Raw genomic sequence first — 57,671 nt, forward strand, 5'->3', positions numbered from 1 at the left:
CGCGGTCACGGGCCTGCAGAATGTCGCCAGACCAGCCAAAGGCCACGCAGATATCGCCATTGGCCAGCGCGTTGATATATTCCGACGAGTGGAACTTCTGGACATGCGGGCGCACGGCCATCAGGATTTCTTCGGCCTTGGCGAGCGAATCCGCGTCTTTGGCATCGGTCGGCATACCGGCATAGGCCAGGGCGGCAGGGATCATCTCGGTCGGCGCATCGAGGAAATGCACGCCGCATTCGGCCAGCTTGGCCATATTGTCGGGGTTCATGATCAGCTCAAGCGAGTTGATCGGAGCGTCTGCGCCGAGGATCTCGGTCACCTTGCCGACGTTCACGCCAATGCCCGTGGTGCCCCACATGTAATTGATCGAGTATTCATTCCCGGGATCATAGGTGGCGGTGCGATCTTCGATCACGTCCCACATATTCTCAAGGTTTGGCAGCTTGGATTTGTCGAGCTTCTGGAAGGCACCGGCCTGGATCTGGCGCTGCATGAAGGTTGAGGTCGGCACGACCACGTCATAGCCGGACCCGCCCGCCAGAAGCTTCGTCTCCAGCACTTCGTTGCTGTCAAACACGTCATAGATCAGCTCGATGCCCGTTTCGGCTTCAAACTTCTCCAGAAGGGCTTCATCGATATAATCAGACCAGTTGTAAACACGCACTTCATCGGCCAGCGCCGTTGTTGCCAAAAGCGCCGCCGTGAGCGTGCCGGTCGCGATACGATAGGACATTTATTTCTCCCGTTGAACCTTGCGGCGTCTCATCCACGCGCCGCTTTCAGGTAACATTTGATCAAACTGCGCCCGTCAGGGCAATATCATGATGCAATCACGCAACGGCCCGACTCGCAAGAGAGCAATACATGGCGCGGAAATAAGCAAATGAACGCCTCAAACCCCGGAACGCCTGCGCATCAGCAGGTCTATGATGCCTTGCGTCGCAAGATGCTCTTCGGCGAACTCGCACCCGGGACAGCTGTTACGATTCTGGGCATTGCCAAAGATCTCAACGCAGGCATGACCCCGGTGCGCGAGGCACTGCGGCGTTTGGTTGCGGCCGGCGCGCTGGAGTTGCAAGGCAACAGGCGGGTCAGTGTCCCGGTTCTCAGCGCCCCGGCCATCGATGAGATCGATCATGTGCGCCAGGCCGTCGAGCCTGAGTTGGCGCGGCGTGCCTGCCTTCGGGTGACACCTTCGGACATTGCGCGGCTCCGACAGATTGACCTCGCGTTGGATCATGCGCTCGCCGCTGGGGATATCGGCGGTTATCTGGGGCAGAATTACCGCTTCCATGCTGCACTGTACGCCGATGCGGATGCACCTATCCTCGCCTCGATAACCGACAGGCTTTGGCTGCGGTTCGGGCCTTCCATGCGCGTGATCTGCGGACGCCTTGGCACCGCGCAGCTTCCCGATCATCACAAGGCCATCCTCGATGCCCTCGCCGCGCGGGATCCGCATGGCACGGCACAAGCAATGCAGGCCGATATCGCGCAAGGCACGCAGCATCTGCGCGCCGCTCTGGACACTTGATTCGATTGACCCGCAAAAATTTGATCATATTCTGGCATCAGCCATCGGGAGAGCGCACATGAACATCATCACCAACCACATGCCAACTCAAGAGCTGCAAAGAATTGACGCCGCTCACCATATGCACCCCTTTACCGCGGGCCACGCGCTGGCCGAGAAGGGCGCGCGTATCGTCAAGGCGGCCAAAGGTGTCTGGTTGACCGATACCGATGGCGAGCAAATTCTCGACGCCATGGCCGGGCTGTGGTGTGTGAATATCGGCTATGGGCGTGATGAACTGGCCGATGCTGCCGCGCGCCAGATGCGGGAGCTGCCCTATTACAACACGTTCTTTCAGACCTCCCATGTGCCGGTGATCGCCCTCGCTTCACGTCTGGCCGAGCTCACGCCGGATGGTTTGGATCACGTCTTCTTCGCAGGCTCCGGCTCGGAGGCAAATGACACGAATATCCGTATGGTGCGCCACTATTGGGCGCTCAAGGGCCAGCCTGAGAAGCGCATCATTATCTCGCGCAAGAACGCCTACCACGGATCCTCCGTCGGATCAGGCAGCTTGGGCGGCATGGTCGGCATGCATGCGCAGGGCGGCTTGCCGATCCCCGACATTCACCACATCAATCAGCCCGATTGGTGGTCTGAGGGCGGCGAGATGGACCGTGAAGAGTTTGGTCTGGCACGCGCCCGCGAGCTGGAGCAGGCCATCGAGGAACTCGGTCCGGAAAACGTCGCCGCGTTTATCGGTGAGCCCGTGCAGGGCGCTGGTGGCGTGATTGTCCCGCCCGAGAGCTACTGGCCGGAAATCCAGCGCATTTGCGATCACTACGGCATCTTGCTGATCGCGGATGAAGTGATTTGCGGATTTGGCCGGACAGGCAACTGGTTTGGCTCGCAGACCATGGGCATCCGCCCGCATATCATGACAATCGCCAAGGGGCTGTCATCGGGGTACCAGCCCATTGGTGGCTCGGTTGTGTGCGATGAGGTAGCCGACGTGATCGCCTCAGGGGAGTTCAACCACGGCTACACCTATTCCGGCCATCCTGTCGCTTGTGCTGTCGCGATGGAAAACCTGCGTATCCTCGAGGAGGAAAAGGTCGTCGAGCATGTACGAGATGTGGCCGCGCCCTATCTCGCGCAGAAATGGGCAGAACTCGAAGAGCATCCCATGGTGGGTGAGGCGCGCATTGTGGGCATGATGGGCTCACTCGCTCTGACGCCTCACAAAGCCAGCCGCGCGGCGTTCAAGGCGGAGAAAGGCACCGTCGGCTACATCTGTCGCGACAGGTGTTTCGCCAACAATCTGGTGATGCGCCATGTCGGCGACCGCATGGTCATCTCGCCGCCGTTGATCCTGACGCCTGCAGAAATCGACATCCTGATAGAACGCGTCTGGAAGAGCCTCGATGAAGGCATGGCAGAGGTGAAGGCCGAGGGTTTGTGGGAGAGCGCCTGATTGGCGCGCTCACACTTCTTGGGGGGTGAGCCTACTTCCTGATCAAAGCCCGGGGGCGATTGCAGAAAGGGCGGGCGGGGCCGTTGGGCATGATCTCTATGCTTTCGGTGATCGCGATTCCCCAATCATCCATCCAGAGGCCGGGCATGAAGTGAAAACACATGCCGGGTTCGAGCACGGTCTCATCCTCTTCGCGGAAGGAAATTGTCCGCTCGCCCCAGTCCGGCGGATAGCTCAGCCCGATGGGATAGCCGCAGCGCGCCGTGCGCTCGATGCCTGCTTTGCGCAAAGCGGCATTTAAGGCCCGCGCCACATCGCGCGCCTGATGGCCTGCGCGGGCCGCATCCAACCCAGCCTCCAGACCTTCGAGAACCGCCGCCTCGGCGCGGATCATGGCCTCCGGCAGCTCACCAATGAAAAACGTCCGGCACAGCGGTACGTGATACCGACGGTAACACCCCGCGATTTCGATGGTCGTCGCTTCACCTGCGCGAAGCGGATCACCGTTCCACGTCAAATGTGGGGCGGCGGCATCGGCACCTGACGGAATGAGAGGGACAATGGCCGCGTAGTCGCCCCAATGACCGTCCGCGCCAAGGATCGCATCGCGCAACATATCAGCCACAATCTCGTTTTTTGGCACACCCTCTGCGGCCTTGTCCAAAGCCCCATCCAGCACCCGCTCTGCAATACGCGCGGCGCGGTGCATATAGGCCAGCTCAGCCTCTGACTTGACCGCACGGCACCAATTCACGAGCCCCGTCGCGTCGGACACATCGTCAATTCCCTCTGCCAAGACGGCATGCGCCTTGGCAGAGAAATAGTAATTATCCATCTCCACCCCGAGGCGTGCCCCCGACAGACCACGCGCGCGCAGGCACGTCACAAGGTCTTCCATCGGATGCCGGAGCTCGGTCTGGATATAGTTTTCAGCATAGCCGTGGATGTCATCCGCCCCCATCCAACAGGTGCGCCGCGCACCGGCGGCATCCTGCATGCGGCCCCACCAGACAGGCGCGCCCTCCATGGGCACGATGACCCCTTGATGAACGTAGAACGACCACCCGTCGTACCCTGTCAGCCAGGCCATGTTGGAGGGGTCCGTTACGAACAGACACTCCAGCCCGCGCGCTTGCATCATCCGGCGCACGTCGGTCAGACGGGCCTCATACTCCGGCAAGCCGAAAGGCAGGGATTGCGCCATGTCTTATCCTCTCATTTTCCAGCAGCTTGCGGCACGTGCGGGCGTATGTCGCGCAAAAAAGTGCGGCACTTCAGGTCAATTGTTGAAAAAGCATGAAATCGCAGAATATTTGGCTATATAAGCATGGGCGTTCAGCCAAACCGCCTGAATCTGCCGTTTTGCAAGTGCAAAGTGCCGCAATCCGGTTGCATCCGGGTGTCAGGCGCGCTTACCCTCCCTGCGACAACGGGAAACCCCGGAGACCAACAGGGAGCCGCTTTTTGGCCGACGCATCGACCCAGAATGCGTTCGTGGAATTCGAACGCGTGCAAAAAAGCTACGACGGCGAAACGCTTGTCGTGAAAGACCTCAACCTATCCCTGCCAAAGGGCGAGTTTCTGACCATGCTCGGCCCGTCAGGCTCGGGCAAGACAACATGCCTGATGATGTTGGCCGGGTTCGAGACAGCGACATATGGCGACATCCGCCTTGATGGCGTTTCGATCAACAACATCCCGCCGCACAAGCGCGGCATTGGCATGGTATTTCAAAACTACGCGCTATTCCCGCATATGACGATTGCCGAGAACCTGTCCTTCCCTCTGGAAGTACGCAAGATGGGCAAGTCCGACCGCGAGGCGAAAATCACGCGCGCGCTCGACATGGTCGAGATGGGCGCCTTCGGTGGGCGGCGTCCGGCGCAGCTTTCCGGCGGTCAGCAACAGCGGATCGCTCTGGCGCGCGCGCTGGTGTTCGAGCCGGAGCTCGTGCTGATGGACGAGCCGCTTGGCGCGCTCGACAAACAGCTGCGCGAAAAGATGCAGTTCGAGATCACCGATCTGGCGCACCGGCTGGGCATCACGGTGGTGTATGTGACCCACGACCAAACCGAAGCGCTTACAATGTCGGACCGTGTGGCCGTCTTTGACGATGGCCGCATTCAACAGCTTGCGCCGCCCGATACGCTCTATGAAGAGCCTGAAAACAGTTTCGTGGCGCAGTTCATCGGCGAGAACAATACGCTTGAAGGTGTGGTCAAGGAGATCAAGGGCAACACCTGTATTGTCGAGCTTGATGATGGCGAGATCATCGACGCCATCCCGATCAATGTGAGCCGCGTGGGTGAGCGCACCCGCGTCTCGATCCGACCAGAACGGGTTGAGTTCAACAAGGATCGTCTGAGCCCCGATGCCCATACGCTCAAGGCGGAAGTTTTGGAATTCATCTATATGGGTGATATTTTCCGCACGCGCCTGCGCGTTGCCGGGAATGAAGAATTCATCATCAAATCCCGCAACGCACCCGATCAGGTCCGCCTCACACCTGGCCAGCAGATTGAGATCGGCTGGCTGGCGGCAGATTGCAGGGCGCTCGACGCGTCCTGACCCATGCCGGTGTCGCACCTCACGCGGCACCGTCGCACAGGCGCCCGGCCGGGCGCGCCCGTCGCCCTCCGGTCCGCCTTCTACCTTTCGTAACGGGTAACAGGGAGTTACAAATGAAAAAGACAGCTCTTCTGGCCACCTCTGCGCTCTGCGCGGCTGGCGTGGCCTTTGCTGGCGGCCATATGGCATCGGAGCTCACGCTCGTGTCCTGGGGCGGCGCCTATCAGAAATCGCAGGACCGTGCCTACGCACAGCCCTACCAGGCGATGAATGATGGCTTCACCTACAACTGGGATGAAAGCTCGGCGGAAGCCGTGGCCAAACTGCGCGCCATGAATGAGGCGGGCAATATCACATGGGATGTCGTCGACGTTGTGGCGGCCGATGCTATCCGTTTGTGTGATGAAGGTCTCGCCATGGAGATCGATTTCGACGAAGCGCTCGCGCCCGCGCCTGACGGCACATCCGCGACGGACGACTTCGGCGATCTGATCGTCTCCGATTGCTTCATCCCGCAGATCGTCTACTCGACGACTTTCGGCTACCGTACGGACCTCGTGGGTGACACGGCACCGACATCTGTCTGCGCTGTCTTCGACACGGAAGCATATCCCGGCAAGCGTTCGCTCGAGAAGCGCCCGATCAACAACATGGAATGGGCTCTGATCTGCGACGGCGTCGCCAAAGATGACGTCTACGACGTGCTGGAGACCGAAGAAGGTCAGGATCGCGCACTCGCCAAGCTCGACACCATCAAGGATGATGTTGTCTGGTGGTCCGCTGGCGCCGATACGCCCCAGCTGCTGGCTGACGGCGAAGTCATCATGGGCTCGACCTACAACGGCCGCCTGTTCTCCGCGATCGAAGAGCAAAACCAGCCCATCGCGATGCTCTGGGATGCGCAGGTGTTTGACCTTGATGGTTGGATCATTCCCGCCGGTCTGCCCGAGGATCGTCTCGCCCGTGCGATGGATTTCGTGAAATTCGCGACAGACACACAGCGTCTGGCCGATCAGGCGAAATACATCTCCTATGGTCCGGCGCGCGCCTCTTCCGCACCGCTGGTGGGTCAGCACGCTGACCTCGGAATCGACATGGCACCCCATATGCCAACCGATCCCGCCAACGCCGAGAACACGTTCCTCTACAACTACGAGTTCTGGGCCGATTATCGCGACGATATCGACGCGAAATTCCAAGCCTGGCTGGCTCAATAATCAAACGGCAGGGCGGGAAAAATCCCGCCCTCCTGTTCTATTTGCTGCAGAGTTCGACATGCCCAAAGGATACGTCATCGCACATGTGCACGTGGAAGATCCTGAAGCCTTTCGCACCTATGTTCAAAACAATGGCCCCGCGATTGCGCGCCATGGCGGACGTGTTTTGATCAAAAACGACGATGCAGAAGTCGTCGAAGGCGAAAGTTACGAGGTACATGTCGTCATCGAATTTCCCAGTTTCGACGCCGCCAAGGCCTTTTACAACGACCCTGTTTATCAGGAGGTCGCAAAGTTTCGACAGGGCGCCGGGCTCAATACATTGATCCTCGTGGAGGGAGTTCCCGATGCCTAAAGGCTACATCATTGGCCATGTGAGCGTGCATGACGCTGACGGGTATGCGCCCTATTCCGCCATCAATAATGAGATCCTGCCCCGTTTCGGAGGCCGTTTTCTCGCGCGTGGCGGCACGTCCAAATTGCTGGAAGGCGGGGAGCATCCGCGCCATGTCATCATCGAGTTTCCCTCCTACGAGGACGCGCTCGCTTTCTACAATTCGCCGGAATATCAGGACAACCTCAAGACCCGTCAGGCCAATGCCGACAGCGTCATCATGGTTGTCGAAGGAGTGTAATCCATGAGTGATGCCACAGGTCCCATGCTTGCCGCTGACGGCACGCCGCTCAAGAAGTCGCTCGCGAAGTCGCTGCGCAACCGCAAGATTCGGGCGCTGCTACTGATCGCGCCGCTGCTGGCCTTTGTTCTGGTCACCTTTATCGCGCCCATCGGGCAGATGTTGTTGCGATCGGTTGAAAACCACATCGTGGAAGACACGCTGCCTGAGACCGTCGCCGCGCTGGCATCATGGGATGCAAACAGCGGAGCTGTCCCGGATGAGGCGGTTTTTGAAGCGCTTTATCTCGATCTCGGGCTCGCTGTGGAGCAAAAGCTGCACACACGGCTGGGCTCGCGCCTGAACTATGAAGAGACCGGCATGTCCTCGCTCTTCCGGAAGACTGGACGGCGCGTCGGGCGCTTTGACACTGATGCTTACGCCGATGCGTTTCAGGATATCGATGCGGCATGGAAAGATCCCGCCACATGGGTTGCGACCTTCGAGGACAGCACCGTGCGCAGCGCCTTGCCCCTTGCCACCCGGGTTTGGGACAGATGGGCGGCCTATGTGAGTTCGGAAGGGGATGATCCGGCAGAACAAAAGCTGGAGGATTACCTGTCCGCCGCGCTCTATTATGATCTGCGCGACAATGATCTGCCGGCGAATGCCCCTGCCAATCTGGCCGCTCTGGACGCGGCCATCGCCGAGATTGCGCCGGTGCCACTCGTAGAGCAATTCCTCGATGCTGATGAGGATTGGGCTGATCTGGATGTCTGGACAACGATGCAGACCTACAGCCCGCGCTACACGACGGGCTATTTCCTGAACGCTGTAGACATGGAAAAAAGCCCCGACGGCGCCATAGCCAAACCCGAAAACCAGCAGATCTACATCAAGCTCTTCTGGCGCACATTGGTGATGTCATTGGCGATCACCGCATCATGCATCCTGTTGGGCTATCCCGTGGCATGGCTCTTGGCGAACCTGTCTTCGCGCACCTCGAACCTGTTGCTGATCCTCGTGCTCTTGCCATTCTGGACCTCTCTGCTGGTGCGGACGTCGGCGTGGAAAGTGATGCTGCAGGATCAGGGCGTCATCAATGACACATTGGTTTGGCTGGGCCTCGTCGCGACAGACGACCGGCTGGCGCTCATCAACAACCAGACCGGCACGATCATCGCCATGACGCATATCCTGCTGCCCTTCATGATCCTGCCGCTCTACTCGGTGATGAAGACCATCCCGCCCACCTACCTTCGCGCCGCCAAATCCCTTGGCGCGACGAACTGGACGGCCTTCTGGCGTGTTTACTTTCCGCAATCTGTCCCGGGCATCGGGGCGGGCTCGATCCTCGTCTTCATCCTGGCCATCGGCTATTACATCACGCCCGAGATCGTCGGCGGCACGTCGGGGATCTTTATCTCCAACCGGATCGCCTATCACATCTCCAGCTCGCTCAACTGGGGCCTCGCGGCTGCATTGGGCGCGATCCTGCTGGTGCTCGTTCTGGGGCTCTACTGGTGCTACGACAAGATCGTGGGCATCGACAACGTCAAGCTGGGGGGCTGATCCATGGCACTCACACCTGTCACGCCGCAACCCCTGTCCTTCGTTGTGCCCGTCGTGGCCGCGTTTGGGGCCTTCTTCGGCATATTCGTGGGCGCTGCCAACGGGTCTTCGCTTCTCGGCTGCGTCGGCGGCGCTATCCTTCTCGCAATCATCGCGGCGGTATTGCGCACAGTTCTGAAAGACCAGCCTGCACTCGGCAAATGGGCCTCGATCATCGGCTTTGGTCTGGTGGGCTTTTTGCTAGTCGGGATCTCCGGAGGCATCATCGCACTGTTTCTGGGCTGGTTCTTTGCGTGGCTGATTCATTGGCTCGGCGAAGGCACATATCGCGCGACGTTGCCGCCCTACCTCACAGCAGGTCAGGTCCTTTGGCACTATACGTTCCGCGTGATCTGTGGCGCGATCTTTGTCTTCCTGATCACACCGATCATCGTCGTCATGCCGCTGTCATTCAACGCGCAGGACTTCTTCACCTTCACGCCTGAGATGCTGCGGCTTGATCCTGCCGGCTACTCGCTCAAACACTATCAGGATTTCCTGACCAACCCGGAATGGACCGGCGCCGTGTGGAACTCCGTCAAGATCGCTCCGGTGGCGACGTTCATTGCAGTCGTGTTGGGCACGCTTGCGGCGATTGGTCTGTCTCAATCCCATGTACCCGGACGTCAGGCGATCATGGCCATCCTGATCTCGCCCATGATCGTGCCGTTGATCATCTCGGCCACAGGCATGTATTTCTTCTACTCCGACATTGGCCTTGTGGGCACCTATTGGGGTATCGTACTGGCCCATGCCGTGTTGGGCATCCCCTTCGTGATCATCACCGTTACTGCGACGCTTGTGGGCTTTGACCAGTCCCTGACCCGCGCCGCAGCCAACATGGGCGCGGACCCGGTCACAACCTTCTTCCGCGTGCAAATGCCGCTGATCCTGCCCGGCGTGATCTCTGGCGGGCTTTTCGCCTTCATCACGTCGTTTGACGAGGTTGTCGTTGTGCTCTTCCTGGGCTCTGCGGGGCAGCAAACACTGCCGTGGCAGATGTTTACCGGTTTGCGGGAACAGATCTCCCCGACGATCCTCGCGGCAGCGACCATTCTGGTGGCAATCTCGATTGTCTTGCTCACCGTCGTCGAACTGCTGCGTCGCCGCTCGGAGCGCCTGCGGGGCATGAGCCCCGCCTGAGGCTGGGGCTGCTTCGCGAGACATCTGGGCAACGACAACACGGTCAAGCAACTGATAATCGGTGCTATTCCTGGTGCGCCATGGTTCAGGTGTCCGATGTAGTCCTTCAGGGCTTCTACGCTAGCGTGAGGCGCAGCGTTTTGATCTCATGCGGGCGGAAGCTCAACTTGACGCGCCCCGCCTCCACCGGAACGGTCGCGTCAGGCGTATTGAGCAAGTCACAGACATGCGCTTGCAGCACCTGTTCCGGCACGCGCAGCCGCACAGGGCCGCGCCGCCCGTGGGCTTCGTAGAGCCTTAGAAAAACAGTGTTTTCTTCGGCGCCGGGCAGGATCGTCTCAATCACAACAAAGTCCTGATCAACTGCGATGTCCTCGGGCAGAGCACCACTCTGCCCCGTGACCTCCAAGACATCCGCCCCATCATTGAGCAACGCCGCCGCTTCGCGGACGCGGCCTTCGCGCCAGTCGCCGATGTGGGGGAACAAGGAATAAGTGAAGTGATGCAGTCCCTGATCGGCTTGCGGATCGGGCATGGTGGAGGATTTGATCAACGTGAGCCGCAACACGTTGTCCCGCACGTCATGGCCGTATTTGCAATCGTTCAGAAGCGCCACGCCGTAGCCCGGCTCCCATAGATCGACCCAGCGATGCGCGGGCACTTCAAACTGCGCCGCGTCCCAGCTGGTATTGCGGTGTGTCGGACGGTGCACCTGCCCCCACTGAATATCATAAGTCGCTGAATTTGCTCGGATATCCACCGGGAAGGCGACCTTGAGCAACGTATGGGTCTCGTGCCAGTCGACCTCCGTCTCGAAGTCGATCCGCTTGCTGTCGTGATGCAGTTTGATGACTTGCGTGATGCGCGAATGCGCCCATGTCATCTCGACCCGAATGGCAACCCGCAAGGGGCCATGCTCCAGAATCTCCACCGTCGCAGGCCCATGCAGGGGGGTGCAGCGATCCTCGATATGGGTATCGATATCCCAGGCATCCCAACATATGGGGCGATCTTCGAATGCATGCAGCAGGTTGCCCATCGCGCCGGGCGCCAGAACGTCTCGTTCAGCCTCCTTGTCCCAGACCCGCGAGAGCCGCCCCTCCCCGTCGATCTGCACCCGCACATGCGCGTTCTCCAGCACGACACCGGTCGACAATTCCTGCACGGAAACAGGGGCTTGCACCTCCGCGACATCATTCGCAACCCGCAGGGGCACAATCCCGTAGCTCGGCACTTCCGGCACCTGAACCAGAACACCACCTTCAACAGACTGCCCCGGAAGCGCTGTGCCATCCATCAAAGCCACAGGCCCGGGCACCACAACATGTTGTGTCTGAACATGGGATGTCAGATTGGCCACCAGATGCTCAGCCCCCTCCGGCGCGCGATCCGTGAGGGCTTTTGTGCAATTCGCCCTCTGAATCGCACAAATCCCCTCGATCTCGTCGAAATCAGCGCGCGCATCGTTAAACACTTGTGAAATCGACGTGCCCGTCAGGATGTCGTGGAACTGGTTGAGGCACAAAAGCTCCCAGGCGCGGCCCAGATCAAGGGCCACTTCGTCCCCCGCCAACCGCGCCAGCGCAGCCAGGGCCTCGACCTTGTGCAGCGCAATCTCGGCACGCCGGTTTGCGCGCTTGATCCAGGCCTGTGACGTGAGCACGCCGCGATGGCCTTCGAGATACAGCTCGCCCGACCAGAGCGGCAGGGCCGCGCCGCTCTCCTCGATCTTCTCGAATGCCGCGCGCACGGTGCTCATCGTGAGCCGGGGCGCGCCGGGCATCGCCGCATAGGCCTTGGCCTTCTGGATCAGCTCCTCCGTCGGGCCCCCGCCCCCATCGCCATAGCCAAAGCAAATGGGCAGATGCGAGACGGTATGCTTGAGCGTGTTGCGCCGCCATGTGCCCAGCACCTCCGGCGCGGTCAGGTCGGATTTGTAATTTGTCGGGAAGGGCAGGTATTGCACATCGCGCGGCGTCGTCAGGACATGGGCCAGCACGCGCGTGCCATCGAGCCCTTCCCACCAAGTGCTGCTTTGCACCTGATTATACTGGTTCCAGTTCAGCTTGTTGGTGCAGAACCATTTGAGCCCCGCCTGCGCCATGAGCTGCGGCAGGCAAGCCGGAAAGCCGAACGTGTCGGGCAACCACAGGATCGGCGTTTCCGTCTCGCCAAAGTGCGTGCGAAAGAAGCCCCGCCCCAGCTGGATCTGACGCACAAGCGCTTCGCCGGAGGGCATGTTGCAATCAGGTTCGACCCACATCGCGCCCATGGGCTCCCACTGGCCCGCGGCTACGCGGTCCTTGATGCGGTCGAAGATCTCGGGGAAATCCTGCCGCGTCCAGTCGTAGAGCTGGGGCTGGGAATGGGAGAAGCGGTAGTCGGGATGCTCCTCCATGAGCCGCAGCACGTTTGAATAGGTGCGGGCGTTCTTCTGGCGGATCTGGGCGGTGGGCCAGAGATAGGCCACATCCATATGGGCATGGCCGATCGCGTGCAGGTCCACCTCCATGGGCGGGCCTGCTGCAGCGATCCCCGCATCAAGCCGGGCGCGGGCCGCCTCCAGCGAGCGGCGCATGCGCCGGTTGGCCTTGCCACGCGTATCCAGCGCCAAGAGCGCATCATCCAGCGCATTGAGCAGCCGGTGTTTTTCCGGCCGCTCGTCATCGAGGTTCTCGGCCACATCAAGCGCGACCTCGGCACGGGTGACGAAATCCTCAAGCGCGATATCGTGGTTGACCAGCCGCGCCGTTCCCATGAAGACCATGCGCCCGTCATTGGGATCGGGCGGCCAGGAGGTCCAGCCCGTCCACCCATGCAGCGCGAGCTTGCGGGGGCGGCCATCGGCGAGGCCTGGGTCGAGCGGGATCGTATGGTGATAGCGGTCAGCAGAGGCGATGGGCTGGCCGTCGATATAAAGGAGCGCTTCGGGGTGGGTGAAGATATCGCCCGAGACGCCAAGAGGCAGGTGGAGCGCGGGCGCGTCCCAGCCCGAGGGCAGCGTGAACGCGCCAGTCAGGAGAAAATGCGTGTCGGGCCGGGCCCAGTGGCTTTCCCATGGGATCTCGGCGCCGCCCTCGGGGTGAATTTCGGGGGGCGTTTCGGGTGTGTCGAACGTGTGGAGCCTGAACGGCGCGAGCGGCTCCCCCCAGGCGAAGCGGCGGGTGCGCAGAAGATCGAGCCGGGTGCGGATTTTCTCAGCGGTGAAGCGGTTGGCGTGGGACATTTTACACTCTGCAAACCGGGAGACGCGACTGGAGCCTGCCCGTGGGGTGGCGCTGCGACGCCCGTTCTGTGCGCTTTATGCTGGCCAAATCCGAATGCCGATTGGATGGGACACCATCCTCACCAGAGCGCCAGCCCGCCGGGACGGGCAGGCGCTGGTCGCGGCGGCTTCGCCTTGACTCCGCGACTGTTAAGCTAAGCATCCCCACCCGTCCTGAGCGTGAAACCCGGCACATCTCCACGGAAGACCGTTTTGGCGTGATCGCCTGTGACTTCCATTGCATCGAGATCAGCGCGCGCCGCGTCGGCATTGCCCCAGGGGCGCGAGACATCCGGCCAGGGGATGCTCTCGATCAGCAGCCGCGTATAGGGATGTTGCGGATCGCCGATGACCTCTTTGGGCGGGCCCGCCTCGGCCACATGGCCCTTGTAGAGCACCATGACGTAGTCGGAGACGTGATAGGCCGTGGCGAGATCATGGGTGATGTAGAGGATCGTGATGCCGTGCTGGTCCTTGAGGTCGTAGATGTTTTTCAGGATCGAGGCGCGCAGGGATGCGTCGACCATGGAGACGGGCTCGTCCGCGATGAGCAGTTTCGGCGAGAGCATAAGCGCGCGGGCCACGATGAGCCGCTGCCGCTGGCCGCCCGAGAGCTGGTGCGGGTAGCGCGACAGGACGAGCGACGGGTCCAGCCCGACCGCCTCACAGGCCTCTTCCATGGCCTTTTGGGTGGCTTCGGCTGAGCTGCTCAGACCGAAGCGTTTGTAGGGATAGGCCAGCGCGTGATTGACCCGGTAGAACGGGTTGAAACAGGCATAGGGGTCCTGAAACACCGCCTGCACATCCTTGCGGAAGGTGAGGTTTTCAGAGCTGTTGATCTTGCTGAGGCCCTGGCCTTCGAAGAGTACCTGGCCGGTGGAGGGTGCATTGAAGCCAAGCATGAGCCCGCCCATGGTCGATTTGCCGGAGCCGGACTGGCCCACGACCGAGATGATCTTGGGCACCGCGCCATCGAGCGCGAAGGACATCGGATGCAACGCTGTGACCTCGCCATAGGTCTTCGTCACGCCTTTGAATTCCAGCAGCGGGGTTGTGGCCTTTGCGGGCGCGTCGGGCACTTCGCGTGTGGGATCGAGGAAAGAGGGCCCGCCCACGAGGGGAACCGAGGAGATGAGCGCCTGGGTATATGGGTGCTTGGGCGCTTCGATGATCTGGCGCACCTCGCCATGCTCGACCAGTTCCCCATCCTTGAGCACGGCCAGTTCATCGACCGATTGCGCCATAAGGCCCATATCGTGGCCAATGAGGATGAGGCCCGCGCCGAGCTGGCCCTGGACCTCCGAGAGGGTCATCATCACTTGGCGTTGGGTGACGACGTCGAGGGCGGAGGTGGGCTCGTCGGCGATGATCAGGTCAGGCTGGAGCGCGACGCCGATGGCGATGCAGACGCGCTGTTTCATGCCGCCTGAGAGTTCGTGGGGGTAAAGCGCGCCCACATGGGCGGGCAGGCCCACAGAGGCCAACACCTCTTCCGAGCGGCGTTGCAGCGTCTCGCGGTCGGTCTTGCCCTCATGGGCCACGATCCCGTCCCAGATCTGGTTTTCGACGCGCATGACCGGATTGAGGGAGTTCATCGCGCCCTGGGGGATATAGGAGATGCGCTTGAGGCGGATGCGGCGCATGTCTTCTTCCGAGAGCGCGAGCACGTCTGTGCCATCGCCCAAAACCACCTTGCCCCCGGCGACGCGGCCAGGTGCGGCGAGCATGCGCATGGCGGCGAGCGCGGTGGTGGTTTTGCCTGACCCGCTCTCACCGATGAAGCCCACGCGGCGGCCCTTGGCGATGGTGAGCGAGACATCAGCCACCGCGTGCACGACGCCGCGATTGGTCGGGAAATCGATGGAGAGGTTGCGGATGTCGAGGATGCTCATGGGCGGTGCTCCTGCGGCTGGTGGGAGCTGGGGGCGCTGCCCCCGTCGCGCTGGCGCGCGCCTCCCCCGAGGTATTTTGAGGCAAAAGAAGGGGTGGGAGCGTAGGGAGTGGCGGCGTCAGTCATAGATCACCCCCGGCTGCAAAATCTCGAAAGCCTTGATCTCAAACTCGTAATACTCACCGCTGGCCTTGGCGGCGCGGGCCATGAGTTTGCCATCGTCATTGCGGAAGACGGCATGGGTTGAATGCAGGGCGCGGTAGCAATGGGAGCCGTCGGGATAGATGTATTTGATCATGGTCACAGCTTCCTCAGGCGGGGGTTGGAGACCTCATCGAGGCCAAGGTTGATGAGCAGCAGCCCGATGAACATCACCGCGAGCAGCGCCGTCGGGATGCCCCACCACCACCAGAGGTTCTGGATGAGCGCGCCATTGTTGATCGCCTCGTAGATCGTGCGGCCCAATGTGGGGATGCGTTGGGGGCCGAGGCCCAGGACTTCGAGGCCCACAGCGGTCACGATGGACGTTGTGACATTGGCGATGAAGGAGCCGAAGAGATAGGGCACCAGATTGGGCAGCATCTCGCGGAACATGATGTGCGAGGTCGGCGCGCCGGAGAGGCGGGCCATTTGTACATAGCCCGACTCCCGCATCGAGAGCACCTGTGCGCGGATCAGGCGCGTGGGCGATTGCCAGGCGAAGCCTGCGATGAGGATGGCCATCATGGTGAGGGAGACGTCGCCATAGGCGGCTTGCACGACCACGAGGATCAGCAGCGGCGGAATGGTGATCATCACGTCGGACAAGACGCGGATCGTGTCATCCGTGCGCCCGCCGATGAAGCCTGCGGAGAAGCCCAAGGAGATGCCCAGCGTCATGCCGATGAGGGAGGCCAGCACGCCCACGTATAGCGTATTGGGTGCGCCGACGATCAGCAGCGCCAGCAGGTCACGTCCGCCGCCGTCAGTGCCCAGCGGGTTGGCCAGCGTGCCTTCCTGCCCACGCAGATTTTCGAAGCCCACGGGCGGGATCTTGAGCATGCCGGAGCCGGTGAAGACCAGATCGGGATCCCAGAAGATGCGGCCCAGCAGGCCCAGCGCCACGATGGAGAGCAAGAGCCCCGCGCCCCAGAGGAGTTTGGGGTTGAGCCATGGGTTCTCGAACCGGCGCATGCGTTTGCGTTCGCGGGCGGTGAGGTCGGTTGTGTCGGTCATGGGAGGGATGCTCCTCGTGGGGAGGGGGGCTTGGGCACCAAGAATGGCTGGTGGGTGCCGCTCTCGGGACCTTGCGGTGCAAGGCCCTGCCGCGCACGGATCGAAATGCGTGCATTTCGATCTGCGCAATTCGCTTTCGCGCACTGCGTGAATGCGTGCATTCCCGCGGGGTGCTGCTCTCGGGACATTGCTCCGCAATGCCCTGCCGCACACTCGAGTAAAACATGAAAATTATTCATGTTTTACTCGTGGATCAACAAACGGATAGAGCAGATCGACAAGGAAGACGGCGAGGGCTGTCATCAGGATGATCACGAAACTCACGCCCTGGATCACCGGGAAATCCTGATCGAGGATCGCGTCGTAGAGCAGTTTGCCCATGCCGTTATAAGCGAAGATGCGCTCCACCAAGACTTGGCCCGCGACCAGAAGGCCGATCTTGAGCGCGAAGGCCGTGATTTGAGGCAGGATCGCGTTGCGGATCATGTAGCGGTAGAGGATGTAGCGGGGCTTGAGCCCCTTGGCCTCAGCCAGTTTGGTATAATCCTCGCCCTGCACCGTGATCATCAGACCGCGCATGCCCAGCGCCCAGAACCCGAAGGTCACGACGACGATGGAAAGCGCGGGCAGGAAACCGTGGTAGAGCACAGATTGTATGAACTCCCATGTCCAGCCCGGCTCGACGAAGATGCCGTAAGCGCCGGTCAGCGGAAACCATTGCAGCTGCGCGGCGAAGATCCACATGAGCAGCAGGCCCGACAGGATTGGCGGGATGGACGTGAACACCATGGCCGCCGGGATCGCGACTTTCACGAGGTTCGGCGAGCGTTCCCAGACCATCAGAGCGCCCAGAAGATTGCCAATGATGAAGGTGATCGTCACGGAAATCAGCATTAGCCCGATGGTCCAGGGCAGAGCATTGGCCACAAGGGCGGCGACGGGCGTCGGGAAGGAGGCGGTCGAAAGGCCGAAGTCAAACCGGATCGTGGCCCAGAGATACTTGAGGTACTGGATGAAGAGCGGATCATCGAGACCGAAATTCTCCCGCAATTGTGCGAGGATTTGATCCGCACCTTCGACCGATCCTGCACCAGCGGCCATGCGGCCCAGCATGATGTCCGCCGGATCCACCGGGGAGAGGCGCGGGATAATCCAGATCAGGGTGGCCGCGATCCAGATCGTCAGGAACAGGGTAACCAGCCGGTTGATCAGATAGGCGCGCGGAATGCGTCCCATGGTCTTCCTCCCTTGTGCTGTGGCCCTCTTTGCGGGGCCGCGAGTATCATCGCCCGGGCGTGGTGCCGTGGCCCGCCGGGGGTGGGCGCAGGCGCGAGGTGCCTATGCGGCCTCACCGGCGGCATCGCGCGAGATTGTGTGGTTCCAGCCGCGCAGCACCATACGCTCATCGGGATGGGCGCAGCCCTCCTCGACGTGATCGGTCCCGGCATAAAGCTGACAGAGCACGGTCTTGCGGGTTTGATCCGAGCGGTTGGGCATGGAGCCGTGCAGCGTGAAGTAGTGAAAGAAGATCACGTCGCCGGGCTGGCTCTCGATGGGCGTGGCCTCTTCGATGGGATGCGCATCGAGTACGTCGTTTTGCGCCCGGCCATTGGCGCCTTCCACACGGCCCAGCTTGTGGGACCCGGGCCAGACCCGCAGGCAGCCCATCTCGTCCGTGGCCTCGGAGACATGCACGATGGCGGCGATCATGCTGTCATGGGCGGTCGGGAAATAGGGCCAGTCCTGATGCATCGGGAAAGGTGCGCCGGCCTCTGCGGGTTTCTGGAAGAGTTTGGAATGGTGCAGGATGATATCGGGGCCCAGGATTGCCTCGGCCACGTCGAGGAAGCGCGGATCAAGGAAGGCATTGCGCCATGACGGCGCGTATTTCTGCACGTTATGCGTGTGCAGGATCGTATCGCCTGCGCGGGCGAGTTTTCCGGTCTCTGTGCCGTCCCATGTGGCGTCGATCTGTTCCCCGGATGCTGTCAGCTGAGTCACGATCCGGTCGAAGTCGCGCTGGAGGGGGGCCATCGTCTCGGCGTCAAAGAGGCCGCGCGCGACATAGTAGCCATTGAGATCGAAGAAGGTGCGGATGTCGTGGGGTGTGGCCATGATCCTGTCCCGGTTTGATTTGGCAGGTTGGTCTTTGGGCGTGGCTCCGGGTCAGGCCCGGAGCGCACGAATTGGAAGGTGCGGCGCCTTAGGCTGGCGCCGCGCGTGGGGCGCGGGACAGGCCCGCGCCCTCAGCGGGATCACTCGGCCTTTTCAAGGTTGTGAATGATCTGATGGGCCGTGTTCCACCAGAAGAACGGGTGGTTGTAGTAATTGTCGTTTGACGGCCAACCGGTCCAGTAGGTGGTGTTCATCGGCAGGAGCTTGAAGCTTTGCACCAGCGGGATGAAGGGCATGCCTTCGGCCAGATGGCCATAGGCTTCGGCGACCATGCCGGGCACCTCAGGATCGCCCAACGCCTTGCCCGCCATCGCATCGACGATCTCGGAATAAGCCTGCGCCGAGGCATCATTCCAGCGCGCGGTATTGTTGAAGCCCGGGGAGCGTTCGCCCACGGGGACCACATCCTTGACCGTGTAGCGGCCCATGGAGGCCCAGGGTTCGTTGACCGAGCCGCAGGACAGCCAGCTGTAGCTCATCTCATAGGAGCCAAAGGGAAGCACTTCGCCCCAGAATACACCGTTCTCGACCGGCACCGAGGAGGCCTGAATGCCCGCACGGTTGAGCTGTTCGACGATCACGTCGATGGTCTTGGTGTATTCCGTCGAGGCGGAGTTGACGTGGATCTTGACCGAGAGCGGCGCGCCGTCCTTCTCGTAGACGCCGTTGGCGCCCATGGTATAGCCCGCCGCCTCGATCAGCGCCTGTCCGGCGGCGACGTCAGCTGTGGGCGAAAGGCCGTGGCCCGCCTCGATCACGGCATTGATGAAGGGATCCATCGAGCCGTATTGCGCGAACATCGTCTTGGAGGGCACGGTCGCACCTTCAGCGGCGATATTGGCGATCTGGGTGCGGTCGATGATGTGGTTCACCGCGCGGCGCATGGCGGGATCATCCCAAGGCGCGACCGTCGTGTTGATCTCCAGCTGACGCGCGCAGGGATCTGCGGCGGCATAGGGATAATCATCGTACCACGCTGTCACGGCAGCGTTTTCGGCTCGGATCGCCTCGAACGTCCCCACGGAGACGTTTTGCGCCGCGTCCAGCTGGTTGGCGGCCATCAATTGCGCGCGGCTCTCTTCACCGCCCGATTCAATGAAGACAACGCGTAGCGGCTCGGGCAGGTCCATGAACCCGGTCTTGGCGCCCCACCACTCATCATTGCGATCCCAGATCGCGCGGTTCGTGGCTGCGGAGGTGAACGTGTAGGGGCCGGTGCCAATGGGCGGATTGAACGCAAAGGTCGCCGGGTCCTGCCCGTTCCAGACATGCTCGGGCATGATCAGGAAAGAGCCAAAGATGCGCACGCCGAAATTCTCGACGATAAAGCGCGGGTTGGGGTTCTTCAGCGTAAACCGCACCGTCAGATCATCGACCTTCTCGACACTCTCGACCTGCGCCCGGATCGTGGCAGCTTCGCGGGAGGAAATCTCCTCGTTGGTCATCGCCATATTGACCGTGAACATCACGTCATCGGCGTTGAACGCCTCACCATCGGACCATTCCACACCTTCGCGCAGCGCAATCGTCCAGACCTTGCCGCCCTCGTCGGAATTGGCCTCGGTTGCGAGCCACGGATCAAGCTCGCCCGTGCCATAATTGAGGATGAAGAGCGGCTCCCACATCGTCTGATGCGCCCCGTGCATCCGCTTGGTGCCAGGGGTGAACCAGTTGAAGTTTTCGGGGTCCTTGATGGTGCGGTCGAGGTCAAAGATGACCGTGTCCGCGCGGTCCACGCTTTGGGCCACACCCATGCCAGCGGCCAGCGCCAGCCCGGAGGCCAAAAGGATCGTCTTGGTAAATCGCATGTGTTTCTCCCTGTTTTCCGCGGGGTTGGCCCGCTGTCTCATCGCCCTCAGCGCAGATAGTCCATCACCAGAACCCGCGTCGCATCGGGGATATCCTCTTTCGAAATATTGGCCGTGGGCCCAAAGGCAAAATCCACGTCCTCGTCTTTGAAGTGGCTGAGAAAGCTCTCGATCCACATCGTATTGCGCGGCCGATATGTCAGCGTGCGGAAATGCATCGGAATGATGAGCTTGGGCCGCGCGCGATGTATCATTTTCATCAGATCGGGCAGCTCGATGGTCAGGTAGCCCCCCGCCAGCGCAAAAAGGATATCAACATCCTCAAAGAAAGCGATCTGCGCATCCGTGAGCGGATTGCCAACATCGCCCATATGCGCGCATTTGATGCCATCAAGCTCAAAACGATACATCCCGTTCTGCCCCGGCACCTCATGTTCGGGGTGGTGATCCCATTCCGCCGCTTCAATCGCTGTCACGGTCAACCCCGCCGCCTCCGCGCGGCCACCCGATTGTGCGATCTCGAGCGCATTGAGCACAGCAGGCGCGCCAGGGATCAAATCCGCCCGGCAATGGGCGCTATCATCATCTGAGGAAATGATCACCAAATCGGCGCTCTCGCGGATGGGCGCATAACCGACCCCTTCTGGCGTATAGGGGTCGGTTATGACGCTTGGGCCCGGCGCAGGACCCTCAGAGGGAGAAAGCTTGAAGGCCGCATGGCCGAACCAGGTGATCTGCATGAATATCCTTAGTTATTGCCCACGACGTGGGGGCTTTGGGTTTTGGTGATGTCATCATTGGCGGGCCGTGAGTGGTGTTGCCAATGGCCCGCAGGATCAGCGCCGCGACAGATGATCGCCTCCACGCCGCGTGCCCAGTCCGGGTCCGTCATCCGAACCTCGGGCGGACAATAGCGCAGCGTCAGGCCACAGCGGCGCCGGTCAGATGTATTGGGCAGCGAGCCATGTACGAGCATGTCCGCATGCATGGAAATCTGCCCTGCTTTCAAGGTGTTGGTCACAGGCTCCCCCAGGGCTTCCGCATTGGCCGTGCCTTTGTGAAAGACCGAGGTCTCGTCCTTGGTGCCTTGCGGGAGCGCGCCCATGGCGTGGGTGCGCGGGATGAAACGCATCGCGGAATTGGCCGCGTCTGCATCATCAATGGCCAGCCAGACAGTAACAGTCCGCGCAGGGCTCAAACTCCAGAAGCTGGCGTCTTGGTGCCAAGGCACGCGCTTGGGATCGCCCGGCTCCTTGGTCAGGATAGCACTGGCCCAGCAAATGATGTCCGGCCCAAGCAGGTCTTCGACATGATCAAGTATGCGCGGATCGGTGGCGATATCCCAGATCCCGGCCATGCGCGCCTGATAGCAATTGATGCCATAGGCACCGGCCTCGCCCATATCTTGCATCAAGCGATCAAAATAGCGTCTGATCTCGGCAATCTCGTTGGCATCAAAGATGTCAAAGCCGCGCACATACCCCTCACGGTTATACTGGTCGATCTGATCAACCGTAAGTTTCTGCGGCGCAGCGTTTTGCACAGATTTGAACCCGAGATCAGGTTTTTGATCCAACATAAGTGCCTCCCTTGTGAAAAGATTAGACAGGCGCACGCCTTTTGTGACCGCTTTCGCTTGACTATTTTTTGTGCTGGTTTGACTTTTACATGGGCGTTTTGTGGAAAGGTGGCCCTTGGAACAGCGGATTTTCAGGATTGAGAGCTACCTGCGCGACGACGAGTCGTTTCATTTTCTGCGCAAACCGTTGCTGCCGGACCCGCCGCGTATTCTGCACATGCATGACTACTATGAGCTCTTTCTGGTCGAGCATGGCAGCCTGAAGCATTTCATAAATGGTGAGGTTGAACGGCTGCAACGCGGCGACATGATCTTCATACGCCCCCAGGATTGTCATGCGCTGCAGGCAGGGCCCGAGGGCTGCACGATCCTCAACGTGATGTTCCGGGCCGAGACCGCCGAGCATTTGCTCAGCCGCTATGGCGCCGATGTTGCGGGACGGTTTTTCTGGAAAGAGAGCGGCCAGCCCGTTCGGGTGGCCCTGGGCGGCGCGACATTGGAGCGGGCGGTCAATGTCTCGTTAGGGTTGCAGACATCTCACCGGACGCTGGCGCGGATCGAGCAATATCTCCTGTCGATCTTTCTCAATGTCGTGCCCCATGTGGCCCATTTGAGTCAGGGCGCGCCCGGCTGGTTGATCCAGGCCTGCCATGCCGCGCAATCGCCAGAGGTGTTCTCGAAAGGGGCTGCAGGCTTCATCGCCGCCGCGGGGCGCGGCCATGAACATGTGTGTCGCCAAACGGCGTTGCATCTCGGGCTGTCTCCCACAGCTTTTGTCAACAGGGTGCGGATGCAACATGCCGCGCAGCGCCTCGGCGAGGGGCATCGCACGATTGACGAGATTGCGCAGGAGTGCGGGATCTCGAACATCAGTCATTTCTATAAACTGTTTCGGGCGCATTACGGCACGACCCCGCGCACTTACCGTGTGCGCCATCACCGGGATCCGGTACAGGGCCATGCGTGATGGCACGGCCCTGCGTTGCGTGTCTTGGCTCAGGCGCGGACGAGCTTTTCGTAGCCTTCCGCGATATCGCGCACGATTGCGCCAACCTCGAAGTTGTAATTCCCGATCTGACCCACGGGCGTCACTTCAGCGGCGGTGCCCGTCAGCCAGCATTGCTCAAAGCTCTCCAGCTCTTCGGGCATGATCACGCGCTCGTGAACCTTGATCTGGCGATCCTCTAACATGCCGATCACCGTCTGGCGGGTCAGGCCATTGAGGAAAACATCCGCCTTGGGCGTGTGCACTTCGCCGTCCTTCGTGAAGAAGATATTGGCGCCGGTGCATTCCGCCACATAGCCGCGGTAATCCATGAAGAGCGCATCGGAGCAGCCCTTGGCCTCTGCGGCGTGTTTCGACGTGGTGCAGATCATGTAGAGACCCGCCGCTTTTGCGTGCACAGGCGCGCATTCGGGGCTGGGGCGTTTCCATTTCGCGATGTCAATCTTGGCGCCTTTGAACTTGGCATCACCGTAGTAATTGCCCCATTCCCACGCCGCGATCGCGAGCTGGACCGGGTTGCGCGCGGAAGCGACACCCATGTCTTCCCCCGCTCCGCGCCAGGCCACGGCGCGCACATAGGCATCGCTCAAGCCATTGACCGTCAGCACTTCCTGCTTGGCCGCTTCGATCTCGTCCACCGTGAAGGGGATTTCGAAATCCAGCTGCCTCGCGGAGAAATGCAGGCGCTCCGAATGCTCCCGGCTCAGAAAGATCTTGCCGTTATAGGCCCGCTCGCCCTCAAACACGGAGGAAGCGTAGTGCATCGCATGGGTCAGGACATGGACGTTTGCCGTGCGCCAATCCACCATCTGACCATTCATCCAGATCTTGCCATCACGATCATCATACCCGGCCATGTCTCTCTCCTACGGCTCGCTGTTTTTCAAATGTTGCGCAAAATGCGGCCGATCCGGCCATAAAGTTGCGCAGAAACTGAGCATTGCTAGCGATTCGACCTTGGAATGTCAACAACACTGACATAATGTGAGGCAAAAGGATCGAGGGCATGGCAGAACGCACGGGCGAGAAGCTCCTATATCTGACCGACGAACAATTGCGCCAAGGCATTGAGGCGATGTTCTTTGCCTATCGCGGTTTTACCGCGGATCCCGACCGCATCCTGCAGGACATGGCCTACGGGCGCGCCCACCACCGCGCGATCCACTTCATCAAGGCGCAGCCGGGTCTGACCGTGAACGCCCTGCTCACGATCCTCGGCGTGACCAAACAATCGCTGAACCGCGTACTGCGCACCCTGATCGAAGACGGGTTGGTCGAAAGTGTCGTCGGGCGCAAAGACCGGCGCGAGCGCCACCTGCATCTGACCGACGACGGGCTGGCGCTTGAAGCGCGGCTCTCCGACGCCCAGCGCATCCGGATGCGCGATGCCTATCGCACAGCAGGGCCGGAAGCGGTTGCCGGTTTTCGGCAAGTGCTGGAAGCCATGATGGACCCGGAGATGCGGGCGGCGTATACGCGATTGCGGGAGACCAAAGAATGACAGACCCTGACGCCCATCTTCTGATCGTCGATGATGATGAACGCATCCGCGTGCTTTTGCAGAAGTTTCTGATCCGGCACGGCTTTCTTGTGAGCGCAGCGCGCGATGCCGCCCATGCGCGGCGCATTCTCACCGGTCTTGATTTCGACCTGATCGTTCTCGACGTGATGATGCCCGGCGAAGATGGCGTCAGTTTCACACGAAGCTACCGCGAGACCGCCGCAACGCCGATCCTGCTGCTCACCGCCAAGGGCGAAACGGAGGACCGGATCGCCGGACTGGAAGCCGGCGCAGACGATTACCTCGTGAAACCGTTTGAGCCAAAGGAACTGCTCTTGCGGATCAACGCGATCCTGCGCCGCATGCCGGAGACCGGCGAGACAGATACCAAGCCCAAGTTTCTCGCACTGGGGCCGGTGCGCTATGATTGCGAAACCGGCGAGCTTTGGCGCGGCGAGGAACCCGTGCGGCTGACCGCCACGGAAAACCAGCTTATGCGGATCTTTTCGGCCACCCCGGGCGAAGCTGTGACACGGTCGGACCTTGTGGAGCGGTTGGGCCGCGACAAGGGTCAGGCGCAGGAGCGCGCGGTTGATGTGCAGATCACACGACTGCGCAAGAAGATCGAGGAAGATCCCAAGCAGCCTCGATATCTGCAAACGGTACGCGGCGCGGGATATATGCTGGCGCCGGAATGAGCGGCAGGCGGCGGGATTTGCGTATTTTTGGCCAGAAGAAACACAAGATCAGCGAGATAGGGCAGCTTTCATGAGCAAGACCTTGGTATTCACCCATGAGGCCTGTTTGTCTCATGTCACGCCCGCCGGGCATCCCGAACAGGTCGCGCGGCTGGAGCACATTCTGCATGCGTTGCGCAGTGCGGATATTCCCACGGTGACAGCACCGTTGGGCGCACGCGAAGACGTCTGTCTGGCCCATCCCGAACGCCATATTGACGCGCTTGAGGCTGCTTTGCCCGACGCGGGATTTCATCAGATCGACGGCGATACGTTTTTGTCGCCCGGATCGCTGGAGGCGGCCTGGCGCGGTGTCGGCGCGGTGTGTGAGGCGGTGGATCGCATCATGGAGGGAGATGCGCAGAACGCCTTTTGCGCCATGCGCCCCCCCGGCCATCACGCCGAACAGGAGACGCCCATGGGCTTTTGTCTGTTCGGCAATGCCGCAATCGCGGCCAAACATGCAATGAAGCGTCATGGGCTATCGCGCGTCGCTGTGGTGGATTTTGATGTGCATCACGGCAATGGGACGCAGGCGCTGTTGTGGGATGAGCCGCGCGCGCTTTTTGTGACCTCGCAACAGATGCCGCTTTGGCCGGGATCGGGGCAGCCATCGGAGCGCGGTGCTCATGACAACGTCCTCAACGTGCCTCTGGCGCCAGGTTCAAACGGCGCGGACATGCGCGCGGCCTATGAGACGCAGGTCTTCCCACGGCTGGCGGCCTTCAAGCCGGAATTCATCATCATCTCCGCCGGGTTTGATGCCCATGCTGATGATCCTTTGGCCAATCTGAATTGGCTCGAGGAGGATTTCGTCTGGCTGACGCGGGAGATTTGCGCGCTGGCCGCGACACATGCGCAGGCCCGGGTGGTCTCTGTTCTGGAGGGGGGATATGATTTGCACGCGCTGGCCCGTTCCGTTCTGGCGCATGTCCAGGCTTTGCAAGACGCCGCGAAAGGAGAGCCCTCATGAGCGAGACACCGGTAGAAGAGCTGAGTTTTGAAGACGCGATGCGCGAGTTGGAAGCGGTGGTTGGGCAATTGGAGCGCGGAGACGTCGCGCTGGATCAGTCCATTGCGCTTTATGAGCGCGGCGCGAAGCTCAAGGCGCGCTGTGAGGCCAAGCTGAAAGAAGCAGAAGAAAAGGTCGCCGCGATCACGCTCGATGGCAGTGGCCAGCCCACGGGCACGACCCCCGTGACGGATATGTAAGGTGAGTTTCCCCGACGCGCTGAAGACCTGCGCGGCTGAGGTCATTACCCATCTGGATGCCCAGATTGCCACTCATGCCGATCTGCCTGTCGTGCATGCCATGCGCTATGCCGTGGCGGGGGGCAAAGGTCTGCGCGGTTATCTCGTCATGGAGGCGGCGGCGTTGCATGATATGCCGCGGGCGCGCGCGCTTTGGCCTGCAGGCGCAATTGAAGCGATCCATGCCTTCTCCCTCGTGCATGATGATATGCCCTGCATGGATGATGACGATTTGCGGCGCGGTCAGCCGACGGTGCACCGTAAATGGGATGAGGCCACGGCTGTTCTTGCGGGCGACGCTTTGCAGACCTTGGGCTTCGAGATGGTGTGCGATCCACGGTGTCATGACATGGCGGCGGTCCGGGCGGAGCTTGCGCTGACGCTGGCACGGGCCACTGGCGCGCGCGGCATGGTACTGGGCCAAGCGCTTGATATTGCCGCCGAGACCGCGGCCTCGCCTCTGACGCTGGACGAAATCACGGCCTTGCAGGCGGGCAAGACCGGTGCGTTGATCTCATGGTCGGCGCAGGCAGGCGCGCTGATGGCGCAAGCCGATCCGCAACCGCTGCGGCTTTTTGCCGAGGCTCTGGGCCTTGCCTTCCAGATCGCGGACGACATTTTGGATGTCGAAGGAGATGCGGCCGTGGCGGGCAAGCGCCTCCAGAAAGATGCGGATGCAGGCAAGGCAACCTTTGTCTCGCTCCTCGGTCTGGATGGTGCAAAGGCGCGTGCGGTGGCTCTCGTGGAGGAAGCGGAGGCCGCTTTGGACCCTTATGGCCCTGCGGCGCACTCCTTGCGAGAGGCTGCGCGGTTCGTTATCTCCCGCGACAAATAATTGGCCGAGGAGGCCCGCCGCATGTCCGACCAGCCCAGCACTCCCCTTCTTGATCGCGTGGCCTCTCCCGCAGATCTCAAGCAGTTTTCCGATGCAGAGCTTGTGCAGGTGGCTCAGGAATTGCGCCTCGAGACGATTGCAGCCGTGTCGCAGACCGGCGGGCATCTGGGCGCGGGCCTGGGGGTTGTTGAGTTGACGACGGCGCTGCACGCAGTCTGGGATGCGCCGCGCGACAAGATCATCTGGGACGTGTCGCATCAATGTTATCCGCACAAGATCCTGACGGGGCGGCGTGACAGGATCCGGACTTTGCGCATGAAAGATGGGCTCAGCGGATTCACCAAGCGCTCCGAGAGCCCTTACGATCCCTTCGGCGCGGCCCATAGCTCGACCTCGATCTCCGCCGCGCTTGGCTTTGCCGTGGCGCGCGATCTGGGCGGGGCCTGCGAGACGGGCCATGGCGATGCGATTGCGATCATTGGCGACGGCTCGATGTCAGCGGGGATGGCGTTTGAGGCGATGAACAATGCGGGCCATCTGGGCAAGCGGCTCATCGTGATCCTCAATGACAACGAGATGTCGATTGCGCCGCCCACCGGCGCGATGTCGACCTATCTCTCGCGGCTCTATGCCGAACAACCGTTTCAGGACTTCAAGGCGGCGGCCAAAGGGGCGGTTTCGATGCTGCCCGAGCCCTTCCGCGAAGGGGCCAAGCGCGCCAAGGAGATGCTCAAGGGCATGGCCGTCGGCGGCACGCTCTTTGAGGAGCTGGGCTTCAGCTATCTCGGGCCGATTGACGGCCATGACATGAGCCAGCTTCTGCCTGTGCTGCGCACGGTGCGCGCGCGGGCGACGGGGCCCATTCTGATCCATGTGATCACCAAGAAGGGCAAGGGCTACCATCCTGCCGAGAGCGCTTCGGACAAGGGCCATGCCACGGCGAAATTCGACGTCATCACAGGCGAGCAGAAGAAGGCGCCATCCAATGCGCCCTCCTACACCAAAGTCTTTGGCGAAGCGCTGATCCGCGAAGCGACTGATGATCCGCGCATCTGTGCGGTCACAGCGGCCATGCCCGACGGGACAGGCCTCAACCTCTTTGCCGAGCGTTTTCCCAGCCGCACTTTCGATGTGGGCATTGCCGAGCAACATGGCGTGACCTTCTGTGCCGGGCTCGCGGCGGGCGGGATGCGGCCCTTCTGCGCGATGTATTCGACCTTCTTGCAGCGCGGGTATGACCAGGTTGTGCACGATGTCGCAATCCAGCGCCTGCCTGTGCGCTTTGCCATTGATCGCGCGGGCCTTGTTGGTGCTGATGGCGCGACGCATGCGGGCAGCTATGATGTGGCCTATCTTGCCAATCTGCCGGGCTTCGTGGTCATGGCGGCGGCGGATGAGGCGGAGCTCGTGCACATGGTGGCCACAGCTGCGGCCCATGACGAGGGCCCCATCGCGTTCCGCTATCCGCGCGGCGAAGGCGTGGGCGTTGAGCTGCCAGAGCGCGGAGAGGTTCTCGAGATTGGCAAGGGCCGGATGATCCGCGAGGGCAAACAGGTGGCGATCCTGTCCTTTGGGACGCGCTTGTCAGAAGTTGAGACCGCCTGCGAGGCCCTTGCCGCCAAAGGCATCAGCCCCAGCGTCGCCGATGCACGGTTCGCCAAACCGCTGGACCGTGATCTTATCCTGAAACTTGCGGCAGAGCACGAGGCATTGATCACGATTGAAGAAGGCGCCGTGGGGGGCTTTGGGTCCCATGTGGCGCAGCTCCTCGCGGAAGAGGGTGTCTTCGACAATGGGCTGCGCTATCGCTCAATGGTCCTGCCCGATATCTTTATCGATCAAGCGAGCCCGCGCGACATGTATGCCGTGGCGGCGCTGAATGCAGAGCATATTGAAGCGAAAGTTCTGGAAACGCTGGGCGTTGCCTCTCTCACGGCGACACACCGCGCTTAAGCGCGTTCAAACGTCGATACGCTGACGCAAGGCCTGAACTGTTTGCTTGGGCAGGATGACCAGGCATTTGAGATAGCGCATGGTCATGCGTCTGGGGTTGGCCATCAACCGCCAAAGCCATTCCATGGCCAGATTGCGCATGAACTCCGGCGCGCGCACTTGGGATCCCGCGAGGAAATCAAGCCCGGCCCCGATGCTGGCAAATCCGACGCTTGGCAGAACCTCCCGACCACGGGCTGCGAGAATTTCCTGCTTTGGCGCGCCAAAGGCGAGAAAGACCAGTCGGGCGCCACTGGCATCGATCTCGGAAAAGACGGCATCTGCTTCCGGTCCCTCGGGGTCAAATCCCATGGCCGGAGAGATCTTGGCCACGACACGCAGACCGGGATTTTGCTTTTCAAGGTAGTGCGCCGCACTGTGCAGAACGGCATCCGTCGCGCCCACGAGGGCAACCGTCACGCCGCCCGCAGCCGCGCGGGCGGCCAGCGGTTCAATGAGCTCGGAGCCGGGCAGCAACTCGACCGGCGTGCGTGCGAGGTGCGACAGCCACACGATCGGATGCCCATCCGCGACAACGAGGTCCTGTTGGGAATAGGCGGTCCGGAATGTCTCGGAAGCGGAGAGTTTGACGAGATGATCCAAATTGATCGTGGCCAAAGCAAAGCCCGTGCCTGATGCGAACCGATGGTTCACTTCCTGCATCAACGTCGCACGATCACGAACGTTTACGCTTACGTTATATGCTCCCGCACCAAAACGCATGCCAGACTCACACCTCAATCGCGGACAAGCCGCTGAACTAAACTGCAAAAGGATACGCACAATGCGCATCCAATTTTCGGTAAACACCACCTACCTTACCAGATCATTAACGATTTGGTGCAGCGGAGCAATACTGCAATCTGTTTTCGCCGAAATTAAGCCATTTTGATATGCTTCTGTGCGAACAGTTCGTAGCGCCAAGCGGCGTTGTTTCTAGTATATGGTTACCCGTCCGCGCGCCGGTCGGAATCTGGAAAGGTGACATGTCAGAAGTGGTCCTCATCGGCGCGGGATTCGTGGCCGATCTTTATATGCGGTCTTTCGCGCTTTACCCCGAGGTCAAAATCCGGGCCGTGTGGGATCGTGACCCGGCGCGTCTGGAGGCGTTTTGCACACACTGGTCCGTGCCAGCGGCAAGCTCGCTGGAGGCGGCTCTGACGGAGGGGTCCGCAGGCTGCATCGTGCTCAATCTGACCAACCCGGCCAGTCACTTTGATGTCTCGACAGCAGCGCTCACCGCCGGGCACCATGTGTATTCGGAAAAGCCCCTGGGGCTGAGCATGGCACAGGCGCAAGCCCTGCATGATCAGGCCGCCGACGCGGGGCTGCTTTTGTCTTCGGCGCCCTGTTCGGTTTTGGGAGAGGCGGCGCAAACGCTGATCAAGGCGGTCCGCGACGAAGTCTGCGGGATCCCGCGACTGGTTTACGCGGAACTGGACGATGGCTTCATTCCGCAGGCACGCTACGGCGATTGGCTGAGCGATAGCGGCGCGCCCTGGCCTGCGCGGGATGAATTTGAGGTTGGCTGCACGCTTGAGCATGCGGGCTACTACCTGACCTGGCTGATTGCCGCCTTCGGGCCAGTGGCCCGGGTGGTTGCGGCGTCTGCGGCGGTGATCCCGGATAAGGAAGGCAACCCGGAGACGCCCGATGTCTCTGTTGCCACCCTGTTTTTCGCCTCCGGAATGGTCGCGCGGCTGACATGTTCGATTGTGGCTCCCCATGATCACCAGATCCGCGTCATTGGTGATGCGGGTGTGATCGAGCTCAAACAGGCGTGGGACAATGATGCGAAACCGCGCTTTCGCAAACGCGTGACCATCCGGCGACGGCTCATGGAATTGCCAGTGGGCCGCAAGCTCAAGATCGCCGGCCCGACCCATCCCAAGGTCAAACGCTGGGGTGCGGCGGCGATGAATTTTGCCTTGGGCCCGATGGAGATGCTGGAGGCCATCGAGGCCGGTCGTCCTTGCCGATTGTCGTCCGATTTTGCTTTGCATCTCAATGAAGTCACCCTGGCCATCCAGAATGCGGGCGACACAAGTGGCGCGCAAGACATGCAGACACGCTGCGACGCAATGGAGCCGATGCCATGGGCGAGATGACCCTTCTGATCACAGGGGCGGCAGGCTATGTCGGGCGCGCCGCAGTAGCGCAGGCGCGGGCTGTAAACCACGACGTTCTGGCCGTTGTGCGGGAGCCGGGGCGCGTGCCACCGGACTGGGCAGAGGATGCGGGCATTTCCGTCATTGACTGCGATCTCCGCACACCCTCTGCCGCGTTGGGTGATGCCGTCGCTCAAGCCGATTGTGTGATCCATTGTGCGGCGGCGATGTCTGGCGATCGCGAGACGATGGTGCAAAGCAATGTGACGGCCACGCGCGCACTGATGGATCTGATGCCGCTCGGGGGCAAATTTGTCCATGTCAGCTCTATTGCGGTGCATGACTTCGCAAGCCAGGAGCCCGGCGCAATCCTGACCGAAGAAACGCCGCTGGAGCAAGCGCCGCATACGCGTGACGCCTATGCCGCCGCCAAGCTTGCGCAGGAAGAAGAGGTCGTTTCTGCGGCAAAAGCGGGCGGGCTGGAGCTGACCATCCTGCGGCCCGGTGCGGTGTTTGGGCCCGGTCAGCTCTGGAATGCGCATCTGGGCCGCAAGATTGGCCCCGTTCTGTTGCGCTTTGGCATGCGCGGCCAGATACCGCTCGCACATATTTCGACCACAGCCGAGGCATTGATCCGCGCGGCGGAGCTTCCGGAAGAAGATCCCATCATGATCGTCGACGAGGATTTGCCGGATCGGTTGCGCTATCTTGGCGCGCTGGTGGCCCCGGTGGCGCCGAAGCTGATCGTGCCTTTGCCCATGAACCTGTTGGCGCCGGTGCAATCTCAGGCCACGCTGGCGGCGCGCTATCGGCCCTTTGGCTTTGACAATACGCGGATGCGCGACGTTTTGGGTATCCAGCAACAAAAAGGCTTCGAGAAATTGATGCACGAGGCGCAATCGTGACCCGGAAGATCGCTTACCTGACGGGGGAATACCCGCGCGCCACGGACACCTTCATTCAACGCGAAGTTGCCGCATTGCGCGATCTGGGCTTTCACGTGCAGACTTTTTCCGTGCGCCGCACCGGTGCAGAGCATCTCGTGGGCGAAGAGCAACGCCGCGAACAGGCGCAGACCGTTCATCTGATTGAGGCGGCCAAATCACCAAGCCGTCTAGGCCGGGCGCTGGTTCAGGCGCTCAAGCGCCCCGGCGCCGTCGCGCGCGCCTGCGCACTTGCCTGGACGACCGCGCCGCGCGGCGCGAAAGGGCGCCTCTGGCAGATGTTTTACCTTCTGGAAGCCCTTGTTCTGGCAGATGAAATGCAGCGGCAGGGCATAACGCATCTACACAATCACATTGCCAAAGCCTCCTGCACCGTGGCGATGCTGGCCTCTGAGATTTCGAACGTACCGTTTTCATTCACGCTGCATGGGCCAGATATCTTCTTTGAGCCGCTGCATTGGCGGCTGGACGAGAAGATCGCGCGCGCCGCCTTCGTGGCATGTATCTCGGATTTCTGCCGGTCGCAGGCCATGGTGTTTTCGGATCGGGCGCATTGGGACAAGCTGCACATCGTGCATTGCGGCATCGAACCCGTCCGCTATGCCGACGCCCCGCCGCCCCATGGCGCGCGATTGCTCTTTGTCGGACGGCTGGCCGCTGTCAAAGGGGTGGCTGTGCTCTTCGAGGCGCTGGAGCCCATGGTGGCTGAGCGCCCCGACCTACAGCTGACGCTGATCGGGGACGGGCCCGAACGCGCGGCGCTGGAGGCGGAGGCGGCAAAACGCGGCCTCGCGGAGCGCGTCGCGTTTCTGGGCTACCGCAATCAAAGCGAAGTGGCCGAGGCGCTGGCCCGCCACGATATCTTCGTCCTGCCAAGTTTTGCCGAGGGCGTGCCCGTCGTTCTGATGGAAGCCATGGCCGCTGGCCGACCCGTGCTCACCACACGGATTGCGGGCGTTCCGGAGCTTGTGGAGGATCAGGTCTCGGGCAGGCTGGTACCTCCCGGGAATGCGGCGGCCCTGCGCCACGCATTAACGGACTTGCTCGCCGCACCGGACGAAATGGTTTCCCTGGGCGCACAGGGACGGGCCAAGGTTTTGGCCGAGTTTGAAATCACCGGACAAGCCGCCCGTTTGGCGGCGCTGCTGGAAGGCCAGCGGCCATGAGCAAACCTGACCTTGTTCTGATCGGGCGCAACGAAGGCGCGCGGCTCGAGCGCTGTTTGGCGTCCGCCCAAGGGCTGGCCCGACGGCTTGTCTATGTGGACAGCGGCTCGACGGATGCCAGCGTGGAGAAGGCCGAGCAGGCTGGCGCTGAGGTGGTCCATCTCGACCCGTCGCAGCCGTTCACGGCCGCGCGCGCCCGTCACGCAGGCTTTTTGCACCTCGAAAAGAGCGGCGGCGCGGCGGAGATCGTGCAGTTCATCGATGGCGATTGCGAGATCGTTGAGGGATGGATCCCCGCAGGCGTCAAAGCGCTGGAGGCCGACCCAGCCCTCGGTCTCGTCACCGGATGGCGCAGCGAGATGATGCCCGAGGCCTCGCTTTACAATGCGCTCTGCCATGTGGAGTGGCGCAGGCCTGCGGGCGAGATCATGGCCTGCGGGGGTGATATGATGGTGCGCGCAGAGGCCTACCGCAACGCCGGTGGCTTCAATGCGCAGGTGATCGCGGCGGAAGATGATGAGCTTTGCTGTCGGCTGCGCAAAACCGGTCATACCCTCAAACGCCTGCCCTTGGAGATGACGCGCCATGACGCGGCAATGCGCCGGTTTGGGCAATGGTGGCAACGCGCGGTGCGCACCGGCCATGGCTTCGAACAGGTCAACGATCTGCATCCCGATTACTTCAAGCGCGAGCGCATGCGCATGTGGGTCTATGGCGGGCTGCTCCCGCTTTTGGCCCTGACCGGTTTTTTGACCTCTTGGTGGCTGGTGCTTGGCGTGGCGGCGGTTTATGCCGCGTCTTATGTCCGCACGGTGCAGGGCCTTCAGGCCCATGAAAATTTGGCCCCGGCAGACGCGCGCCGGCACGCCGGTTTGCTGACCTTGTCAAAGCTGCCCAATATTCTGGGCGCGCTGCGATACCGGGGGCGTAAGTGGTTTGGTCGCGATATGTCGATCATTGAGTACAAGTGAGATAAGTGATGAGTGAAACACGGATTGGCATCATTGGCGCGGGCTATATTGCGACATGGCATGCAGATGCGCTGCGCGCGACGCCGGGCGTGGCGCTGACGGCGGTCTGCGATGTGTCGGAAACGGCTGCCAGGGGATTTGCCGAGGGCTATGGGCTGGCCGCGTATTCTTCGGTGGAGGCCTTGATCGAGGCCAAGGCGGTGGATGCTGTGCATATCACGACGCCACCCCACCTGCATGCGCCGTTGGCGGAGCAATGCCTTGAGGCGGGGCTGCATTGCCTGGTCGAAAAACCCGTCGCAGAGAGCAGCGCCCAGATGCGTGCCATGGCGGAGCAAGCGGCGGCCAAAGGTCTGGTTCTGGCAGCGGGGCACAACTTCCTCGGCCTGCCCTCTTATGATCGCCTGAAAGCGCTCGTCACACGCGGCCAGCTGGGCAAGATTGCCACGGCCGAGGTGCATTGGCATCTGCCGCTCGCGCCCCTGCGTTCAGGGCCTTACGGGCTGTGGCTCCTGCGCGAACCGCGCAACCTTTTGCTGGAGCTGGGGCCCCATCTCGTGGCCTTCGCGCATGATCTCTTTGGGCCTGTCGAGGTGATCTCCGCCGAGGCGAGCCATCCCGTCGCCTTGCCCGGCATGGGCACGCGCCCGCAGGTTATGCGGATCATGGCCCGCGCCGGTGATGTCGACGTGAGCTTTGTGCTTTCGACCGTTGAAGTGATCGATGACCGCTCTGTCGTTGTGCGCGGATCAACGGGCCTTGCGCGGTTGGATTACGCCAATGATGTCCTGGTGACGCGGTTCGACAATACAGCTGATATTGTGGCCAACCCGTTGTTGAGCCAGCTGGCGCAAGGGGCAGGCCATTGGCGCGAAGGAATGCGCAACCTCGGGACGCAACTGACCTCGCTCAACAAGGAGAACCCCTACGGCTTGTCCTTCAGAGGGACATTCCGCTGCGTTTACGATGCCATCGCCAACGGTTCGCCTCTGGACGCGCGTTTTGCCCCGGATGCGGCGGTGTCAGTCATGGAGACGCTGGAGCATGCTCTGGACGCCATGGACTTGCCGAACCCGCCTGCTTTGCCTGCGAAGGTCCGCGATCCAAAACCCAAGGCTGTCGTGATTGGCGGAACCGGGTTTATTGGCCGCCACCTGACCCGCGGTTTGGTGGCCCAAGGGCAGGACGTGCGCGTGCTCTCGCGCGGGCGGCACGGCCCCTTCGCCGATTTGCCCAACGAGGTTGAGACCATGGGCGTCTCCCTGCATGACCGCGACGGGCTCGCGCGCGCGTTTGAGGGGGTCGAGGTGGTCTACAACCTCGCCAAGTCGCTCGACGACACATGGGAAGATGCGCTGCGCAATGATGTGGGCGTGGCCGTCAATGTGGCCGAGGCTTGCCTCGCGGCCGGTGCCAGCCGCCTTGTCTATACCGGAACGATTGCCTCCTACGATATGTCGAACCCCGCAGGCGTAATCACGGAAGACACGTCTTTCGGAGAGGATCTATCGACACGCAATCTCTATGCCCGCTCCAAGGCTGAATGCGAGCGCAGGCTCATGGCGATGCACCGCGAGCGGAACCTGCCTGTCACCATCGCGCGGCCCGGGATCGTGATCGGACCCGGCGGCCCCTTGCAGCATTGGGGCATTGGCCGCTGGCACGGCGCAGGCGCCGTCAAGCTCTGGGGCGGCGGCGACAACGTCCTGCCCTTCGTGCTGATCGAAGATGTGGTGGATGGGCTGATCGCCATGGGCGCGCATCACGATGCGGTGGGTGAAAGCTTCAATCTTGTGGGCGATCCAATGATGACGGCCCGGCAGTATTTCAACGCGATCCACCGCGAAATGGGCGCGGAATTGCGCGTGCGTTCGGGCAATCTTCATGCCCTTTGGCTGATGGACGCGATCAAATATCCACTCAAACGCTACGGCCTTGGCCGCAAGCAGGCGGTGCGCGCATCGCTCAAAGACTGGAAATCGCGTGCGCATCTGACACCGTTTGACAATGCCAAGCCCAAGCGCGTTCTGGGATGGCAACCCGAGAGCAGCAAGGCTGCCGTCGTGCGGCGCGGGATCGTTGAGGCTGGCCTCTTTGGGCTTTGACCCCGGTTTAACAGATTTGCGACCCACTTTTGCCTGAATTGGCACGACATATATAAAGGAAACGGCGCGCAGGCGCCTGAGATTGGAAATGAGCATGCAGCAGGCAATGATCATGGCGCGTATCGCACCGCTCCCCGACCATGCGGAGGGCGGCGCATGATGATGGACAAACGCTGGATCAAGCGTGACAAGGAGACCTCCGGGCCGGAAAATCACGCCGTGCGCGATATCAGCCGCAGCTCCGCCAAAAATGCACCGCAGAAACAGACCAACCTCTTTGCGAGTTCTGCTGAGAAACGCCGCATCGCGCGCGATGCTCTGTGGGACCGGCTTGGCACATTTCCCATTGATGAGGCCCATCTCGAAACAAACCGCATCATCACCTCGACGCGACGGGATCCATCGCATGCAGCCTTTGATGTGCTGCGCACCAAGTTGCTGCAAACCTTGTCCGAGAATGGCTGGAAACGTGTTGCGATAACCTCGCCCACCGAAGGTTGCGGCAAGACGTTCATGGCCTCCAACCTGACGGTCTCGTTTTCGCGGCAACTGAACTGCCGCACGCTTTTGCTGGACTTTGATATGCGCCGCCCGTCGGTGGATCGGGTGCTTGGGTTGAAGAACCCCGGCAGCATGGGGGAGTATCTGCGCGGCGAAGTCACAACGCAGCAGCATTTCAGGCGCGCCGGGCAAAACCTGCTCAAGATCGGCAATAACATCGCCGTCGGTGCCAACGGGTTGCGAGAGGAATTTGCCTCGGAATTGCTGCAACAGCCCTCTACCGGTGAGATCATCAACGGGCTGGAGCGTGATCTATCGCCTGATGTCATGCTCTTTGATATGCCGCCGGCGTTGGTCAATGATGACGTCCTCGCCGCGCGGCACCTCTACGATGGTGTCTTGCTGATTGTGGGTGGCGGAACAACCAAGCCAGAGGATGTGCAACAAGTCGAACGCCGTCTGGGAGCGGATACGCCTCTATTGGGCGTGGTGCTTAACAAATCCGAAGGTGTCGCCGCCAAGGCATACAGCTACTGAACGACCACCACCGGCATGCGGTTGCAGGCCGGTGTCTTCAGGTCAAAGCCGGGCCTTTTGGCGAGCGCCCACGCTAAAAGGGAAGCCATCCCATCGCTCTCGGAGAGCAACAATCAGCAGCGGCAACGCCGTCAACAAGCCACCCAGCGTCAGCACATAAAGCAAACTCCGGCGGCGGCGTTCCCGCGCCGTCATGACATTTGGGATGGAGACAACAGCCTGCATGCCAACGGCGCGTTCAAGTTGGGCCGAAGTCCGGATCACCGGGTTCAGAATTTCGACAAGGAAGGCCGCACCTGTCGCCACGACCAGGCTGAACACACCGCCTGCAATGGCGAGCTTCTTGCGGCTGCGCGACACGGGGTATTCCGGGACCAGCGCAGTTTCGAGCACCTCGAAACGCTCGGTCTGATCCTGATCGAGCAAGGCGTTCGCTGTCTCGGCCTCTGCGCGGCGACGGGTGACCACGGAATATTGCTCCTGCAATTGCGTCAGCCGCCTGTCCAGAATGGAGAGCTCCTGTTCGACTTGCGGGGCCGATGCGATGGCCGCATCCGCCGCGGCGATCCGGGCGCGCACAGCAGCGCGTTGTTGCTCAAGCAATGCCATTTGCTCTTCGACACCGGAGCGCGCACGGCGGGTATTGCTCTGGATTTCGATCAGCTGCCGTTCGATCTCGAGGTCGCTTTGAGCCAGAGTGGACAATTGCGCGCGCTGCGCGGCCACGGCTTCGGGAAGGCTATCCGCGTTCACTTGCTTGAATTCCGCCATCTCGCGTTCAAGATCGGTGATGTCAGCGGCCAGCCGCTGCTCTTCGGCATCAAAAAACGCCAGCGTTTCACGCGCCGAACGTGCGGAACGCGATTGGCCCTGATCCACGATGCGCGCAAGAAGTTCGTTGGCGACATCTGCGGCCTGCTGCGGGTCATTCATGCTGACTTTGATCATCAGGCCCGTTGGGTTCGCATTGGGATCCCAGGGTTGGGCAGCATCGGTGATTGCGGTCAGTTCGGCAGATTCCCTGAGGCGCACGACCTTGAGCGCCATGGAGAGGTCGGAGTCTGCAAACAGATCGTAGTCTTCGATAATCTCGATGAGATTGTCCCGCGCCATCATGCGCTGTTCCATCAATTGCAACTTGAGCGCGGCGTCCGTGCGGCCCGTGCGGGCGTCTACAATCTGCGCCTGCTCGATCTGGACGACGGCAGTGGTCTCATACAGTTTGGGTTGTTGCAGGACGACATATACGGACACCGCACAGCCAATGGCCGTGATCAACAAGATCAAGGCTGCCCTGCGCCGCAGGGTTTTGAGGATGTCTCGTACCGAGCCAAACTGGTTCATCAATGCGCACTCCGCAAAAGGGCCCCCAATTGCGAGCAGCGACCGCGCAAGGCGCCGAATCGAAATGCGGCGTGATTGTGGTCGAAGCTGGATAGAAATTTAGGCAAAACGGCCACTTTTTGCCACAATTAACCATGAATTGCGGCGGAAACAATCGGTTTCCAGATTGGCGATTTGGTGCGAAAATCCAATACGTTACCCTCGGCAGAGAGGTCTCCGCCGGGTTTTTTCACGCATGTTTGATCTCTAGCGGCTGCGGCGAGCGCGCATTTCGCGGCGGCGTGCAATCGCATCGCGGCGCTTGTCTGCGCGTTGCGAACCCTCACCTTTCGACGCGGCCGGCTGCGGCACATCGTTGGCGGCGCTGGGTCTGTCCAGCGTCGGATGCAACTGCAAGACGCGTTCTGTCAGGCCTTGCAGCGTCGGGTAGCCAAAGACATCGGCGATGCCGAGGTCATGTGCCCCAAGACGGGTGCGCAATGTTCGGTGCGCCTGCACGGCCAGAAGGGAATGACCGCCAAGATCGAAGAAACTGTCGCCCGGTTGCACGTCGCTAACGCCCAGCGTCTCGCGCCAGATGGCCGAGATCGCGGCCTGTACTGCTTTCGCATCCCCGATGGGCGTAGTCGGCATCGAGACTTGGGGCGCGGGCGTCTGGCTTTGCCGCACCGCGGGCGGCTTGCTTTTATTCTGGCCCACATCGCGGGGATCTGGGAGGGCCTTGCGGTCCACTTTCTTGTTTGGCGTCAGCGGAAACGCCTCCAGCGCGACGAAGACATTGGGCACCATATAGGGCGGCAGATGCGCCGCGAGCGCGGTTTTCAATCGCTCAACCTCGGCCTGACCACGAATGTAGCCAACAAGCTGATCTGTTCCACGCAAGACACAGACCGCCTCGTCAACACCTTCCTCGGCCACCAGCGCTGCTTCGATTTCGCCCAGCTCGATCCTGTGGCCACGCAATTTGATTTGTCCGTCGGCGCGCCCGACAAAGGCCAAAGTGCCATCCGCCTGCCAGCGCACAAGATCGCCCGTCCGGTAGAGCCGCCCGGCGCCAAAGGGAGAAGCAACGAAGCGCTCTGCCGTGAGGTCATCTCTCTGCCAATACCCGCGCGCAACGCCTGCCCCGCCGATGTAAAGCTCGCCCTCGACCCCGACGGGAACAGGCTGCATCGCTGCGTCCAGGACATACACCTGCGTGTTGGCGATCGGTGTGCCGATGGGTGCAATGGCCTGATCGGCCCGCGCGGGCGCGGTTGTGGACCAGATGGTGGTCTCCGTCGGGCCATACATGTTCTCAATGTGCGCGTCTGTAAGCGCTGCCAGGTCTGCGACAATCGCCCCGGAAAGAGCCTCGCCGCCCAGAAGTATCTGTTTCAGTGACGCCAGCGCGGCGCGCGTATCCGGATCATCCAGCAAAATCCGCGCCATCGACGGTGTGCATTGCATATGCGTCACCCCATGGCGCAGGATTTGCGCTGGGACGGACCGGTCCTCCGGATCAAGCGCGCGCTGCCCGTTGCAAGCTGCGACCACCTCGGCGAGCGGTTGCAATCCTGCCATGACCTGTTCACGCGAGATGCCATAGTCGATCAGGCAGGCGATTTCAGTCACGCCAATCGCTTTCAGGCTGGTCACACGCTCGAGCGCGTCCTGCACCGTACCGAAGAGGCCGCTCTCGTTGAAATAACGCTCAAAGGCAAAATCGAGGATGGCATCAAGCTCCTCCGGTGTGAGCCCTTCGAGATCGAGATCATACGCATTGCTGACGCCCTCGGGCCGCTTGAAAGCCGGAAACGCCCAGGCGTATTGCTTGATGAGACCGGCCGCGGCGTTGAGGTAATCCTTCATCGGCTGGCGCGCGATGTCCCGCGCGGCCTCCCGCGTCTCGGCGATGCACGTGTGCAGCATCAGGGTGACGTCGAATTCTGCGGGATCATGGCCCGCATCTCGCAGAGCGGCGTGATAAATGCCAATCTTCTCGGCCACTTCATCGATGCTCTGGCCCAGAAGGTGTGTCAGGACATGCGCGCCGATCCGGCCCGCCTCTTCCCATGTGGCGGGATTGCCCGCTGTCGTGACCCAGATGGGAAGCGATTTGGACACCGGGCGCGGCTGGCTTACAACTGCGTGCATGGTGCCGTCCTTGCGCGGGAATGACACGCTGTCGCCCCGCCACAGCGCGCGCAGATCCTCGATCTGGCGCAGCATGGCGGGCTTGTTTTCGGGCGGCGTGTTCTCCGGGCGAAGGACAAAATCATCGGGCTGCCATCCGCTTGCAATGGCAAGCCCGGCGCGCCCGTTGGTCAGATTGTCAATGACGGCCCATTCCTCGGCAATGCGCGCCGTATGGTGCAGCGGGGCCACGCAGGAGCCCGCGCGCACGGCAATGTTTTCCGTGACCGCCGCAACCGCCGCGCCGGTCACAGAGGGGTTGGGATAGGGGCCGCCAAAAGCATGAAAATGCCGCTCGGGCGTCCAAACCGCACAAAAGCCATTTTGATCCGCGAACCGCGCGCCCTCAAGGAGCAACTTGTATTTGTCGCGCCCCACGCCATCGTCATTGCCCCAGTAGTACAGGCTGAACGCCATGTCCTGCGCGCCTTCGCCCACCGCCAACGCAGGCAGGCCGCGCGAGGCCTCGAGACGGTCTTCCTCGCGCACGAGGACAACTTTCGCCCCGCGCGTCAACGTATAGAAAATCTCGAGCACCGAGATGTCAAAGGACAGCGAGGTCAGCGCAAGCCAGCAATCCTCAGGACCCGTGGGCACGCGCGCGTCCATGCCGGCGCAAAAATTCAGGACATTGCGATGCTCGATCATCACGCCCTTGGGGCGTCCAGTGGAGCCGGATGTGAAGATCACATAGGCCAAGTCCTCGGGTCCGGCGCTCAACTCCACAGGCGTCTGGGGCGCCGCGGTGATCTGCGGATCGGTGTCCAGCTCAATGATCTCGGCACTGCTGGGAAGAGCAGAGCGGGCGGCGCGCTCGGTCAGAACATGGGAAGCGCCGCTGTCTTCCAGAAAGAGCGCCAGCCGGTCTGCGGGATAGGCCGGGTCCATCGGGACGTAGGCGCCGCCTGCCTTGTGAATAGCCAAAGCGCCGATCACCATCGAGGCCGAGCGCTCTGTGCACAGCCCAACGAGCCGACCGGGGCCAACGCCCGCTGTCTTGAGCACATGGGCCACCGCATTGGCCCGCGCGTCAAGTTCGGCGAAGCTCAAGGTCTCTGATCCCGAGACAAGGGCTTCGGCTTCTGGTGTTCGGGTCACTTGGGCTGCGAAGGCAGAGGCCAGCGTTGCGCCGTCATCAAAGCCCGTCGCCGTCTCGTTCCAGCCTTCGAGCAAAAGGATGCGCTCACTTTCGGGCATGGGAGACGGGGGCAGACCTTGGCGCAGTGCAGCCGCGGCATCCGCAATGCGCGCCACCAGAAGATCCGCCATCTGGGGCGAGACGCGCGCGGTATCAAAATAAAGGGCATCAGGGGTAATGGTGAGCGCCGTTCCGGGCAGATGCGCATCAAGGCCTTGGGCAATATCCGGGCAGACGACGCTCTCCAGCGCCGGATCGCGGAGGATCAGGTCTGCGGCAAAAGCCGGTCCGATATCGTCCGGCTCCTCAACCGGCACCCATGGCGCGGCGATCGGATTCGTGACGGCGATGGCTTTGGCGATGGCCGCGTCTGGCTGGCCTGTCGCATTGCGCGCGACGTGCAAGGTCAGCGCGGTCTGGTCTGCCTCTGTGAGCCCATCAAGGGCGATGTCCCTGCGATCTATCAGGCCGGTTTTGCGCGGGCCGGGCCAAACTGCGGGACGTTTCGTGGCCAAGCGCGCCGTAGCCGCTGCCTCGTCGCGGGCCAGCTTTTCTGCGTGTTGGCGCCAGTCGTGCACCTCGACCGCGCTCAAGGCAGGCATCTGACCCTTCTCGGCCAGATCAAGCGGCAAACCATCGAGCGCGCGCACCCCCTCCAGCAACAGGGCACCATCCGCGAAGCCGAGGGCTATCGCATTCTCGCCTACGCGCGTCCATTGGCCCATGGCGAGATCGGACGGTGTCGGCGTGGCCGTGCCAATGGCCATCATCCGCGCGCCATCCCAGAGTTTGGCGCAGGCCAGCGGGTTTGGGTAATCCCCGTGATCCAGCGCCCGCACCACGCGCAGCGCATCCTGCCACGGCCCATCGACCTGTAGCGTTCCCGCGGCATCTGGCCTGTCAAACCGCGCAACATAGCTCCGGTCGTCAAGGTCTTGCGGTCTGGCCTCCGTCGCACCGCTCTCAAGGCTTGTGATGACGTCTGAAAAGCTCTCGATTGCGGCGCTGTAGCACTTCGCATTCAGAGAAAACGCCGTGTCGTCCAGCGTGATGTCGAACTTGCGCTGCGCCACAATATCACCGGCGTCGATGCCCGGTGTGATCAGATGCCACGTGATCCCGTGCTCCCGCTCCCCGGCAAGATGCGCCCAGACCGGTGCGTTCAGCCCGGCGTAGCGGGGCAAAAGCGCGTCGTGGAAATTGACAGCGCCCCGGCGCGCGAGGGCGAGGAGATCTTCCGGCAAGAGCCGCAAATTGGCAACGGACAGTATCCAGTCAAACGTCAGCGGGCTTAGATGCTCGGCAAGCGTCGGCGCGGGCCGTTCGACACGAATTCCTTCCATCTGAGCCCATGCCGACATGGCGGCATCTGTCGTGACCAAAGCGGCGACGCTGTGGCCTGCGTCCCGCCATTGGGTCAGGCAGGCTTGCGTCAGAGAGGCATCCCCGATGAAAACAGCGCTCATACTCATGCGTCTCTCCCGAGCGGGGCCAATACACGGACCTGCGGCTTTGGCGCATCCCGCAAAGGCATCAGAACGCGTAGATCGTGGGCGATCAGGTCGCGATAATACCTGTCAGGGTCCAGCTGAGGCTTGCCCTGAAACACACGCCGCAGGTGCCACAGCAGGCCCCCAGTCAGATGGGCCAATGTGGCCAAGGCAGCATAGGCGCGCCCGTGGTTCTTGATGAAATAGTGGGTGCGGCTGTCGAGCCAGAATTTCGGCACCCGTTTCCAGCTGTTCATACCCGTCGATGCGCCGCCGATATGCTGCACGCGGCTGTCCGGCACATAGATGGTTTGCCAACCCGCCTGCGCGGCTCTGCGGCAAAGATCCGTCTCTTCGAAATAGAGGAAGAAGGTTTCGTCAAACAAACCGATTTCTTCCAATGTCTCGCGCCGCATCATCAGGCTCGCGCCTGAAATCCAATCCACCGTTTCGACACCGGTCGTGAGATCATCGCGCGGCACGCGATAGGCACGCAGGAGTTTCGAGACCGGGCCACTGCGCGCCATGGCCTCAAGATCGCCCTGCCAGGAGGGAAACCGAAAGGCCGTCAGCGCGGTTGCGCCATCGGATCCATAGATCTGGCTACCGGCGAAACCTGCCTCTGGTGTGGCTTGCAATGTATCGTAGAGGACGCGGATCGCATCTTTGTCAGGGAAGGCATCGGAGTTCAGAAGATAGTAGACATCAGGGGCGCTGCCATCCGCCAGGCCTGCGCGCATACCGTAATTGTTGCCGGCGCCGTAGCCGCCGTTCCAGCCTGACGCCAGCACCCGGACATGGGGCCAGCCCCGCTGCGCGACATGATCGCAGAGCGCCTCAAAAGAGCCGTCCTGACTGTCATTGTCGACGATGACCATCTCGGCGGGCAGACCATCCATCGCCAAAACGGCCGCGTCCGCGGCGCGGGCGGTCATGTCAGCCGTGCGGTAGTTGAGAAGAACAACAAGTAACTTCGAGGACATAACAGGCTACTCCGCCACTTTGGCCAAGGGGGGGGCAGCGCTCTCTGGCTCGGCGGCCTCCAAGGCATCGCGCATCGCATCCGCCAGAACGCGGACATGGGGCTCCAGCACCATGGAATCGTGATCTCCCAGCACTTCCGTGACTTCAATCCCGGGCACGTATTGGCCCCAATCGTTGTCATGCAGCAGATAGGCACGCTCGGAGTTGACCAATTGCCCGCCCGAAACGGTCCAGTGGCCGACATGCGGTGGCCGGAACAGGTGCATATGTCCCCGCCAGGGGCGCATGTCGTACTGCGCGACGGCCTCAAGGAAGGCCGCTTCGATCTCGGCGTTGTGGAAGCTGTGATCATCCTGCGTGGGCGCGTCAAAGCCGCGGCGTTTCTCCAGCTCCCAGGCGATACGATTGGCCGCCCATTTGAATGGGTAGAGCACACCTTTGTTGCGAATTTCCTGTAGCTGGATCAGCAGTCTGTCACGGCGCGTGAGCGGTCGGCGCTGCGGGAGCGGCGTGTCGAGCAGAATGACGATGGCCACCTCATCGCCTGCCGCCTCAAGCTGTCGGGCGATTTCAAACGCGGTAATACCACCGCCGGAAAAGCCGCCCACGGCATAAGGCCCTTTGGGCTGAACCTGACGCATTTCGGCGATGTAATCGGCAGCCGCCTCGGAGATGGAGCGATGCGGCTCTTCGCCACCGTAGAGCCCACGGGCCTGCAGGCCGAAGAAGGGGCGTCGTCCACCCAGCAAATGCGCGAGGTGGCGCAGGTTGAGCACATTGCCAAACATACCGGCCACAAGGAAGAACGGCATGCCCGGCCCGCCCTCACCCGCATGCATCGGGACGAGATAGCGAAAGCGCGGGCCCTCGCCCTGACTGGGCGCGCGCTCCGCCGTGGTCTTGGCACCTGCGGCAGGCCCGGCGCGCTCCTCGATCAGCGCGGCGCAGAGCCGAATGGTCGGCGCTTCGAAGAGCACGGAGATCGGAAAATCCACCCGGTAGGATTTCTTGATCATCGCAAACATGCGCACGGCAATCAGGGAATGCCCGCCCAGATCAAAGAAATTGTCGTCGATCCCGACCTGATTGACGCCCAGCAAATCCGTCCAGAACGCAGCGAGTGTCTCTTCGATATCGGTCTGCGGCGCAGCATAGTCGCTTTCGAGCTCGGGCCGTTCGAATGTGGCACCGCCCGGTTGCGGCGCATCGCTTTGGTCTGCTTGCGCCCGCAAGCCCTCGATCGGCAAAGATGAAACCACGACTTGCGCCTGCGGCAGGGCCAGGGCGCGCAGGAAAGCATCCGCCCCCTCGTCCGCGCGAATGCCTTGCCTGAGGTTGTGACGCAGGCGCTCCTCGGCGGCCGAAATGGGTGCATTCCCGTCGTCTTCGTCGAAAATGAGCTCTGCGGCGCTCAGGGGTTGTCCCGAACTGAACTGACCTTCCATGTCGAGACACCGGATCTGAAAATCACGGATCTCGACGCAGACCTCGCCGTCAGGTGTCATCAAGGTGATATCGAACTGCGCCGTGGCGTCCTTGACGGAATTGGTCCCGCGATTGCGAACCCATGAGATTACATCCGCAGGCAGATCCCGATACACAGAAATGTCGCCATAGCGCATCGGCACCCAGAGACGCTGCGCATCATAGCCCTCGATCAGATCCATGGCCCAGCCTGTGGCGATATCCATCAAGGCCGGGTGCAATCGGAACCCTTGGGTGACGTCGGTCTTGGCATCAGCCGTCAGGCGCAACCGGGCCAGACCTTCGTCAGCACCCAGAGACTTGCCATAAAGCGCGCGCCACCGGGGGCCAAAATCCAGATGTGTTTCCTGCGCCGACCGCAGCGGCAAATCCGTATTGGGCAACGCGCCAATGCGCGTTTCCAGAGCCCCCAGATCAACGCGCACAGGCGGATCGATATTATGCAGCCGGATGTCGCATTCCGCATGGGTCTGCCATCCCCGGCGCCCGTCAAAGGTGACGGCAGAGCAGACGCTCAGGCGATAGCCCGTGTCCCTGCGCTCCATCTTCAGGCGCATGTTCAGTGGCTTGTCATCCGGCGCATGCATGGGGCGCAGGAAGGTCAAATCCGTCAGGGCAAAGCGCCCGATCTCGGATTGGGCTGCCAAGGCCTGCGCCGCCAATTCGATATAGCCCGTCCCGGGCAGAATCGCGGCATTGTCCACGCGGGTGCGATGCTCGTTCAAAATCCAGTCGGACTTGGCCTCAAGCTGCGTTTCAAAGAGCCGCGTGCCCTGAGCATCAAAGGTCGCCACGTCGATCAGCGGCTGCGCAGTCTCTTCACGCGGCTGAGCGATCCTTTCACCGCTGCGCGCGGCGACAGCATCCGCCGCCATGCCGACATCAGCCCAGATCCCCCAGTTTACCGCGACGACGCGGGTCTTGCCGTCGGCACGCGCATGCGCGAAGGCGTTGAGATATTCATTGGCCGCGACATAGTCGATCTGCCCGGCCGGTGCGATGATCGTCGAGGTCGATGAAAACAGCACCAACCAATCGATCGCGCCATCCGGGAAGAGCGCATCCAGAACCTGTGTGCCATGGATTTTGGGCGTGAAGACATCTTCAACAGAGGCAGGCCCCTTGCTGAGCAAAGGTTCATCATCAATCACGCCTGCAGCATGAATGACCCCATGAATGTCTCCCGCAGCAGCCCGAAGCGCCGCAACAGCCTCGGTCATCGCAGGCTGGTTGCACACGTCAGCTTGCAACACATGCACCTGCGCCCCCAACGCTTCCAGGTCTTGCACCGCGCGAATGCGCGCATGCGTCGGATCATTGGGGCTCATGCAGGCCAGGAGGCTCGGCCAGGCCTCACGCTCTGGGAGCGGACGTCGGCTCACGATGCCGATATGGCCCGCACCGACTTCAATCAACCGCCGCGCCACGCTCAGTCCGATGCCGCCAAACCCACCAGTGATCAGATAAACGCCGCCGGGCCGGACAGGTGTCCGCTCAGCGGCGTCCAGTGGCACCGGGCGCAACTGGCGTTCGAACCGTTTGGCACCCCGCAAGGCCGCCTCATAGCTCCGGGGCTCGCTGAGCAAGTCCTCCAGGACCTGATTGACAACCGGCGTCAGGTTCGTCTTGGCGCGCTTGCCGAAGAACCCTCCGCTGGGTTGGCCAGCAGTCAGGGCCACATCCAGATGCGCAGTCGTGACATTGGGCAACTCGCGCGGAATTACGCGGATCGGACCGGCAAGCGTGGCTTTTTCGGGATAGGTGACGGCTTCATTGCGCGCCCGGAAGACCCCGTTTGTGACGCATGTGATGTGCACCGGGGCCGAAGCGCCCTCCGCGTCCATAGCTTGCGCAAGGAAGAGGAGCGCATAAAAGCCCTGCTCCTGCACACGGTGGAAAAAGGACGATCCGGGACGGTGCGTTTCATCCTGCGTCAGGAGCCAGAAATGCGCGACGCGTGTCGGGACCAAACCATGCGCGAGCATGTCCTGCACCAGCAGATCATAGCCCTCCCGGCCCAGTTCCGGCGACAGGACATAGCGTTTTTCGTCAACCCGGGCAAACCGGTCCCCCGGTTTGACCCGCACCACCTGATGGCCAGCGCGCTCCAGCCTCTGGCAGACCTCGGAGCCAATCCCAAGCTCATCCTCGAAGACAAGCCATGTCTCCGGCAGGCTCTCGGACATGTCGCCCTCGACATCGATATCACAGGGCGCCAGGGCCGGGATCCACGCCACGCGGGAGCCCCAGTCCTCAAGCACGTCACTGCGCACAAGATCGTTTGCCTCGTCCTGCTGCGCACCGCGGCCCGGCTCAATGAAATAGCTTTTGTGTTGGAACGCATAGGTCGGCAGCGGCACGCGGTGACGTTTGCGATCGGTCCAGATCTGATCCCAGTCAACCGCTACGCCCAGAGCGTTCAGGCGGCCCAGCGCCAGAAGGAAATGCGCATCATCCTCCATGTCATCCTCGGCATGGCGCAAGCTTCCCAGAACCGCGTTGGCAGGCACTTTGGGCTGCATCCGCGCCAGGGCCGCGAGCGTCTTGCCCGGCCCGACTTCCAGAAAGATCCGACCCGGTGTCTCCGCAAGCGCCTCGATGCCAGCGGCGAAATGTACCGTATGGCGCAGGTGGGCGACCCAATAGGCCGGGTCCTGCGCGTCCTCGTCAGACAGTGTTTGCCCTGTCCGGTTGGACATGATCGGCACGCGCGGAGCCTGCAGCGGGATCCTGCGCAGATGCGCTTCAAAGTCTGCCAGGATCGGCTCCAGCAGATGGGAATGCGCCGCAATGTCGATGGCAATGCGCTGACAGTCGATATCGCGCGCTGCAAGATCGCTCTGGAGCGCGTCCAGCGCCTCTTGCGGACCTGATGCCACGCTCAGACCCGGCGCGTTCTCGGCCGCAATATCCAAACCGTCCGGCAGGATCGCGCGGAGCTCCTGCGCGCTCAATCCAACAGACAGCATGCCCCCCTTGGGACATGTGTCAAACAATTGGCCGCGTTTATGCACCAAGCCGATGCAATCCTCGAACGACATCACACCCGCCAGTGCAGCAGCCGTGTTTTCGCCCATGGAATGGCCGATCAAGGCTGTGGGTTGCACGCCCCAGGACATCCAGAGTTGGGCCAGCGCATATTCGACGATCATGGTCAGCGGCAACTGCAAAGAGGGTTTGGTCAACCGGGCATCAGCCTCGACCTCCGCGCCTCGTTCCGGCAGCCAAAGCGCTGCCATGTCTTCGTCGCTCAAACGGGCGAGATGCGCGAGGCCCTCATCCATCCACTCGGCAAAAACAGGCTCCGTTTCATAGAGATCGCGAGCCATACCGGCGTATTGCGCGCCGCCCCCGGGCAGCATGAAGACAACCTCGGGCGCAGCATCCATCGCAGAATGGGTGAACACGCGGCGCGGGTCACGGCTTTGCAAGCGCACGGCGGCCTCATGGGCATCCCGGGCGATTGTCACCAGCCGATACTCAAAATGGCGGCGCCCGTTTTGCAATGTGAAGGCGACATCTGCGAGATTAATATCCGGATTGGCCCGCAGATGGCGGGCCAAAGCGTCGGCATTGGCTTCCATGGCGGCTTTCGTCCGCCCGGAGATTGTCAGGATCTGGAAAGGCCAGTCTGACGGATCACTCGTGCCGCGATCCGGCGCTTCTTCAAGCACCACATGCGCGTTTGTCCCACCAACTCCCAGCGAATTGACCCCGGCCCGCCGCGGCCGCGCGTGGCGCGCCCAAGGCGTGAGCGTGTCATTCACTTGGAAGGGTGAGCCGTCGAAATCAATGGCCGGGTTGGGCGCTTCAAAGCCAAGGGAGGGCGGCATCGCTTCGTGGTGCAGTGCCAACGAGGCCTTCACCAGCGACGCCACACCCGCCGCTGTATCGAGGTGGCCAATGTTTGTTTTGACCGAGCCTATGCGGCAGAAACCAGTACGATCCGTCGTTTCGCGAAAGGCCTGCGTCAGGGCCGAAACCTCAATAGGATCGCCCAGATAGGTGCCCGTGCCGTGGCATTCCACGTAGTCAATGGAATCCGCTGAGACATCCGCAATGGCATGCGCCTCCGCAATCGCCGCGGCTTGCCCCTCGACAGATGGCGCAAGATAGCCGGCTTTGGCGGCCCCGTCGTTATTGACACTCGAGCCCTTGATCACGGCCCAGATATGATCGCCATCGGCAAGTGCATCTTCCAGACGTCGCAGAACCACGACGCCAACGCCCGAGCCAAACACCGTGCCTTGCGCGCGATGATCAAAGGCATGGCACGCGCCGTCGGGAGACAGGATCTCCCCTTCCTTGAAGACGTAGCCGCGCGCATGGGGCAGCTCAATCGTGACACCGCCCGCCAGCGCCATGTCACATTCGCCATTCAACAGAGCCTGTGCCGCGTAATGCGTGGCGACCAGCGATGTGGAACACGCGGTTTGCAACGTGAGCGAGGGGCCTTGCAAATCGAGCACATGGCTCAACCGCGTGGACAGGAAATCCTTGTCATTGCCCGTGTGCCGCAGAAGGAACATGCCGGTCTGATCGACAAGCTCAGGGTTCGAGCAAATGTTGAAGTAAAAGTAGCTGCCCATCCCGCAGCCCGCATAAACCCCGATGGGCCCATCGAAGCTCTCGGGCACATGGCCCGCTGTCTCCAGCGCTTCCCAGGCGGTTTCCAGAAAATGGCGGTGCTGCGGGTCCAGAATGGCGGCCTCTTTGGGCGAGAAGCCGAAGAAATCCGCATCAAAATCAGCCAGACGTTCCAAAGGGGCCGCGAACGGTACGTAATCCGGGCGCGCGATCTTGCCCGCACTTTCACCGGCTTCGAGAAGCTCGGCCTCGCTCAGCCTGCGGATCGAGCCTGTGCCAGTGCGCAGATTATCCCAGAATGCATGAATATCCGGCGCGCCCGGCAGCCGCGTTGCCATACCCACAATGGCGATATCCGTGTCGCCCCTGGCAGGGCTATCAACAGCACCAGACATACTAATTTCCCAAACAAGCCCCGATGGCTTACGGCGCAAATGCGCTCAAATTACGGCCTTGCCACGTTCCCTGCGCCGCAGTCTTGCCACATTCCAACAATTTAACCCACATTTTAACGGGAAATTTTGCCACTTTGGCGCATGCTCTCCGAATTGATCATCCCCCGGTCACAGCCTGCAAGGCAGACAAGGGCTCGGCATGGATCCAGAACGCGGCCGAGGTGATTGCCACGCCCACCCCAAAGGCGACTGAGTCGTGCAGGCCATCCCACACGCCCACACGCCGCGCCAACCAGACGACAACCGGGTAGACACAGATCATCGCAATCCCCTGACCGATCAGGGCACCAATCAGTCCGCCAGCCTCAAAACCCAGCAAAAGACCCGCAACCATGGCCACAGCCCGCGCCAGTTGCAGCACGAAGAACGACCGGCTGTCGCCTTCCGCGAGCGCGGCCTGATCATAGGTCAGGCCGATCACAAGCGGGATTTGCATACAGGCGATCAACACCAGAATTGGCCCGGCCAGAACATATCGCGCGTCATACAGCAGTTCGATCAGCCAGACGCCACTCATGGCAAATGCCAGTTGCAACAGCAGCAAGGCCGCCGTCACGGCAATACGCATGCGGCGCAGCTTCGCATAGTTCTCTGGAGCGGCCTTGGGCGGGGTTTCGCGATAGATCGGGATAAGGACCTTGGCAACGATCATATTGCCCAGGAGCAATGGAAAAGCGGCGAGGAAAAATCCGATGTTGTAGATGCCAAGGAGCTCAAGATCGAGCAAGCGGCCGAGGATGATGCGGTCTGATTGCGTGAAGACAAAGCCGCACACCGTTGCCAGAAAGATCCATTTGCCAAAGTGGATGAGCTCCCGCCCCGCCTCCGGCTCCCAGCGAAACCGGTTGGACGGCCCGGGCAGGAAGCGATTGTTGATGAACAATTGCACCAGCATCGAGATCAGCCCGGACCAGACCAGCGCCCAGACCGATTGCAGCCACAGCGCCAACACGATGGCGGCAACAGCGCCGACGATCTGGGTGACCATGTCGAGGATTGTGACGCGTCCCAGTTGCAGGTGTCGATTGGCCGTTTGCATCTTGGTCGGCATGAAGCCTTGCAAAATGAGGGTGAGGCCTGAGGCCATGATCAGCGGGGCAAGCAGCGCCACGTCATAAAACCAGGCCACCGGATACGCGACCCCGCAGGCAAATGCGAACAGCAGAAAGCCGCGCACCACGTTGATCGTCCAGGCCGTATTGAGAAACTCAGGGTCGTCGCCCCGTTTGTTCTGCAGGATCGCAGGCACGGTGCCCACATCCGAAAACATCGTCAAACCCTGCATCAGGATCATGACGATCGCCATCATGCCGAAAGCTTCGGGAAAGAGCAGGCGCGTCAGGATCAGGTTGGAGGCAAGGCGGATCATCTGCGAGCCGCCAAACCCGATGACCGTGAGACTGGACGAGCGCAGGATACGCGCTGACAGGGCCCCGCCCTGAAATTTCCGGGCAAGCGCTCTCATCGCCCGCGCTCCCAGGTCGTCGTGCGGCCGAATTTTGTGGCGAGCGCGACGGAGGTATAGATTGCAAAGCCTGTCGGATCGCTCAGCGCCATGCTGAGTTTCTGGCCCATCGGAAAGGCCGGTTTGTCATCATTTTGAAGAAGCTCCGGGAACTGTTCCCTGATTTCTTCCACGCCCCGGTTTTGGCGCCGCCGCACTTTCACCAAAGCCTGCCATCCCTCGACCAGCGGCCACACGTAGCCCGCGGGAACGGACAGGCGCTCTTTCGGGGCAAAGTTCAGGCGGGCGAAGGTGTCATCGGAGATGATGCGCGGCCAGTTGTCCCATCGCGCGCGGCCGGCGGCATTCATGGCGAAGAGGCCCGCCCCGGGGACGCCATGTGTCAGGAACGGCACGCGGGCGTAGATGCGCGCGTAAGCCCGGGATATCGCCGTGTCCGCCGCAGCGATCCGCAATTTCCCGGAGGCATAAGCGGGCTCAGCCCTGTTCAACACGCGTGCGAGCTGGCCCATCACGGCGGGATCAACCACAACATCGGCATCGAGATAGGCGCGCACGGGCGCCTGTACGATGGCATCGGCGGCATCCAGCGCCGCGAGCTTGTCTCCCTCTTTCAGCTCAATGATATCGAGCCACCAGCCCCGTGCCTCAAACACCTGAGCGCGCTCCCGCGCCCGCAGCGTCGTCTCATCGCTGCACCCGTTTGCAACGACAATAACCTGCGCATGCTCGAGGCCAACCGAGGCGTATAGCGCCGACAGACACCCCGGCAGTGTGGCCGCTTCATTATGGGCTGGAATGATGATCGACAGGGCGGGGCCGGAAGACATCGGCGATCCTTGAACTTGAACAACACGGGCAACAACACAATTGCCGATGATCTAAACAATAAATTATGGCAAGGGGATGGTGCAGACGCGAATTTCCCTTTGAGAGGTGGCACATGACACATATCGACAGGATTGGCTATCTTGTGCCGCAATTTCCCGGGCAAACCCATATCTTTTTCTGGCGCGAGATCGCGGAGCTCGAAGCAAAGGGTGTGACGCCTGTCCTGTTTTCCACGCGGCCACCACCGCCGGGATTGATCGCGCATGACTGGACCCAGGACGCCATCGCGCGCACGACCTATCTCGGGCAGATGTCCGTCATGGATACTTTGCGCGCCCTGCCACACCTGCCCTGGGCAGACATTCACGCTGAAGCCCGGCGCGACGGACGCGCGGTGTGGAAAGACGCGGTCATCTGCGCCGGTGCCGCATACGCGCTGAAGCGGACCTGCGCGGCGCAAGGCATTGAGCATGTGCATGTGCATTCCTGTGCCCGCGCAGCGCTCGTTGCGGCCTTTGCCCAGCATCTGGGCGGGCCAAGCTACTCGATCACGTTGCACGGGCCTTTGCAGGATTACGGACCAGCCCAGCCTTTCAAATGGCGCAATGCGGCCTTCGCGACTATCATCACACAAAAGCTCATAGCAGAGATGCAAGCCGCGCAGCCCGATGATCTGCCGCCCCGGATCATCCTGCGTCCTATGGGTGTTGATACAGAGGTCCTGCAACGCAGCGCGCCGTACCGTCCTGTGCCTGACGGGGAGCCGCTTCGTGTCTTTTCCTGCGGGCGCCTGAACATCGTGAAAGGCCATCAGGACCTGATCGCAGCTGTCAAGATCCTGCGCGCACAGGGCCGCGATGTTCAGCTTGAAATCGCAGGGCAGGACGACGCGGGCGGCGACGGGTTTCGGCTTGAACTGGAGCGTATTCTTGCAGACAGCGGCGTATCAGATGCTGTGACCCTGCTCGGTCCGATCGATGCGGATGCGGTCAAAGACAAGTTGCTGGAGGCGCATATCTTTGCTCTGGCCTCATGGCACGAACCTCTGGGCGTGGCCTACATGGAAGCGATTTCCTGCGGTGTGCCCACCATCGGCACGGACAGTGGCGGCGTGCCGGAGTTGATCACCGACGGCGTCGAAGGGTTGCTTGTCCCGCCCAAAAACCCCGAGGCCCTGGCCAAGGCCATCGCACGGATTGCCGATAATCCGGAACTCGCACTGCAACTCAGCACCTCCGGGCGTGCCCGGATGGAGCGCGAGTTTTCGTCCCGACTGGGGGCAGAGACGCTGATCACCGAAATGGAGCGATTGTCACAATCCGGGTAGGATCACAGGCTGTCTGCGGGGATTGTCACGTCATTGAATTGCAGGAATTCGACGCTCGTCAGCTGCGTAACGCGCCCGCCTTTGGCGAGACGAAGCCGGGGGCCGTCTCGCGAGACCGCGTAATCCGCGAGGGCCCCGGGAAAGACAGCTGTATCGTCCCCATCGCCGCCATGCACAACGTCTGCGCCGCCAAGCGTCAGGAGCGTGTCATCGCCGGGACCCGCGAGGATGACATCCTCTTCCGTTGTCCCCTCCAGCACCTCGCTCTCAGAGCTGCCCGTGAGGTGGACACCGTGCAAAAAGGCGGCGGCATCCCGGTCTCCCCACCAGGCCGGGGCACGTTCATTAAAGGCGAGGAGCGCGTCCCAGCGTGACGTCGTATCATCGATGTGACGCAAAGCGCCCCAGCTTCCGTATTGGCTGGGCGGTGCGATATCGACGAAGGCATTGAACAAGGTGCCGCCCACATCACGCCAGGATTGCAAGAGATCGCCGTAAATCTCGCCCATCTGCGGGGCATAATTGACCTCTTGAAGAAAGGCGCTCAGCTCTTCGTTGCTGACCCATGCGCCGGATGGCGCGACATGGGTGCCGCCTTCATACATGATCATTTTCATGCCATAGCGCTGCGCTACCGACGCGTGATGAGGCCAAAGCTCTTGGGTCAGATGTGGCAGTGACTTTGACCGCAGATGCTCGGCAACAGGGTCGTAGAGCTGGGACAAGCCCGCCTTGCGCACGAACTCACGCAGCGCCACCCGCTGCAAGCCCTGCGCTTCTCCGGCGCGGCGCGCCTCCGCCTGTGCGGCATCGATCCATTCCAGCACCATGGGCGCGGCCTCATCTGCACCGAGCTCATACCCGAAGTAACCCGTCACGGCATAAGACGAGAACCGATCTGCGGGGCGCTCGTTGCCTTCCTCGACCCAGAGCGGCGCTTCGAGCAGCGGCTCCTCAAGGCCGGGCCATCCCGTATGCACGGCGATGACGGGCTCCAAACGGTCGGCCTCTTCCGCAAAAACCTCGGCCCAGATGTCCGCCATTTGCGCAGCGCGCACGCCAGCCCATTGCATCCATGCATCATCGCTGGCTTTGCGCCCCCAACGGGCCTGCGCCTGTTCGCGGGCGTAGACAGCCTGCGGGAAGATGAAATTCCAAACCTCGTTGGAATACTCGACGTAGACTTTCAGGCGCGGGTCCAGCCCTGCGCGCATGACCTCCGCATACCGGCGCATGAAGTCATCGTCAGCCATATGCGGCATGTTGATCCACGGATCAGCGCCAACCAGATTGGACAGGTGGATGATGTATTCCACCGGCACACCGCGACCCACGAATGTGTAGTGATCCGGGCGCGCGCGTTCCGACCAGCGGGCTTTGCCGGAGCCGTTGGTAAAGGTCCAGTCCATGAAACGCAGCGCGCGCAGATCCGCGATCCTGGCGATGAAGTCGGGATTGAAGATGGCACCCGCGTCATACATCTCCACATGGTCTTCCCGCACGACCGTGATGTTGCGCAGGGGATCATCCGGTGCGACGGATGTCAGGCCAATGGAGACCAGCCCCTCGCCATTTGGTCTGTAGGTGAACCACAGCTCGTTCTCGCCACGCTCTCTGACACGCGCCGAGCCACCCACTTTCAAATCGCCCTGCCCCTCCCAGCGCAGGCGGTAGCGCGCTTCCAGAGATATGGCCTCCTCCGGCTGGTCAGTCAGAATGAACGTTTCCACATGGGTCACATCCGGGGGCAGGCTCGTGAGCCAGCCGTTGGCATCCATATGGCCCCCGCGGCGCAGGTCTTCTTCTGACACCGCACCCCACGAGCCGGGCAGATGTCCGGTCCAAGGGCGCGCGGTCTTCATGATGTCGAGAAAAGGATGCTGCGTTGACCAATCGGCAATACCGTTGAGGCCCATGGCAAGGCTCGGATTGTCCAGCCCTTTGGCCGATACGGGGCCCTCTTGCATCGCGACGTCAGGTTCGGAGGGCGCTTCGGCGGAGGCTTGCGCCATTTGTGTTGGCGCAGGGCTTGGGGCGGGCAAGGCCGCCTGCGTACGGGGCTTCAGATCATCCGCGATGGCCTCCCAAATGAAATCCGCCGTTTCTTGATAGCGCTCGCGCACCACCTCGTGCACGTCATCGAAATCCACGAAGTTTGACGGCGGCGGCGCGTTGTAGATCGCGGCATAGGTGATCATGCTGGCGATGAAGTAGGTCGTGGCTGTGCCATGGGGCGCATCGTCAGAATAGAGATCTGTTGGTCTGAGATCTTCCAGCGGCCCGTCGCTCACCAGTCTGGAGAGGATGGAGCCCACAGGGATCAGACGAACATCGGCCTCGGGCAGCGCCGCTTGAATGGCGGCGTGATAATCCCTGTACCATTCGTGATACTCGCCCAGAGCATACCGCGTGTAGCGGCGGTATTTCCGGCGTGTAGGCGGAAAGGCACCAAGCTCAGCCCAGCCTTCGTAGAGATAGAAGACCGGATCAACGCCCTGCTCCAGCACCCAGTTGAACACATCGAGCGTTGAGCCAACGGGCGTGACGTTTCGGGGGTTGTTCCATTCATACGGTTCGGTCGGTGCCTGGTATTGAACGAAGTTCTCCGGGTTGAGGATGATCGTATCCAGACCGGCCTCGGCGAATGTCGTATGCTCCGC

At 61.6% G+C, this 57,671-nt stretch carries 42 protein-coding genes (2 of these 42 only partly in view); 22 read left to right on the forward strand and 20 right to left on the reverse strand.

Translation table 11 applies throughout. From position 1 onward, the window contains the following. Positions 1-736, reverse strand: partial view of a polyamine ABC transporter substrate-binding protein gene (locus ACP15S_RS12105; protein WP_425039896.1) — the 5' portion only. 350 nt of this gene lie to the left of the window's left edge; 736 of the gene's 1,086 nt are visible here — the first part of the coding sequence; the start codon lies at positions 734-736; its stop codon lies beyond the left edge, outside the window. A 150-nt stretch (positions 737-886) separates the two neighbouring features. On the opposite strand from ACP15S_RS12105, the gene ACP15S_RS12110 reads away from it, so the two are divergent. Beyond that, complete coding sequence (locus ACP15S_RS12110; protein WP_425039897.1) at positions 887-1,537, forward strand: GntR family transcriptional regulator; 651 nt, start codon at positions 887-889, stop codon at positions 1,535-1,537. A gap of 58 nt (positions 1,538-1,595) precedes the next feature. After that, complete coding sequence (locus tag ACP15S_RS12115; RefSeq protein WP_425039898.1) at positions 1,596-2,990, forward strand: aspartate aminotransferase family protein; 1,395 nt, start codon at positions 1,596-1,598, stop codon at positions 2,988-2,990. A gap of 31 nt (positions 2,991-3,021) precedes the next feature. On the opposite strand, the gene ACP15S_RS12120 is transcribed toward ACP15S_RS12115, so the two are convergent. Further along, positions 3,022-4,194, reverse strand: coding sequence for a M24 family metallopeptidase (locus ACP15S_RS12120; protein ID WP_425039899.1), 1,173 nt, complete (start codon positions 4,192-4,194; stop codon positions 3,022-3,024). 260 nt (positions 4,195-4,454) lie between these two features. Here ACP15S_RS12120 and ACP15S_RS12125 point away from each other — a divergent pair, with 260 nt between their 5' ends. The 6 genes from ACP15S_RS12125 (at position 4,455) to ACP15S_RS12150 (ending at position 10,143) form a co-directional block, all read left to right on the forward strand. Beyond that, entirely contained in the window at positions 4,455-5,558 is a 1,104-nt protein-coding gene (locus ACP15S_RS12125) for an ABC transporter ATP-binding protein (protein WP_425039900.1), read from the forward strand. A gap of 113 nt (positions 5,559-5,671) precedes the next feature. Beyond that, the gene (locus ACP15S_RS12130; RefSeq protein ID WP_425039901.1) at positions 5,672-6,775 is read left to right on the forward strand and encodes an extracellular solute-binding protein; all 1,104 of its coding nucleotides are present in this window, start codon (positions 5,672-5,674) and stop codon (positions 6,773-6,775) included. Between the two features lie 58 nt (positions 6,776-6,833). After that, entirely contained in the window at positions 6,834-7,130 is a 297-nt protein-coding gene (locus ACP15S_RS12135; protein ID WP_425039902.1) for a DUF1330 domain-containing protein, read from the forward strand. After that, on the forward strand, positions 7,123-7,410 hold the full coding sequence (locus ACP15S_RS12140; RefSeq protein WP_425039903.1) for a DUF1330 domain-containing protein: 288 nt from the start codon (positions 7,123-7,125) through the stop codon (positions 7,408-7,410). The genes ACP15S_RS12135 and ACP15S_RS12140 overlap by 8 nt, the downstream gene beginning before the upstream one ends. 3 nt (positions 7,411-7,413) lie before the next feature. Continuing rightward, on the forward strand, positions 7,414-8,961 hold the full coding sequence (locus tag ACP15S_RS12145) for an ABC transporter permease (RefSeq protein ID WP_425039904.1): 1,548 nt from the start codon (positions 7,414-7,416) through the stop codon (positions 8,959-8,961). Positions 8,962-8,964: 3 nt separating this feature from the next. Beyond that, entirely contained in the window at positions 8,965-10,143 is a 1,179-nt protein-coding gene (locus tag ACP15S_RS12150) for an ABC transporter permease (RefSeq protein WP_425039905.1), read from the forward strand. 115 nt (positions 10,144-10,258) lie between these two features. Here ACP15S_RS12150 and ACP15S_RS12155 read toward each other — a convergent pair whose 3' ends face one another. The 9 genes from ACP15S_RS12155 to ACP15S_RS12195 form a co-directional block, all read right to left on the reverse strand. Further along, positions 10,259-13,369, reverse strand: a complete 3,111-nt coding sequence (locus tag ACP15S_RS12155; protein ID WP_425039906.1) for an alpha-mannosidase — start codon at positions 13,367-13,369, stop codon at positions 10,259-10,261. Positions 13,370-13,563: 194 nt separating this feature from the next. Further along, positions 13,564-15,300: an ABC transporter ATP-binding protein gene (locus ACP15S_RS12160; RefSeq protein WP_425039907.1), complete on the reverse strand. Its 1,737-nt coding sequence runs from the start codon at positions 15,298-15,300 to the stop codon at positions 13,564-13,566. Between the two features lie 117 nt (positions 15,301-15,417). Beyond that, a complete protein-coding gene (locus ACP15S_RS12165; protein WP_425039908.1) occupies positions 15,418-15,597 on the reverse strand; it encodes a hypothetical protein in 180 nt (59 codons plus the stop codon). 2 nt (positions 15,598-15,599) lie between these two features. Beyond that, a complete protein-coding gene (locus ACP15S_RS12170) occupies positions 15,600-16,514 on the reverse strand; it encodes an ABC transporter permease (RefSeq protein ID WP_425039909.1) in 915 nt (304 codons plus the stop codon). A 231-nt stretch (positions 16,515-16,745) separates the two neighbouring features. Further along, positions 16,746-17,750 carry an ABC transporter permease gene (locus ACP15S_RS12175; protein ID WP_425039910.1) on the reverse strand — a complete coding sequence of 335 codons (1,005 nt, stop codon included), beginning with the start codon at positions 17,748-17,750 and terminating at the stop codon, positions 16,746-16,748. Positions 17,751-17,852: 102 nt separating this feature from the next. Continuing rightward, positions 17,853-18,629, reverse strand: coding sequence for a phytanoyl-CoA dioxygenase family protein (locus ACP15S_RS12180; protein WP_425039911.1), 777 nt, complete (start codon positions 18,627-18,629; stop codon positions 17,853-17,855). A 140-nt stretch (positions 18,630-18,769) separates the two neighbouring features. After that, complete coding sequence (locus tag ACP15S_RS12185; RefSeq protein WP_425039912.1) at positions 18,770-20,497, reverse strand: ABC transporter substrate-binding protein; 1,728 nt, start codon at positions 20,495-20,497, stop codon at positions 18,770-18,772. 47 nt (positions 20,498-20,544) lie between these two features. Continuing rightward, on the reverse strand, positions 20,545-21,237 hold the full coding sequence (locus ACP15S_RS12190; RefSeq protein WP_425039913.1) for an MBL fold metallo-hydrolase: 693 nt from the start codon (positions 21,235-21,237) through the stop codon (positions 20,545-20,547). A gap of 8 nt (positions 21,238-21,245) precedes the next feature. Then, positions 21,246-22,076 carry a phytanoyl-CoA dioxygenase family protein gene (locus tag ACP15S_RS12195; protein ID WP_425039914.1) on the reverse strand — a complete coding sequence of 277 codons (831 nt, stop codon included), beginning with the start codon at positions 22,074-22,076 and terminating at the stop codon, positions 21,246-21,248. Positions 22,077-22,191: 115 nt separating this feature from the next. On the opposite strand from ACP15S_RS12195, the gene ACP15S_RS12200 reads away from it, so the two are divergent. Next, positions 22,192-23,043, forward strand: a complete 852-nt coding sequence (locus tag ACP15S_RS12200; protein WP_425039915.1) for an AraC family transcriptional regulator — start codon at positions 22,192-22,194, stop codon at positions 23,041-23,043. 29 nt (positions 23,044-23,072) lie between these two features. Here ACP15S_RS12200 and ACP15S_RS12205 read toward each other — a convergent pair whose 3' ends face one another. Next, positions 23,073-23,939, reverse strand: a complete 867-nt coding sequence (locus ACP15S_RS12205; protein WP_425039916.1) for a branched-chain amino acid aminotransferase — start codon at positions 23,937-23,939, stop codon at positions 23,073-23,075. Positions 23,940-24,088: 149 nt separating this feature from the next. Here ACP15S_RS12205 and ACP15S_RS12210 point away from each other — a divergent pair, with 149 nt between their 5' ends. From ACP15S_RS12210 to dxs, 6 genes are all read left to right on the forward strand, one after another. Further along, the gene (locus ACP15S_RS12210; RefSeq protein WP_425039917.1) at positions 24,089-24,583 is read left to right on the forward strand and encodes a MarR family winged helix-turn-helix transcriptional regulator; all 495 of its coding nucleotides are present in this window, start codon (positions 24,089-24,091) and stop codon (positions 24,581-24,583) included. Then, positions 24,580-25,281, forward strand: a complete 702-nt coding sequence (locus ACP15S_RS12215) for a response regulator (RefSeq protein ID WP_425039918.1) — start codon at positions 24,580-24,582, stop codon at positions 25,279-25,281. The genes ACP15S_RS12210 and ACP15S_RS12215 overlap by 4 nt, the downstream gene beginning before the upstream one ends. 70 nt (positions 25,282-25,351) lie before the next feature. Then, positions 25,352-26,293, forward strand: coding sequence for a histone deacetylase family protein (locus tag ACP15S_RS12220; protein ID WP_425039919.1), 942 nt, complete (start codon positions 25,352-25,354; stop codon positions 26,291-26,293). Then, on the forward strand, positions 26,290-26,532 hold the full coding sequence (locus tag ACP15S_RS12225; RefSeq protein ID WP_425039920.1) for an exodeoxyribonuclease VII small subunit: 243 nt from the start codon (positions 26,290-26,292) through the stop codon (positions 26,530-26,532). The genes ACP15S_RS12220 and ACP15S_RS12225 overlap by 4 nt, the downstream gene beginning before the upstream one ends. 1 nt (position 26,533) lies before the next feature. After that, positions 26,534-27,406, forward strand: coding sequence for a polyprenyl synthetase family protein (locus tag ACP15S_RS12230; protein WP_425039921.1), 873 nt, complete (start codon positions 26,534-26,536; stop codon positions 27,404-27,406). A 21-nt stretch (positions 27,407-27,427) separates the two neighbouring features. Beyond that, complete coding sequence (gene dxs, locus ACP15S_RS12235; RefSeq protein ID WP_425039922.1) at positions 27,428-29,359, forward strand: 1-deoxy-D-xylulose-5-phosphate synthase; 1,932 nt, start codon at positions 27,428-27,430, stop codon at positions 29,357-29,359. Between the two features lie 6 nt (positions 29,360-29,365). Here the strand turns inward: dxs and ACP15S_RS12240 are convergent, their stop codons facing one another. Continuing rightward, entirely contained in the window at positions 29,366-30,061 is a 696-nt protein-coding gene (locus tag ACP15S_RS12240) for a WecB/TagA/CpsF family glycosyltransferase (RefSeq protein WP_425039923.1), read from the reverse strand. 323 nt (positions 30,062-30,384) lie between these two features. Here ACP15S_RS12240 and ACP15S_RS12245 point away from each other — a divergent pair, with 323 nt between their 5' ends. The 6 genes from ACP15S_RS12245 to ACP15S_RS12270 all read left to right on the forward strand — a co-directional run bounded on the left by ACP15S_RS12245 (position 30,385) and on the right by ACP15S_RS12270 (position 37,730). Then, positions 30,385-31,506 carry a Gfo/Idh/MocA family protein gene (locus ACP15S_RS12245; protein ID WP_425039924.1) on the forward strand — a complete coding sequence of 374 codons (1,122 nt, stop codon included), beginning with the start codon at positions 30,385-30,387 and terminating at the stop codon, positions 31,504-31,506. Then, a complete protein-coding gene (locus ACP15S_RS12250) occupies positions 31,494-32,411 on the forward strand; it encodes an NAD-dependent epimerase/dehydratase family protein (RefSeq protein ID WP_425039925.1) in 918 nt (305 codons plus the stop codon). Before ACP15S_RS12245 ends, ACP15S_RS12250 begins: the two co-directional genes overlap by 13 nt. After that, positions 32,405-33,616 (forward strand): glycosyltransferase family 4 protein, encoded by a 1,212-nt coding sequence (locus tag ACP15S_RS12255; protein ID WP_425040892.1) that lies wholly within the window; start codon positions 32,405-32,407, stop codon positions 33,614-33,616. Before ACP15S_RS12250 ends, ACP15S_RS12255 begins: the two co-directional genes overlap by 7 nt. Beyond that, a complete protein-coding gene (locus ACP15S_RS12260; protein ID WP_425039926.1) occupies positions 33,613-34,587 on the forward strand; it encodes a glycosyltransferase in 975 nt (324 codons plus the stop codon). The genes ACP15S_RS12255 and ACP15S_RS12260 overlap by 4 nt, the downstream gene beginning before the upstream one ends. Positions 34,588-34,595: 8 nt before the next feature. Beyond that, on the forward strand, positions 34,596-36,692 hold the full coding sequence (locus tag ACP15S_RS12265) for an NAD-dependent epimerase/dehydratase family protein (protein WP_425039927.1): 2,097 nt from the start codon (positions 34,596-34,598) through the stop codon (positions 36,690-36,692). A 156-nt stretch (positions 36,693-36,848) separates the two neighbouring features. After that, entirely contained in the window at positions 36,849-37,730 is an 882-nt protein-coding gene (locus ACP15S_RS12270) for a CpsD/CapB family tyrosine-protein kinase (RefSeq protein WP_425039928.1), read from the forward strand. A gap of 42 nt (positions 37,731-37,772) precedes the next feature. On the opposite strand, the gene ACP15S_RS12275 is transcribed toward ACP15S_RS12270, so the two are convergent. From ACP15S_RS12275 to ACP15S_RS12300, 6 genes are all read right to left on the reverse strand, one after another. Next, a complete protein-coding gene (locus ACP15S_RS12275; protein ID WP_425039929.1) occupies positions 37,773-39,074 on the reverse strand; it encodes a Wzz/FepE/Etk N-terminal domain-containing protein in 1,302 nt (433 codons plus the stop codon). Positions 39,075-39,320: 246 nt separating this feature from the next. Further along, entirely contained in the window at positions 39,321-43,859 is a 4,539-nt protein-coding gene (locus ACP15S_RS12280; RefSeq protein ID WP_425039930.1) for a MupA/Atu3671 family FMN-dependent luciferase-like monooxygenase, read from the reverse strand. Next, positions 43,856-44,860 carry a glycosyltransferase gene (locus ACP15S_RS12285; protein WP_425039931.1) on the reverse strand — a complete coding sequence of 335 codons (1,005 nt, stop codon included), beginning with the start codon at positions 44,858-44,860 and terminating at the stop codon, positions 43,856-43,858. The genes ACP15S_RS12280 and ACP15S_RS12285 overlap by 4 nt, the downstream gene beginning before the upstream one ends. Before the next feature lie 6 nt (positions 44,861-44,866). Then, the gene (locus ACP15S_RS12290; protein ID WP_425039932.1) at positions 44,867-51,328 is read right to left on the reverse strand and encodes a type I polyketide synthase; all 6,462 of its coding nucleotides are present in this window, start codon (positions 51,326-51,328) and stop codon (positions 44,867-44,869) included. Between the two features lie 157 nt (positions 51,329-51,485). Beyond that, entirely contained in the window at positions 51,486-52,853 is a 1,368-nt protein-coding gene (locus tag ACP15S_RS12295) for an oligosaccharide flippase family protein (protein ID WP_425039933.1), read from the reverse strand. Beyond that, positions 52,850-53,683: a glycosyltransferase family 2 protein gene (locus ACP15S_RS12300; RefSeq protein ID WP_425039934.1), complete on the reverse strand. Its 834-nt coding sequence runs from the start codon at positions 53,681-53,683 to the stop codon at positions 52,850-52,852. Before ACP15S_RS12300 ends, ACP15S_RS12295 begins: the two co-directional genes overlap by 4 nt. Positions 53,684-53,796: 113 nt before the next feature. Between ACP15S_RS12300 and epsE the strand changes: the two genes are divergently transcribed. Further along, positions 53,797-55,011: an exopolysaccharide biosynthesis GT4 family glycosyltransferase EpsE gene (gene epsE, locus ACP15S_RS12305; protein ID WP_425039935.1), complete on the forward strand. Its 1,215-nt coding sequence runs from the start codon at positions 53,797-53,799 to the stop codon at positions 55,009-55,011. Between the two features lie 2 nt (positions 55,012-55,013). Here the strand turns inward: epsE and ACP15S_RS12310 are convergent, their stop codons facing one another. Beyond that, positions 55,014-57,671 carry the 3' portion of a calcium-binding protein gene (locus ACP15S_RS12310; protein ID WP_425039936.1) on the reverse strand. Its footprint extends 288 nt past the window's final position, so only the last 2,658 of its 2,946 coding nucleotides appear in the window; its start codon lies beyond the right edge, outside the window; its stop codon occupies positions 55,014-55,016.

Origin of the sequence: Primorskyibacter sp. S187A (assembly GCF_049800955.1) — a bacterium.
Classification (GTDB): domain Bacteria; phylum Pseudomonadota; class Alphaproteobacteria; order Rhodobacterales; family Rhodobacteraceae; genus JAKVBH01.

Bases quoted from the DNA above. Each gene is read 5' to 3' on its own strand.
- ACP15S_RS12295 (WP_425039933.1), bottom strand. From the start codon at position 52,853: ATGAGAGCGCTTGCCCGGAAATTTCAGGGCGGGGCCCTGTCAGCGCGT.
- ACP15S_RS12150 (WP_425039905.1), top strand. From the start codon at position 8,965: ATGGCACTCACACCTGTCACGCCGCAACCCCTGTCCTTCGTTGTGCCC.
- ACP15S_RS12155 (WP_425039906.1), bottom strand. From the start codon at position 13,369: ATGTCCCACGCCAACCGCTTCACCGCTGAGAAAATCCGCACCCGGCTC.
- epsE (WP_425039935.1), top strand. From the start codon at position 53,797: ATGACACATATCGACAGGATTGGCTATCTTGTGCCGCAATTTCCCGGG.
- ACP15S_RS12180 (WP_425039911.1), bottom strand. From the start codon at position 18,629: ATGGCCACACCCCACGACATCCGCACCTTCTTCGATCTCAATGGCTAC.
- ACP15S_RS12215 (WP_425039918.1), top strand. From the start codon at position 24,580: ATGACAGACCCTGACGCCCATCTTCTGATCGTCGATGATGATGAACGC.
- dxs (WP_425039922.1), top strand. From the start codon at position 27,428: ATGTCCGACCAGCCCAGCACTCCCCTTCTTGATCGCGTGGCCTCTCCC.
- ACP15S_RS12265 (WP_425039927.1), top strand. From the start codon at position 34,596: ATGAGTGAAACACGGATTGGCATCATTGGCGCGGGCTATATTGCGACA.
- ACP15S_RS12140 (WP_425039903.1), top strand. From the start codon at position 7,123: ATGCCTAAAGGCTACATCATTGGCCATGTGAGCGTGCATGACGCTGAC.
- ACP15S_RS12275 (WP_425039929.1), bottom strand. From the start codon at position 39,074: ATGAACCAGTTTGGCTCGGTACGAGACATCCTCAAAACCCTGCGGCGC.
- ACP15S_RS12130 (WP_425039901.1), top strand. From the start codon at position 5,672: ATGAAAAAGACAGCTCTTCTGGCCACCTCTGCGCTCTGCGCGGCTGGC.
- ACP15S_RS12195 (WP_425039914.1), bottom strand. From the start codon at position 22,076: ATGTTGGATCAAAAACCTGATCTCGGGTTCAAATCTGTGCAAAACGCT.
- ACP15S_RS12185 (WP_425039912.1), bottom strand. From the start codon at position 20,497: ATGCGATTTACCAAGACGATCCTTTTGGCCTCCGGGCTGGCGCTGGCC.
- ACP15S_RS12220 (WP_425039919.1), top strand. From the start codon at position 25,352: ATGAGCAAGACCTTGGTATTCACCCATGAGGCCTGTTTGTCTCATGTC.
- ACP15S_RS12165 (WP_425039908.1), bottom strand. From the start codon at position 15,597: ATGATCAAATACATCTATCCCGACGGCTCCCATTGCTACCGCGCCCTG.
- ACP15S_RS12280 (WP_425039930.1), bottom strand. From the start codon at position 43,859: ATGAGTATGAGCGCTGTTTTCATCGGGGATGCCTCTCTGACGCAAGCC.
- ACP15S_RS12115 (WP_425039898.1), top strand. From the start codon at position 1,596: ATGAACATCATCACCAACCACATGCCAACTCAAGAGCTGCAAAGAATT.
- ACP15S_RS12250 (WP_425039925.1), top strand. From the start codon at position 31,494: ATGGGCGAGATGACCCTTCTGATCACAGGGGCGGCAGGCTATGTCGGG.
- ACP15S_RS12225 (WP_425039920.1), top strand. From the start codon at position 26,290: ATGAGCGAGACACCGGTAGAAGAGCTGAGTTTTGAAGACGCGATGCGC.
- ACP15S_RS12175 (WP_425039910.1), bottom strand. From the start codon at position 17,750: ATGGGACGCATTCCGCGCGCCTATCTGATCAACCGGCTGGTTACCCTG.
- ACP15S_RS12120 (WP_425039899.1), bottom strand. From the start codon at position 4,194: ATGGCGCAATCCCTGCCTTTCGGCTTGCCGGAGTATGAGGCCCGTCTG.
- ACP15S_RS12135 (WP_425039902.1), top strand. From the start codon at position 6,834: ATGCCCAAAGGATACGTCATCGCACATGTGCACGTGGAAGATCCTGAA.
- ACP15S_RS12270 (WP_425039928.1), top strand. From the start codon at position 36,849: ATGATGATGGACAAACGCTGGATCAAGCGTGACAAGGAGACCTCCGGG.
- ACP15S_RS12285 (WP_425039931.1), bottom strand. From the start codon at position 44,860: ATGTCCTCGAAGTTACTTGTTGTTCTTCTCAACTACCGCACGGCTGAC.
- ACP15S_RS12210 (WP_425039917.1), top strand. From the start codon at position 24,089: ATGGCAGAACGCACGGGCGAGAAGCTCCTATATCTGACCGACGAACAA.
- ACP15S_RS12190 (WP_425039913.1), bottom strand. From the start codon at position 21,237: ATGCAGATCACCTGGTTCGGCCATGCGGCCTTCAAGCTTTCTCCCTCT.
- ACP15S_RS12290 (WP_425039932.1), bottom strand. From the start codon at position 51,328: ATGTCTGGTGCTGTTGATAGCCCTGCCAGGGGCGACACGGATATCGCC.
- ACP15S_RS12205 (WP_425039916.1), bottom strand. From the start codon at position 23,939: ATGGCCGGGTATGATGATCGTGATGGCAAGATCTGGATGAATGGTCAG.
- ACP15S_RS12300 (WP_425039934.1), bottom strand. From the start codon at position 53,683: ATGTCTTCCGGCCCCGCCCTGTCGATCATCATTCCAGCCCATAATGAA.
- ACP15S_RS12170 (WP_425039909.1), bottom strand. From the start codon at position 16,514: ATGACCGACACAACCGACCTCACCGCCCGCGAACGCAAACGCATGCGC.
- ACP15S_RS12145 (WP_425039904.1), top strand. From the start codon at position 7,414: ATGAGTGATGCCACAGGTCCCATGCTTGCCGCTGACGGCACGCCGCTC.
- ACP15S_RS12160 (WP_425039907.1), bottom strand. From the start codon at position 15,300: ATGAGCATCCTCGACATCCGCAACCTCTCCATCGATTTCCCGACCAAT.
- ACP15S_RS12240 (WP_425039923.1), bottom strand. From the start codon at position 30,061: ATGCAGGAAGTGAACCATCGGTTCGCATCAGGCACGGGCTTTGCTTTG.
- ACP15S_RS12260 (WP_425039926.1), top strand. From the start codon at position 33,613: ATGAGCAAACCTGACCTTGTTCTGATCGGGCGCAACGAAGGCGCGCGG.
- ACP15S_RS12245 (WP_425039924.1), top strand. From the start codon at position 30,385: ATGTCAGAAGTGGTCCTCATCGGCGCGGGATTCGTGGCCGATCTTTAT.
- ACP15S_RS12110 (WP_425039897.1), top strand. From the start codon at position 887: ATGAACGCCTCAAACCCCGGAACGCCTGCGCATCAGCAGGTCTATGAT.